Source organism: Klebsiella sp. A-Nf5 (assembly GCF_002810545.1).
Classification (GTDB): Bacteria; Pseudomonadota; Gammaproteobacteria; order Enterobacterales; family Enterobacteriaceae; genus Klebsiella; species Klebsiella variicola.
The window spans coordinates 169,869-224,495 of sequence record NZ_PIOG01000027.1; the positions used below are offsets into that span (position 1 = coordinate 169,869).

General features: G+C 56.4%; 63 protein-coding genes and 2 pseudogenes (2 of these 65 running past the window's edge). 37 read left to right on the plus strand and 28 right to left on the minus strand.

The window, feature by feature from the left end:
• A protein-coding gene (locus tag CWM53_RS03180) for a TetR/AcrR family transcriptional regulator (protein ID WP_100729963.1) crosses the window boundary here: on the plus strand, positions 1–486 show its 3' portion. Its footprint begins 102 nt before the window's first position; 486 of the gene's 588 nt are visible here — the last part of the coding sequence; the start codon falls outside the window, past its left edge; its stop codon occupies positions 484–486.
• Between the two features lie 26 nt (positions 487–512).
• Here CWM53_RS03180 and CWM53_RS03185 read toward each other — a convergent pair whose 3' ends face one another.
• Positions 513–1,289, minus strand: a complete 777-nt coding sequence (locus CWM53_RS03185) for a BPL-N domain-containing protein (protein WP_100729941.1) — start codon at positions 1,287–1,289, stop codon at positions 513–515.
• 494 nt (positions 1,290–1,783) lie between these two features.
• Here CWM53_RS03185 and umuD point away from each other — a divergent pair, with 494 nt between their 5' ends.
• The 3 genes from umuD (at position 1,784) to CWM53_RS03200 (ending at position 3,974) form a co-directional block, all read left to right on the plus strand.
• Entirely contained in the window at positions 1,784–2,203 is a 420-nt protein-coding gene (gene umuD / locus CWM53_RS03190; RefSeq protein ID WP_008807676.1) for a translesion error-prone DNA polymerase V autoproteolytic subunit, read from the plus strand.
• A gap of 2 nt (positions 2,204–2,205) precedes the next feature.
• Positions 2,206–3,468: a translesion error-prone DNA polymerase V subunit UmuC gene (umuC, locus tag CWM53_RS03195; protein ID WP_008807677.1), complete on the plus strand. Its 1,263-nt coding sequence runs from the start codon at positions 2,206–2,208 to the stop codon at positions 3,466–3,468.
• Between the two features lie 263 nt (positions 3,469–3,731).
• Positions 3,732–3,974 (plus strand): DinI family protein, encoded by a 243-nt coding sequence (locus tag CWM53_RS03200; protein WP_004203750.1) that lies wholly within the window; start codon positions 3,732–3,734, stop codon positions 3,972–3,974.
• Between the two features lie 171 nt (positions 3,975–4,145).
• Here CWM53_RS03200 and CWM53_RS03205 read toward each other — a convergent pair whose 3' ends face one another.
• On the minus strand, positions 4,146–5,282 hold the full coding sequence (locus CWM53_RS03205) for a glycosyltransferase family 9 protein (RefSeq protein ID WP_165785009.1): 1,137 nt from the start codon (positions 5,280–5,282) through the stop codon (positions 4,146–4,148).
• On the opposite strand from CWM53_RS03205, the pseudogene CWM53_RS31805 reads away from it, so the two are divergent.
• The 3 genes and pseudogenes from CWM53_RS31805 (at position 5,277) to CWM53_RS03215 (ending at position 6,596) form a co-directional block, all read left to right on the plus strand.
• Positions 5,277–5,436: pseudogene (locus tag CWM53_RS31805) on the plus strand (hypothetical protein). The gene CWM53_RS03205 and the pseudogene CWM53_RS31805 sit on opposite strands and share 6 nt — an antisense overlap.
• A gap of 95 nt (positions 5,437–5,531) precedes the next feature.
• Positions 5,532–6,032 (plus strand): YbaK/prolyl-tRNA synthetase associated domain-containing protein, encoded by a 501-nt coding sequence (locus tag CWM53_RS03210; RefSeq protein ID WP_008807680.1) that lies wholly within the window; start codon positions 5,532–5,534, stop codon positions 6,030–6,032.
• A gap of 117 nt (positions 6,033–6,149) precedes the next feature.
• Complete coding sequence (locus CWM53_RS03215; protein WP_008807681.1) at positions 6,150–6,596, plus strand: DUF441 domain-containing protein; 447 nt, start codon at positions 6,150–6,152, stop codon at positions 6,594–6,596.
• Here CWM53_RS03215 and CWM53_RS03220 read toward each other — a convergent pair.
• Positions 6,580–7,374: an AraC family transcriptional regulator gene (locus CWM53_RS03220; RefSeq protein WP_008807682.1), complete on the minus strand. Its 795-nt coding sequence runs from the start codon at positions 7,372–7,374 to the stop codon at positions 6,580–6,582. The two genes, CWM53_RS03215 and CWM53_RS03220, sit on opposite strands and share 17 nt — an antisense overlap.
• 106 nt (positions 7,375–7,480) lie before the next feature.
• On the opposite strand from CWM53_RS03220, the gene CWM53_RS03225 reads away from it, so the two are divergent.
• Positions 7,481–8,656 (plus strand): CynX/NimT family MFS transporter, encoded by a 1,176-nt coding sequence (locus tag CWM53_RS03225; RefSeq protein ID WP_165785010.1) that lies wholly within the window; start codon positions 7,481–7,483, stop codon positions 8,654–8,656.
• A gap of 31 nt (positions 8,657–8,687) precedes the next feature.
• Here CWM53_RS03225 and CWM53_RS03230 read toward each other — a convergent pair whose 3' ends face one another.
• Complete coding sequence (locus CWM53_RS03230; RefSeq protein ID WP_100729944.1) at positions 8,688–9,380, minus strand: CTP synthase; 693 nt, start codon at positions 9,378–9,380, stop codon at positions 8,688–8,690.
• Between the two features lie 178 nt (positions 9,381–9,558).
• On the opposite strand from CWM53_RS03230, the pseudogene CWM53_RS03235 reads away from it, so the two are divergent.
• Together CWM53_RS03235 and CWM53_RS03240 are read left to right on the plus strand one after the other, a co-directional pair.
• A pseudogene (locus CWM53_RS03235) lies at positions 9,559–10,013 on the plus strand (DUF523 domain-containing protein).
• Between the two features lie 4 nt (positions 10,014–10,017).
• Positions 10,018–10,356 carry a DUF488 domain-containing protein gene (locus tag CWM53_RS03240; RefSeq protein ID WP_165785011.1) on the plus strand — a complete coding sequence of 113 codons (339 nt, stop codon included), beginning with the start codon at positions 10,018–10,020 and terminating at the stop codon, positions 10,354–10,356.
• On the opposite strand, the gene CWM53_RS03245 is transcribed toward CWM53_RS03240, so the two are convergent.
• Positions 10,346–10,585: a DUF333 domain-containing protein gene (locus CWM53_RS03245; RefSeq protein ID WP_074386263.1), complete on the minus strand. Its 240-nt coding sequence runs from the start codon at positions 10,583–10,585 to the stop codon at positions 10,346–10,348. The genes CWM53_RS03240 and CWM53_RS03245 overlap by 11 nt on opposite strands.
• A gap of 301 nt (positions 10,586–10,886) precedes the next feature.
• Here CWM53_RS03245 and CWM53_RS03250 point away from each other — a divergent pair, with 301 nt between their 5' ends.
• From CWM53_RS03250 to CWM53_RS03265, 4 genes are all read left to right on the plus strand, one after another.
• Positions 10,887–11,900: a sensor domain-containing diguanylate cyclase gene (locus CWM53_RS03250; RefSeq protein ID WP_100729945.1), complete on the plus strand. Its 1,014-nt coding sequence runs from the start codon at positions 10,887–10,889 to the stop codon at positions 11,898–11,900.
• A gap of 57 nt (positions 11,901–11,957) precedes the next feature.
• Positions 11,958–12,059 carry a YoaK family small membrane protein gene (locus tag CWM53_RS03255; RefSeq protein ID WP_004150782.1) on the plus strand — a complete coding sequence of 34 codons (102 nt, stop codon included), beginning with the start codon at positions 11,958–11,960 and terminating at the stop codon, positions 12,057–12,059.
• Complete coding sequence (yoaJ, locus tag CWM53_RS32265; protein ID WP_004892898.1) at positions 12,059–12,133, plus strand: protein YoaJ; 75 nt, start codon at positions 12,059–12,061, stop codon at positions 12,131–12,133. The genes CWM53_RS03255 and yoaJ overlap by 1 nt, the downstream gene beginning before the upstream one ends.
• Before the next feature lie 119 nt (positions 12,134–12,252).
• Positions 12,253–12,378 carry a hypothetical protein gene (locus CWM53_RS03265; protein ID WP_012542130.1) on the plus strand — a complete coding sequence of 42 codons (126 nt, stop codon included), beginning with the start codon at positions 12,253–12,255 and terminating at the stop codon, positions 12,376–12,378.
• Between the two features lie 59 nt (positions 12,379–12,437).
• Here CWM53_RS03265 and CWM53_RS03270 read toward each other — a convergent pair whose 3' ends face one another.
• From CWM53_RS03270 to fraE, 4 genes are all read right to left on the minus strand, one after another.
• Positions 12,438–12,701, minus strand: a complete 264-nt coding sequence (locus tag CWM53_RS03270) for a DUF2534 family protein (protein WP_004203731.1) — start codon at positions 12,699–12,701, stop codon at positions 12,438–12,440.
• A 130-nt stretch (positions 12,702–12,831) separates the two neighbouring features.
• A complete protein-coding gene (leuE, locus tag CWM53_RS03275) occupies positions 12,832–13,470 on the minus strand; it encodes a leucine efflux protein LeuE (protein ID WP_061155011.1) in 639 nt (212 codons plus the stop codon).
• An 89-nt stretch (positions 13,471–13,559) separates the two neighbouring features.
• Positions 13,560–14,474, minus strand: coding sequence for a kdo(2)-lipid IV(A) palmitoleoyltransferase (gene lpxP / locus CWM53_RS03280; RefSeq protein ID WP_061155012.1), 915 nt, complete (start codon positions 14,472–14,474; stop codon positions 13,560–13,562).
• A gap of 656 nt (positions 14,475–15,130) precedes the next feature.
• Positions 15,131–16,174, minus strand: coding sequence for a fructose-asparagine asparaginase (fraE, locus tag CWM53_RS03285; protein ID WP_074386265.1), 1,044 nt, complete (start codon positions 16,172–16,174; stop codon positions 15,131–15,133).
• A 309-nt stretch (positions 16,175–16,483) separates the two neighbouring features.
• On the opposite strand from fraE, the gene CWM53_RS03290 reads away from it, so the two are divergent.
• On the plus strand, positions 16,484–17,692 hold the full coding sequence (locus CWM53_RS03290; RefSeq protein ID WP_074386266.1) for an HD domain-containing phosphohydrolase: 1,209 nt from the start codon (positions 16,484–16,486) through the stop codon (positions 17,690–17,692).
• A gap of 72 nt (positions 17,693–17,764) precedes the next feature.
• Positions 17,765–19,549: a sensor domain-containing diguanylate cyclase gene (locus tag CWM53_RS03295; protein ID WP_100729947.1), complete on the plus strand. Its 1,785-nt coding sequence runs from the start codon at positions 17,765–17,767 to the stop codon at positions 19,547–19,549.
• Between the two features lie 6 nt (positions 19,550–19,555).
• Here the strand turns inward: CWM53_RS03295 and CWM53_RS03300 are convergent, their stop codons facing one another.
• Positions 19,556–20,446, minus strand: a complete 891-nt coding sequence (locus CWM53_RS03300; protein ID WP_074386268.1) for a LysR substrate-binding domain-containing protein — start codon at positions 20,444–20,446, stop codon at positions 19,556–19,558.
• 120 nt (positions 20,447–20,566) lie between these two features.
• Here CWM53_RS03300 and CWM53_RS03305 point away from each other — a divergent pair, with 120 nt between their 5' ends.
• Entirely contained in the window at positions 20,567–22,069 is a 1,503-nt protein-coding gene (locus CWM53_RS03305; RefSeq protein ID WP_016160696.1) for a UbiD family decarboxylase, read from the plus strand.
• Positions 22,070–22,144: 75 nt separating this feature from the next.
• Here CWM53_RS03305 and CWM53_RS03310 read toward each other — a convergent pair whose 3' ends face one another.
• Positions 22,145–22,555: a Spy/CpxP family protein refolding chaperone gene (locus tag CWM53_RS03310; protein ID WP_074386270.1), complete on the minus strand. Its 411-nt coding sequence runs from the start codon at positions 22,553–22,555 to the stop codon at positions 22,145–22,147.
• A gap of 129 nt (positions 22,556–22,684) precedes the next feature.
• Positions 22,685–23,371 (minus strand): EAL domain-containing protein, encoded by a 687-nt coding sequence (locus tag CWM53_RS03315; protein WP_061155017.1) that lies wholly within the window; start codon positions 23,369–23,371, stop codon positions 22,685–22,687.
• Between the two features lie 466 nt (positions 23,372–23,837).
• Between CWM53_RS03315 and CWM53_RS30365 the strand changes: the two genes are divergently transcribed.
• Positions 23,838–24,026 carry a hypothetical protein gene (locus tag CWM53_RS30365; protein ID WP_133122269.1) on the plus strand — a complete coding sequence of 63 codons (189 nt, stop codon included), beginning with the start codon at positions 23,838–23,840 and terminating at the stop codon, positions 24,024–24,026.
• Here the strand turns inward: CWM53_RS30365 and CWM53_RS03320 are convergent.
• On the minus strand, positions 24,005–24,637 hold the full coding sequence (locus CWM53_RS03320) for a DNA-binding protein (protein WP_074386271.1): 633 nt from the start codon (positions 24,635–24,637) through the stop codon (positions 24,005–24,007). The genes CWM53_RS30365 and CWM53_RS03320 overlap by 22 nt on opposite strands.
• 573 nt (positions 24,638–25,210) lie before the next feature.
• Here CWM53_RS03320 and CWM53_RS03325 point away from each other — a divergent pair.
• On the plus strand, positions 25,211–25,408 hold the full coding sequence (locus tag CWM53_RS03325; protein ID WP_032754041.1) for a hypothetical protein: 198 nt from the start codon (positions 25,211–25,213) through the stop codon (positions 25,406–25,408).
• 59 nt (positions 25,409–25,467) lie between these two features.
• On the opposite strand, the gene CWM53_RS03330 is transcribed toward CWM53_RS03325, so the two are convergent.
• Positions 25,468–26,262 carry an AraC family transcriptional regulator gene (locus CWM53_RS03330; protein WP_100729964.1) on the minus strand — a complete coding sequence of 265 codons (795 nt, stop codon included), beginning with the start codon at positions 26,260–26,262 and terminating at the stop codon, positions 25,468–25,470.
• Between the two features lie 77 nt (positions 26,263–26,339).
• On the opposite strand from CWM53_RS03330, the gene CWM53_RS03335 reads away from it, so the two are divergent.
• The 3 genes from CWM53_RS03335 to CWM53_RS03345 are packed head-to-tail and all read left to right on the plus strand — an operon-like array spanning position 26,340 to position 29,513.
• The gene (locus CWM53_RS03335) at positions 26,340–28,391 is read left to right on the plus strand and encodes an FUSC family protein (RefSeq protein WP_100729948.1); all 2,052 of its coding nucleotides are present in this window, start codon (positions 26,340–26,342) and stop codon (positions 28,389–28,391) included.
• A complete protein-coding gene (locus CWM53_RS03340; RefSeq protein ID WP_074386273.1) occupies positions 28,384–28,596 on the plus strand; it encodes a DUF1656 domain-containing protein in 213 nt (70 codons plus the stop codon). The genes CWM53_RS03335 and CWM53_RS03340 overlap by 8 nt, the downstream gene beginning before the upstream one ends.
• Positions 28,593–29,513: an HlyD family secretion protein gene (locus CWM53_RS03345; RefSeq protein ID WP_074386274.1), complete on the plus strand. Its 921-nt coding sequence runs from the start codon at positions 28,593–28,595 to the stop codon at positions 29,511–29,513. Before CWM53_RS03340 ends, CWM53_RS03345 begins: the two co-directional genes overlap by 4 nt.
• Here CWM53_RS03345 and cydB read toward each other — a convergent pair.
• The 6 genes from cydB to CWM53_RS03375 all read right to left on the minus strand — a co-directional run bounded on the left by cydB (position 29,507) and on the right by CWM53_RS03375 (position 34,182).
• Entirely contained in the window at positions 29,507–30,517 is a 1,011-nt protein-coding gene (gene cydB, locus CWM53_RS03350) for a cytochrome d ubiquinol oxidase subunit II (protein ID WP_074386275.1), read from the minus strand. The two genes, CWM53_RS03345 and cydB, sit on opposite strands and share 7 nt — an antisense overlap.
• Positions 30,514–31,920, minus strand: coding sequence for a cytochrome ubiquinol oxidase subunit I (locus CWM53_RS03355; RefSeq protein WP_061155025.1), 1,407 nt, complete (start codon positions 31,918–31,920; stop codon positions 30,514–30,516). Before CWM53_RS03355 ends, cydB begins: the two co-directional genes overlap by 4 nt.
• A 55-nt stretch (positions 31,921–31,975) precedes the next feature.
• Positions 31,976–32,863, minus strand: a complete 888-nt coding sequence (locus CWM53_RS03360; RefSeq protein WP_100631739.1) for a manganese catalase family protein — start codon at positions 32,861–32,863, stop codon at positions 31,976–31,978.
• 16 nt (positions 32,864–32,879) lie between these two features.
• Positions 32,880–33,386, minus strand: a complete 507-nt coding sequence (locus CWM53_RS03365; protein ID WP_074386277.1) for a ferritin-like domain-containing protein — start codon at positions 33,384–33,386, stop codon at positions 32,880–32,882.
• A 26-nt stretch (positions 33,387–33,412) separates the two neighbouring features.
• Complete coding sequence (locus tag CWM53_RS03370) at positions 33,413–33,907, minus strand: ferritin-like domain-containing protein (RefSeq protein ID WP_100729949.1); 495 nt, start codon at positions 33,905–33,907, stop codon at positions 33,413–33,415.
• An 89-nt stretch (positions 33,908–33,996) separates the two neighbouring features.
• On the minus strand, positions 33,997–34,182 hold the full coding sequence (locus CWM53_RS03375) for a general stress protein (RefSeq protein WP_004150795.1): 186 nt from the start codon (positions 34,180–34,182) through the stop codon (positions 33,997–33,999).
• 609 nt (positions 34,183–34,791) lie between these two features.
• Between CWM53_RS03375 and CWM53_RS03385 the strand changes: the two genes are divergently transcribed.
• On the plus strand, positions 34,792–35,985 hold the full coding sequence (locus CWM53_RS03385) for a zinc-dependent alcohol dehydrogenase (protein ID WP_100729950.1): 1,194 nt from the start codon (positions 34,792–34,794) through the stop codon (positions 35,983–35,985).
• A gap of 107 nt (positions 35,986–36,092) precedes the next feature.
• Positions 36,093–36,320 (plus strand): DUF1272 domain-containing protein, encoded by a 228-nt coding sequence (locus tag CWM53_RS03390; RefSeq protein ID WP_100729951.1) that lies wholly within the window; start codon positions 36,093–36,095, stop codon positions 36,318–36,320.
• A 54-nt stretch (positions 36,321–36,374) separates the two neighbouring features.
• Here CWM53_RS03390 and CWM53_RS03395 read toward each other — a convergent pair whose 3' ends face one another.
• Positions 36,375–36,920: a cysteine hydrolase family protein gene (locus tag CWM53_RS03395; protein ID WP_061155029.1), complete on the minus strand. Its 546-nt coding sequence runs from the start codon at positions 36,918–36,920 to the stop codon at positions 36,375–36,377.
• A 294-nt stretch (positions 36,921–37,214) separates the two neighbouring features.
• The gene (locus CWM53_RS03400; protein ID WP_100729952.1) at positions 37,215–37,856 is read right to left on the minus strand and encodes a GntR family transcriptional regulator; all 642 of its coding nucleotides are present in this window, start codon (positions 37,854–37,856) and stop codon (positions 37,215–37,217) included.
• A 172-nt stretch (positions 37,857–38,028) separates the two neighbouring features.
• On the opposite strand from CWM53_RS03400, the gene CWM53_RS03405 reads away from it, so the two are divergent.
• The 4 genes from CWM53_RS03405 to CWM53_RS03420 all read left to right on the plus strand — a co-directional run bounded on the left by CWM53_RS03405 (position 38,029) and on the right by CWM53_RS03420 (position 40,057).
• Positions 38,029–38,502, plus strand: coding sequence for an OsmC family protein (locus CWM53_RS03405; protein WP_074386282.1), 474 nt, complete (start codon positions 38,029–38,031; stop codon positions 38,500–38,502).
• Between the two features lie 136 nt (positions 38,503–38,638).
• Positions 38,639–38,962: an antibiotic biosynthesis monooxygenase family protein gene (locus tag CWM53_RS03410; RefSeq protein WP_012542151.1), complete on the plus strand. Its 324-nt coding sequence runs from the start codon at positions 38,639–38,641 to the stop codon at positions 38,960–38,962.
• Positions 38,955–39,347 carry an amino acid-binding protein gene (locus CWM53_RS03415; RefSeq protein ID WP_100729953.1) on the plus strand — a complete coding sequence of 131 codons (393 nt, stop codon included), beginning with the start codon at positions 38,955–38,957 and terminating at the stop codon, positions 39,345–39,347. Before CWM53_RS03410 ends, CWM53_RS03415 begins: the two co-directional genes overlap by 8 nt.
• Positions 39,344–40,057, plus strand: coding sequence for an ArsR/SmtB family transcription factor (locus CWM53_RS03420; RefSeq protein ID WP_100631741.1), 714 nt, complete (start codon positions 39,344–39,346; stop codon positions 40,055–40,057). Before CWM53_RS03415 ends, CWM53_RS03420 begins: the two co-directional genes overlap by 4 nt.
• A gap of 145 nt (positions 40,058–40,202) precedes the next feature.
• Here the strand turns inward: CWM53_RS03420 and CWM53_RS03425 are convergent, their stop codons facing one another.
• Together CWM53_RS03425 and icd are read right to left on the minus strand one after the other, a co-directional pair.
• Positions 40,203–40,643, minus strand: coding sequence for a GNAT family N-acetyltransferase (locus CWM53_RS03425; RefSeq protein WP_008807715.1), 441 nt, complete (start codon positions 40,641–40,643; stop codon positions 40,203–40,205).
• A gap of 282 nt (positions 40,644–40,925) precedes the next feature.
• Positions 40,926–42,176 (minus strand): NADP-dependent isocitrate dehydrogenase, encoded by a 1,251-nt coding sequence (icd, locus tag CWM53_RS03430; protein WP_008806032.1) that lies wholly within the window; start codon positions 42,174–42,176, stop codon positions 40,926–40,928.
• A gap of 240 nt (positions 42,177–42,416) precedes the next feature.
• Between icd and rluE the strand changes: the two genes are divergently transcribed.
• From rluE to purB, 5 genes are read left to right on the plus strand one after another with little or no spacing between them, the layout of a single operon-like run.
• The gene (gene rluE / locus CWM53_RS03435; protein WP_032729972.1) at positions 42,417–43,067 is read left to right on the plus strand and encodes a 23S rRNA pseudouridine(2457) synthase RluE; all 651 of its coding nucleotides are present in this window, start codon (positions 42,417–42,419) and stop codon (positions 43,065–43,067) included.
• Between the two features lie 16 nt (positions 43,068–43,083).
• Positions 43,084–43,542, plus strand: a complete 459-nt coding sequence (locus CWM53_RS03440; protein WP_100729954.1) for an NUDIX hydrolase — start codon at positions 43,084–43,086, stop codon at positions 43,540–43,542.
• A 56-nt stretch (positions 43,543–43,598) separates the two neighbouring features.
• A complete protein-coding gene (gene mnmA / locus CWM53_RS03445; RefSeq protein ID WP_074386605.1) occupies positions 43,599–44,705 on the plus strand; it encodes a tRNA 2-thiouridine(34) synthase MnmA in 1,107 nt (368 codons plus the stop codon).
• 54 nt (positions 44,706–44,759) lie between these two features.
• Positions 44,760–45,401: a high frequency lysogenization protein HflD gene (gene hflD / locus CWM53_RS03450; RefSeq protein ID WP_004140557.1), complete on the plus strand. Its 642-nt coding sequence runs from the start codon at positions 44,760–44,762 to the stop codon at positions 45,399–45,401.
• Positions 45,402–45,404: 3 nt separating this feature from the next.
• A complete protein-coding gene (gene purB / locus CWM53_RS03455; protein WP_012968556.1) occupies positions 45,405–46,775 on the plus strand; it encodes an adenylosuccinate lyase in 1,371 nt (456 codons plus the stop codon).
• Between the two features lie 54 nt (positions 46,776–46,829).
• Here the strand turns inward: purB and CWM53_RS03460 are convergent, their stop codons facing one another.
• Together CWM53_RS03460 and CWM53_RS03465 are read right to left on the minus strand one after the other, a co-directional pair.
• Positions 46,830–47,192 (minus strand): cupin domain-containing protein, encoded by a 363-nt coding sequence (locus CWM53_RS03460; RefSeq protein ID WP_012542212.1) that lies wholly within the window; start codon positions 47,190–47,192, stop codon positions 46,830–46,832.
• Between the two features lie 83 nt (positions 47,193–47,275).
• Positions 47,276–48,082 (minus strand): AraC family transcriptional regulator, encoded by an 807-nt coding sequence (locus CWM53_RS03465; RefSeq protein WP_100729955.1) that lies wholly within the window; start codon positions 48,080–48,082, stop codon positions 47,276–47,278.
• Between the two features lie 283 nt (positions 48,083–48,365).
• On the opposite strand from CWM53_RS03465, the gene phoP reads away from it, so the two are divergent.
• The 3 genes from phoP (at position 48,366) to CWM53_RS03480 (ending at position 51,710) form a co-directional block, all read left to right on the plus strand.
• Entirely contained in the window at positions 48,366–49,037 is a 672-nt protein-coding gene (phoP, locus tag CWM53_RS03470; protein WP_004150807.1) for a two-component system response regulator PhoP, read from the plus strand.
• Entirely contained in the window at positions 49,037–50,503 is a 1,467-nt protein-coding gene (gene phoQ / locus CWM53_RS03475; protein ID WP_074386309.1) for a two-component system sensor histidine kinase PhoQ, read from the plus strand. The genes phoP and phoQ overlap by 1 nt, the downstream gene beginning before the upstream one ends.
• Positions 50,504–50,588: 85 nt before the next feature.
• Positions 50,589–51,710, plus strand: coding sequence for a cupin domain-containing protein (locus tag CWM53_RS03480; RefSeq protein WP_012542214.1), 1,122 nt, complete (start codon positions 50,589–50,591; stop codon positions 51,708–51,710).
• Positions 51,711–51,965: 255 nt separating this feature from the next.
• On the opposite strand, the gene CWM53_RS03485 is transcribed toward CWM53_RS03480, so the two are convergent.
• Together CWM53_RS03485 and pepT are read right to left on the minus strand one after the other, a co-directional pair.
• Entirely contained in the window at positions 51,966–52,457 is a 492-nt protein-coding gene (locus CWM53_RS03485; RefSeq protein ID WP_100729956.1) for an REP-associated tyrosine transposase, read from the minus strand.
• Between the two features lie 156 nt (positions 52,458–52,613).
• The gene (gene pepT, locus CWM53_RS03495; RefSeq protein ID WP_074386311.1) at positions 52,614–53,846 is read right to left on the minus strand and encodes a peptidase T; all 1,233 of its coding nucleotides are present in this window, start codon (positions 53,844–53,846) and stop codon (positions 52,614–52,616) included.
• A gap of 257 nt (positions 53,847–54,103) precedes the next feature.
• Here pepT and potA point away from each other — a divergent pair, with 257 nt between their 5' ends.
• Positions 54,104–54,627 carry the 5' end (the start) of a spermidine/putrescine ABC transporter ATP-binding protein PotA gene (gene potA / locus CWM53_RS03500; RefSeq protein ID WP_008806021.1) on the plus strand. 613 nt of this gene lie beyond the right edge of the window, so only the first 524 of its 1,137 coding nucleotides appear in the window; the start codon lies at positions 54,104–54,106; the stop codon falls past the right edge of the window.

Here is a 54,627-nt window from a genome sequence, read left to right on the forward strand (position 1 = left end):
ATGAATATTTCCAGAAGTCATATCTATCACTATTATCGAGACTGGGAAACGCTCAAGAAATCCACTATTCAGTATATGTTTGAAAATGACATACAAGAATGTCATGCGTTTTTAAACGCGTCAGAAAAAATGAGCGCTAGTGAAAGAGTAAACCTCTATATCAGAACGCTGTTACCCGATGCACCTTCGGCACACTGGCTGCTCTACCTTGAACTATGGCCAATGGCAGCACGCGATGCGGATTATGCTAAATTAGTGCACGATCACTCCCTGCAATGGATCACTATTCTTGAAGGCATCATTAGCGTAGGGATGCAGGAAGGCGAGTTCCTTGCGGAAAACGCCGCTACCTCAGCCAGACAAATAAACACATTAATTGATGGGTATTCCAGCTTGCTGATCCTCGATTATTCAGAAGACAGACGCAGCATTTTTCTTAATGAAATATCTGAGCTTGCCTTTAAAATCCTTAAAAAGAATTTCTGAGTGGGTGAAGCAAGGTAGCGTATCAGTTAACCCTTTTTTATATTGAGATAACTCAAAATACGCTGCATTTTACTTTCTGCCGTCGTATTTCCTGGCGCAGTGCTGTCTATCCAGGTCTCATCGGCTTCAGGATGCGGACCTGACAGGATGATGTTTCCCTTGCCATACCGGTACTTACCAATGGCGATATCTCCATTCTTGTAGTAAGCGATCGGCTGGAATCCAGTACTTGAGATACTACTGTTGAGATAAGGCCCATCCTGGTAGTAAAAAGGCTCTTGTTTATTATTCCATGTCAGTTGCAGGGTATAATCGCCTTCATCAACGGCCTGCGAACCGGGTCTCCCCACCTCTGACTCTAAAGGCGCATCAATAATCCCTATCCAGTCTTTGTCGGCAAGATAGGCCCCCATACAAAGACCAAGAAAGGATTTGCCGCTTTTCACAAAATTACGGATAGCCTCTGCCCCTTCATCACCCAGGGCTTGATAAGATCCGGGTATATCCTGACCGCCGCCAGGTTGAATATAGAGATCGAATTTTTTCAGTGTTTGCGCATTTAATTTCAGCTTTTCTTTTTCACCAACATAAGAAATGTGCAGAGGCAGACCTGTCGCGACCAGCGATTTTACCACCATTTCAGAACAACCCGGGCACCCGGCCTCCCCGCGATAAACGGCGACATGATAACTCTCTGATTGCGAGGGCTTTGCCTGCACCGATGCAGTGAAAAAGGCGAAAGAAAAGGCAATCGTTAGTATTTTTGCTTTTTTACGTCTGGTGCCCTGGAAAAAAATTTTCATGTCAGTAGATCCCCTGGTTATGTAGTGTCATGGCTAATCACAGCGTATCACTTTTGGATCCCGCAGATGATGACGATAAATTAGAGCATTCGCTCAAATTTATCCTCACCCTCAAATTTGTCAAGCCGTTTTAGTTAAAAAAAATAATGTTTCTTTATTCTTTAAAGTAAAGGCGACAATATTTTATAAATATCTTTTAATGAGATATTCTCATATCTTATTGTCTTCTCAATAACATTAAATACCGAAGAGAGGGTGAAAAAAGAGTCGATCATGCTCCATGTAATACCGCGGTCGTCTTACCGGGCAAACGTCAACGTTGGCGTACTGGTCTCGCTACACAGCGATGGCAGTTCAGTAACAGCACCACATGGCATGCTTTACATAAATCATCATTATATTCATGTAGTTATAAAAACAACGTCACATGCGCCTTGATCCATCAGCACATTCAATAATACTGTATATAAAAACAGTATTCGAGGATCGATACCATGCAGTTTACTCGGCCAACTGAGATTTCGCCCCCACTCATGCTCCCCCTCTTCTCCGAGAGGGTACCCTGCGGATTTCCCAGCCCCGCTCAGGATTATGTTGAAGACAGGCTGGATCTCAATAAATTATTGATAAAACATCCGAGTGCTACTTACTTCATCAAAGTCAGCGGAGAGTCTATGCGTGATGCCGGCATCAGTGATGGAGACCTTTTAGTGGTTGACCGCTCACTGTCTGCCGTACATGGTGATATCGTCATCGCGGCTATCGCAGGTGAATTCACCGTGAAAGAACTTCGCACTCATCCTTTTTTACAGCTAGTGCCGCACAATCGCGATTACGCTTCCATTTCGTTTCATAATGCCGAAGAGTTAGAAATATTTGGCGTGGTCATTTTTAGCATTAAAGCGCATAAATAATTATGTTTGCCCTCGTCGATGTCAATAACTTCTATACTTCTTGTGAAACGGTTTTTCGCCCTGATTTAAAGGGAAAGCCTATTGTGGTCGTGTCCAATAACGATGGTTGCATTATTTCTCGCTCTGCCGAAGCAAAATCCCTCGGTATAAAAAACGGTGAGCCTTTCTTTAAAATAAAAAATAACCCTTATTATTCCAGTGTTCATTTTTTCAGTTCTAACTATGCGCTTTATGCCGACCTCAGTGACCGTGTTATGCAAACGCTCACGGCAATGTCTCCGTCAATAGAAATCTACTCCATCGATGAAGCCTTTATTAATTTATCCGGAGTAATGAATTGCGTCCCCTTATCCACCTTCGGCCATGAAATAAGAACTCACGTATTGAAAAATACTGGCTTAACGGTGGGTGTAGGTATTGCGCAAACCAAGACATTAGCCAAGCTCGCTAACCATGCCGCCAAGACATGGCGCGGCACGGGCGGCGTTGTCGACTTATCCAATATTGTGCGCCAACGCAGGCTACTCGCCCTTGTCCCTGTTGAAGAGGTCTGGGGCGTTGGGCGAAAAATGAGTAAAAAACTTAATTTAATGGGTATCAATACCGCTCTGGATCTGGCTGAAAGCTCATTATGGGTCATAAAAAAGCACTTCAATGTGGTGCTGGAAAGGACCGTTCGCGAACTGCGTGGTGAGCCATGTTTTGAGCTACAAGAATTTTCCCCAACAAAACAACAGATTATTTGTAGTCGCTCTTTTGGCAATCGGGTAACGCAGTATTCAGATATGCATCAAGCCATTTGCGCCTATGCTGAGCGAGCAGCAGAAAAATTACGCAGTGAGCATCAATTTTGCCGCTTCGTTAGCGTATTTGTTCGGACGAGTCCGCACGCCGTTAATGAAACATATTATGGCAACCAAGCGTCAATGAAGCTATTAACGCCGTCTAATGATACTCGTGACATTATAAATTGTGCCACAAACTGCCTGCAGAGAATTTGGATTGATGGTTATCGATATATGAAAGCCGGTGTTATGCTTGCTGATTTCTTCAGTAATGGCATAGCGCAGCTAAACTTATTTGACGATAACGCGCCGCGCAAAAACAGTGCTGCGTTAATGGACGTTATCGACCAATTAAATCAATCCGGGAAAGGAAAAGTTTGGTTTGCCGGTCAGGGGATCGAAAAGTCCTGGGCGATGAAGCGTGAAATGCTTTCCCCGGCTTACACCACCCGATATTCAGACCTACCGGTCGCGAAATGAATGTACGCAGGTAATGACATCGCTTCGGGTGAAGGTCACTGCGTTTACCAGGCCTACGCAATCAGCGATAACGCCTTTGCAGCGCGGAAATCCCCTCCGCTCGTCAATGAGGCCTGCCTGACCGCCGGCGGACGAGGTGCTGCTTTTGCGCGCAGCCCGTCTACCGCACGAGGTTGCGGATGAGCAGCACCGCGGCATTCGCTTGACACTGTACATTAATACAGTAAAACTATCGCCCGCGATCAGCATACAGAGGACAGAAGATGTTTGTGGAACTGATTTATGACAAGCGCAATTTTGCCGGGCTGCCGGGTGCCAGAGAGACCATTCTTAACGAACTGACCAAACGCATGCAGCGCATTTTCCCGGAAGCGGAAGTGCGGGTGAAGCCGATGATGACGCTGCCGGCGATCAACACCGACGCCAGCAAGCATGAAAAAGAGCTGATCAGCCGTACGGTGCAGGAGATGTTTGAAGAAGCGGATATGTGGCTCACTGAAGAGTGATGCCGCCCGTCGTTGGCAGCGGCCATCTCTTTAAGAGCTTTCCCGGATGTGGCAGAGCAACGGGTAACTGTACAATAGCGGCGGTTGCAGACTGGCAATGCAACCTTCGCTCACCTGCTGGCTCTTGCATACGGCCAGCAGGTGAGCCCTACCAGCCTCCCCTCATCGCCCTTACAGCGTCTCCGGTAGCGCCGCCATCATCCGATCCACCAGCTCGCGATGCTGATGGACCTTCCCGCATTTAACAATGATCTGCCTGGCGTTGTCATAGCCCGGGGCCCACAACCGGTTATTGAGCAGAACGTCCTTATAGACCGCGATCAGCGGTTTGTTCCACGCCGCCGCCATATGCACCACCGAGGTGTCCGGAGAGATAATCAGCTCCGCCTGGGCAATCAGCGCCATCGCATGGTGCAGCGTGTTAAACGGATTAATCACCACCTCCGGCGGCAGCGGGATGCGGATCTCACGCCGATGATCGAGCAGAATAACCGCCAGCCCCGGATGGCGAGCCCGCAGCTTGTCGAGCAGTTCGGCCAGCTGCGTCTGGGAGAGACTCCGGTCGGCATGGCCGGCAAAAATATTAATCACTACCGCTTTTCCGCTCAGCGACGCCAGATACTGCGCCACCTCCTGCATAATCGGCCCGGGCACCGCCAGGTCGTAAGTGTCCAGACCGCGAGTGTCCAGTTTGAGATAGTCGGCGATCAACGCGAACGTTTTCGTCACGTGCCAGTGCTGGCAGTCAAAATCAAACGAGTGAGAGTAGTGTTTAATCGATGGCCATTTATTAAACCCGAGCACTGATTTGGCTTTTATTTGTCGGAAAAGCCGCAGGCGATGCACGGGAATATCGAACAGCGAAGGGTCAATAATAATATCGTACTTATTATTAGCCAGTTCATTAATGACGTCACGGGGAACGTTATGGTTAAATTTACGCAAAAAGTCAGCGGAATTGACCGGCTCAGCTTCATAAATATGGCGGATCCGCGGGTTATAGCGCATCACCTGGCTGTTAGAGGTCGTCAGTAGAAAATCAACGATATAACCTGACTGATGCAGGCATTTTACCAGCGCGGAATCCACCACCACATCGCCGACCGCCCCCTCATTACGCATGAGTAAGACAGTTTTCGCGGACGACAAATCCACCGGCTGACGGCGTCGGCGGTCCCAGAGCGCTTTCGCCACTCCCACCCGCAGGGCATTACGTACTTTCTTAGTAAAGTAATTCCGCCGTCTGTTGAGCTCCCTTATTTTATTAAACTTCTTGCGTGGGGAACCCTGCATGGTTGCATCGTGCATCATCCTAACCTCATTACGGCAATTATTAATATTCTGTGTCGTCCGATAGAGACTGAGCGAAATAAAAAAAGTTCGATTGAAAATGAAAATCATTCTTTTTTTTATTTACAAAACTCATCTGCTGCGCCTGCGAGATTGCACCACAGCACTGTGAAGCAATAATGAGCGAATGGTGAATTTCCCGGCCCACCGTTGGCAGGCTGACGCAACAGCGCTAAGCTGGCGGCTTGATGATGTCAGGAGGACGCTATGCTTGAAGCAGTAGAAGGTAATATCCACCAGCGCCTGTGCGCGCTGCTCGACGAACACCAGGCGCGCTACCGGGTGATGGCGCACGACGCGGTCGGCCAGTGCGAAGCCGTCTCGGCGATCCGCGGCACCGCGCTTGGCCAGGGCGCAAAAGCGCTAGTCTGTAAAGTAAAAGGAAACGGCGTCAACCAGCATGTGCTGGCGATCCTCGCCGCCGATCAGCAGGCCGATCTCGCCAGCCTGGCCCGGCATATCGGCGGCAGCAAAGCCTCGCTGGCCAGTCCGGCGGAAGTGGATGCCCTCACCGCCTGCGTGTTCGGCGCCATTCCCCCCTTCAGCTTCCATCCGGCGCTGCGGCTGGTGGCCGACCCGCTGCTGTTTGAGCGCTTTCCGCAAATCGCCTTTAACGCTGGACGCCTGGATCGGTCGATCATTCTCGATACCGAGGATTATTTACATATCGCCCGACCGGAGATCGCGACCTTTCGCCGCCTTAGCTAACCGGGCATCCGCCCTGATTTTCGCCGCATGGCGTAAAAATCCTGTTTATTCACGCCACGATGCGTAGAGTAAGCGGGATATTTTTTGGCTTTCTTTTTTTGGCAAGGACCTCTGTACATGTTTGATACCACCCTGTTGATCCTGCTGGGTCTGGCGGCGCTCGGCTTTATTAGCCATAACACCACCGTAGCGATCTCCATCCTCGTGCTGATTATCGTGCGCGTTACACCGCTGAATACCTTCTTTCCCTGGATTGAGAAACAGGGGCTGACCGTCGGGATCATTATTTTAACCATCGGCGTGATGGCGCCTATCGCCAGCGGTACGCTGCCGCCCTCGACGCTGATCCACTCCTTTATGAACTGGAAATCACTGCTGGCGATTGCGGTCGGGGTGTTTGTTTCGTGGCTCGGCGGGCGCGGCGTAGCGCTGATGGGCACCCAGCCGCATCTGGTGGCCGGGCTGCTGGTCGGTACGGTACTCGGCGTCGCCCTGTTTCGCGGCGTCCCGGTCGGGCCGCTGATTGCCGCCGGGATCATCTCATTGTTTATTGGGAAGTCGTAGCCAGGCTACCGTGATAGCGGCCCGGCGTCTGTCCGAGTCCTTTTTTAAACATGGTGATGAAGGCGGTGGTGGAGTCGTAGCCCAGCGCCTGGGCCGTTTGCTGCACCGTCTGCCCGCGGATCAGCAGCTGCAGCGCGAGGATCAGCTGCAGCTGATGGCGCCAGCGGCGAAAGCTCAGCCCCGTTTCGCGCACTACCAGGCGGGCCAGATTGCGCTCGCTCATCGCAAACACCGCCGCCCACTGGCTCAGGGTCTGCCAGCGCGCCGGATCCTCGGCCATCATCGTCACCATCTGACGAATTTTCGGGTGGTTTGATACCGGCAGCTGCAGGTGCTCCTGCGGCTGCCGGGGCAGCTCATCAAACAGAACCTGCACCAGCCGGGCCGTGGCAGGGGCGGCCAGCAACTCCCCGCCGCGTTCCGCCAGGGTGAGGATCAGCTCCCGCACCAGTGGGGAAATCTTTAACGTACAGCAGCGGTCCGGCATCGGCGCGGCGCCCGGCTCGATGAACAGGAAACACACCTGGGCACCGGGGGTGGCGCGGTTACTGTGGGAAAGCTGTCCCGGGACCCACACCGCATACTGCGGCGGCACCATCCACATCGCGTTCTCCACCTCGCAGGTCAAGGCGCCGTGCAGGGCGAGGATCAGCTGCCCCTTACGGTGAGAATGCGCCGGAATATACTGCTCCGCCTCCACCACCTGAATACGAAAGGCAATGGCCGATTCGTGGCCACTGTCCGGTTCATAACCATCCAGACCCAGTCCGATCATCATGTTGTCCGATATTAGCGATAATCTGTCATTTTAGCTTGATTTAAACAGGAGACAAAGTCGCTATCGTAACCCCCTCGTTAGTTACCTTGAGAATGATATGTCTTCTGTGATCTCCTCTACCGGCCGCCGCCCCGCGCTGCTGATTGCCGGTATCTTGCTCATCGCCACTACCCTGCGCGTGGTCTTTACCGGCGCGGCGCCGCTGCTGGACGCGATTCGTAGCGACTATGGCCTGACCACCGCGCAGACCGGGCTGCTCACCACCCTGCCGCTGCTGGCCTTTGGCCTTGTCTCGCCGCTGGCGGCAGGGGTTGCCCGCCGGTTCGGCATGGAGCGCAGCCTGCTGCTGGCGATGCTGCTGATCTGCGCCGGCATTGCCCTGCGCTCCCTGCCCTCCGCTGCACTGCTGTTTATCGGCACGGCAGTGATCGGCTGCGGTATTGCGCTGGGCAATGTCCTGCTGCCCGGACTGATTAAACGGGATTTCTCGCAGCATGTCGCGCGGATGACCGGCGCCTATTCCCTGACGATGGGTGCGGCGGCGGCGCTCGGCTCGGCGCTGGTGGTGCCTGTGGCGATGGCCGGATTCGGCTGGCGTGGCGCGCTGTTGCTGCTGATGATCTTCCCGCTGCTGGCGATCCTCAGCTGGCTGCCGCAGTCCCGGCGCCGGGCGGAGGCGCCATTGACCGGCTCAGGCGCCATGCACAACCGGGGGATCTGGCGGTCGGCGCTGGCCTGGCAGGTGACGCTGTTCCTCGGCATCAACTCGCTGGTCTATTACGTGATTATCGGCTGGCTGCCGTCGATTCTGCAGAGTATGGGCTATAGCGAAGCGCAGGCCGGCTCGCTGCATGGCCTGCTGCAGCTGGCGACCGCCGCCCCCGGTCTGGCGATACCGTTGATCCTGCATCGGCTGCGCGACCAGCGCGGGATCGCGGTGCTGGTCGCCCTGATGTGCGCCATCAGCGCCGCCGGGCTGTGGCTGCTGCCAGGGCTGGCGATCGGCTGGACGCTGCTGTTCGGCTTTGGCTCCGGAGCTACCATGATCCTCGGCCTGACGTTTATCGGCCTGCGCGCCAGCTCGGCGCACCAGGCCGCGGCGCTGTCAGGGATGGCGCAGAGCGTCGGCTATCTGCTGGCCGCCTGCGGGCCGCCGCTGATGGGCAGGATCCACGATGCCAATGGCGACTGGCATATTCCGCTGCTGGCGGTGGCGCTGATTTCGCTGGTGATGGCGGTCTGCGGCGCCCTCGCCGGACGAGACCGGGAAATCCATTCCTGAAGATGACCGGCAGCGCCCGCTGCCGGTGGGTTTATTGTGCCGCGGCGCGAATCAGCGCCTGTACCAGCGGCGAGGGACGCCCATCCAGCGCGTGGCGTTCATGCTGGAACAACGTGGCGACAAAAAACGGGTGCGTCACCAGCTCGACGGCGCGGATCTCGCCCTCTTCATCCCAGCCGGTGACGCGCAGATCGCCCTGTTCCAGCTCTCCAGCAAACGCGCTGTCCACCCCGTACCGGCAGTGGTAGCCCTCTTCAATGCTCTCCCGGCCATAGGCGCGGGCAATCAGCGTATTCGCCCGCAGCTCGACGACGGCGGAGGTCTCCACCAGCGAACAGCTGAGGGGAGCGATCACCATCCGCCCTTCGTTGTCAGTTTCCGCATGACCGGCATCCTGCCAGCCGAGCACGTTACGGGCGTATTCAATCACCGCGTGCTGAAAGCCGCCGCAGGTGCCGAGGAAAGGGATGCCGTTTTCGCGGGCATAGCGGATCGCGGTAAAGGCCCCCTGCGGATGACGATACGGGCTACCGGGAACGACCCAGATGGCATCGTACTCGGCCAGCGCCTCGCCGGAGACAATCGACGGGGTGGCGAGCCAGTCATATTTCACCGGCTGCTCCAGCACGGCGGCAGCATCGTCTATCGCCAGGGGAATGGCCTGATGGGCAACAATATCGGGGTGATAATCGCCGACGAGGGCGAGGCGTAAAGGGGTTTTCATAGCAGGTTCCTTATGTCTGGACGAGACGAGCAGCACAAGGCACGTCAGGATAGCGATCCCTCCTGTGGAACACAATCCTTATTTTCGCCCCACCGCCCCCGCCGGCGGGTAAGGTATACTGGAGCAAGCGTGAAAGGGAGAAAGGATGAAAAGTAAGCTTTTGGTCAGCGCCTGCCTGATGGGATTCCAGGTGCGGTATAACGGTAGCGAGAAGGCACAGCTGGCGGCGACGCTGTCCCGCTGGCAGCAGACGGGGCGGCTGGTGATCCACTGCCCGGAGCTGGCGGCCGGTCTGTCCACGCCCCGTCTGCCGGCGGGGATGTACTTGCCGGGCGGGCGCGGATCGTGGAAAGCGACGGCCGCGACGTCACGGGACATTACCAGCTGGCCGCCTGGCTGGCGCTCAGCGCCGCCCGGGAAGCGGGCTGTCAGGCAGCGTTACTCACCGATGGCAGCCCTACCTGCGGCAGCCAGTTTGTCTATGACGGTTCCTTTCGCGGACGACGCAAAGCGGGCGCCGGGGTCGCGGCCGATCTGCTGCGCGCCCACGGCATCACGGTATTTTCCGACGGGCAAATCCCGCAGTTGCTCGCCTGGATGGCACAGAGGGAGCAGGATGATGATTCAATGTAAACGGGTGTATGACCCGCAGGAAAGCAGCGACGGCTACCGGGTGCTGGTCGACCGTCTCTGGCCGCGGGGGATGAAAAAAGAGGCGCTGGCCTGTGATGAATGGTGTAAGGCGTTAACGCCTTCCGCTGAGCTGCGAAAAGCCTTTCACGGCGAGGCGATCGATTTCGCCCACTTCAGTCAGCGCTATCGCCAGGAGCTCGACGCCCATCGTGAAACGGGCCTGCGGCTGGCGGCGCTGGCGCAGCGCCAGCCGTTGACGCTACTGTACGCAGCGAAGAACACCGAGCAGAATCATGCCCGGGTGCTGGCCGCCTGGCTGGCGGCCCTGCCGGTTACGATTTAGTCGGATGATCCCGGCGCCACAGCGCCCACTCGTCGAGGGTTTCGCCGCTGGGTAGTTTGCACTGGGTGCTGACGCCCTGCGGCGTTTGCACCGGCACCCGGGTACCGCCGGATTGCTGACAGTACACCGCCGCGGGATTGGCCATGCCGATGGTTTTCGTCGGCGCGGTGGACTGCGGCTGGGTACAGCCGGCTAATACCAGTGGCAGAATAGCCAGTAACTTTTTCATCGTTCCTCCCTTTCCTGAATGCCCGGGGATTTTAGCCTGAATCTCCACGTTTTCTCCATCTTGCCTGCACTTTTCCCCCGTAGAGTAGCCCCTGTTCTCGAACTGACCAGAGAACAGATCATTCCATAATCAATGAGTTTTTCCCCGTCGCCCCCGACGGGGCTTTTTTTCCTGCCGCGTGGACAAGTATTCCCCAAACAGATGTGATAAATTTAAAAATATCACTGTTTATTCGACGCTGATGTCCGTTTGCAGCCCATTATGCTGGGGTGACGTTTGGCGTGCTGGAGCTGTATTATTCATGTCAGATTTTATTCTTGCCCGGGTGTCGCAAACCCTCGCTGCGGAACAGTCCCTGGAAACCCTGGTGCGCCAGCTGCTGGAGATGCTTGAGGCGGTGACCCGAATGGAGTCCACCTATCTTACCCGCATCGATATCAACGCCCAGCGGCAGCAGGTGATGTTCGCCCATAACAGCAGCGAAATGCAGATCCCGGAAGGATTCTCCGTCCCCTGGGATGAATCCCTGTGCAAACGCGCCCTTGAGGATCAGTGCACGTTTAGCAACGACGTGGCCCATCGCTGGCACTCCTGCATCGCCGCCCAGGAGCTGGGGATCGCCACCTTTTTAAGCATTCCCGTCCGCCTGGCCGATGGCTCTCTGTTCGGTACCCTCTGCGCCACCAGCCGACAGAAGCAACCTTATAATCTCGAAGGTGAACAGGTGATGGGCCTGTTCGCGAAGCTCATTTCCCACTACGTGGAAAAAGACACCCTGGTGCAACAGCTGCAGGCGGCTAACGTCGCGCTGGAGCTGCACTCGTCGACCGATGAGCTCACCCAGCTTCCAAATCGCCGTGCGCTGTTTAAGCAGCTGGCGTTACACTTTGCCTCCGCCCGCGCCCAGCAGCAGCAAGTCTCGCTGATTTTTATCGATCTCGACGGTTTCAAAGCCATTAACGATCGGTTCGGTCATCCGTGCGGCGACAGCTTTCTGGTGCAGGTCGGCGAACGACTCACTGCCGTCGCGCGCCGTGAGGATATCGTTGGTCGCCTTGGCGGCGATGAGTTTTTGATCGTCGGTAGCGCCCAGGATCCCGCGGCGCAGCAAGCGTATGTCGCGATCCTGCGCCAGGCCCTGTGCGGTGTCTACTTCCTCGGCGAGCAGCGTATCGACTATGAGGGAGCCAGTTTCGGGGTGATCATCTGCGATCCGCAGAGTATCGATGTTGAAGCGGCCTTGCGCGCCGCCGATGAGGCGATGTACCAGGATAAGAAGTCCCGCCGTCAGGAGAATTTCATTCATATTGACTAAAGTACCGTGATATCCAGTATCATGCTGGGCATCATTCGTGGGTACAGGGACACTATCATGAAATTGGGTATTCTTTTCCCGGTGGCGATCTTTATCATCGCCGTCGTCTTTCTCGGCTGGTTTTTCGTCGGCGGCTATGCGGCGCCGGGTGGGGCATAATGAAAAAAAGCACCATTATCATGCTGGTTGTCGCCATCGTGGCGGTGGCTGGCAGCCAGTTCGGCTGGTGGTGATCGCGGCGGCGATATTGCGGAGTTATCCTATCCCATCAACAAGTTAACCCTTTACACTCACGTTATCCACCGCGGCATTCTCTGCCCCGGGGAAAGCAGAATAGCGGGAGAAGTAAGGGATGAAAAAACCGATCGTGTTACCGTTGATTATTGCGCTGTGCACGCTGTTATCGGGATGCATTATTGACGATGGGTACCACGCCCATCGCCATCACCACCATCATCACTATCATGACGATGATTAATCCTTCAGGCTGTTGATGGGCCGATAAGACAGGGCGAACCGCGGTTCGCCCGTTGACGCTTAATCCTGACGCTCATCGCCGAGGAAAATAAAGCCGAGAGGAATAGCGAAGAGCGCGGTAAAGACAATGCTGTAAACCGTCACCATCGCCCCCTGCAGGAAGAACATGGACGTCGTCCACTCCGAGTACGGCATATTATACTCGCTCACCACACCCCCGAAGGTCGCCCGCCCCACTACCGCCAGCGCGATAGCAAACACCGCCGCGAGCGACAGACAGTATTTTTTGCAGTTTTTATTGCTGAGGAGTTTTTGCAGAATCATCGGGGCTTCCTTTTTGCTGAGCGATAAACGGCTGTATATGTAACACCAATGCAATAAAAAATGAAGGGTTTTTGTTACAAGGCAGAATAAGAGACGGCGGGCCGGTCAGCGGGTAACCGGCCCGTGGGGATCAGGACTGCAGGGTAGCCAGGCGCGCGGCAAACCCAACGAAAACCAGACCAATCAGGCTGTTGCCCAGTTTTGCCAGCTTCTTGCGGGTTTTGACGTAGCGGGTGACAAACGAGCCGGAGAGGATCAAAAAGCTCATATAGCAGAAGCTAATCACCTCGAGGGTCAGCGCCAGAATAAAGAACGCCACGCCGGGCGCTTTGGCGTTAACATCGATAAACTGCACGAAAAACGACACATAGAACAGAATCGCTTTCGGATTGGTCAGACTCAGGGTCAGAGAGCGCTTGAGGATCGCGCTCGCCGGCTCCGCGCTGGCATCGGTCTGGCCATCGCGCTGGGTCAGCACCGCGTAGAGCATTTTGCCCCCCAGCCACAGCAGGTAGATCGCCCCGAGGTAGCGGACGACGTTAAACAGCACCGGCGTGGTCTTAATCAGCGTCGCCACGCCGGCAAAGGCCAGAAACATCAGCACCGCGTCGCCAATAAAGACGCCCGCCGCTGCCAGATAGCCTTTCTTCACGCCGTGGGCAATGCCCGTCTTCAGCACAAAAAACGTATTAGGACCAGGGACGAGGATGATAAACACCGCCCCGACCAGGTAGGTCAAATAATTCAGAACACCAAACTCAGCGAACACTCTGCACTCCTTCGCGCACGACTAAAACATGATCCGGCTCACGTTACCCCAACTGTCGGGATTTTGAAAGCGCAGCCTGTGCGGGAAGGTTAATAGACGGAAGGTTCACCCAGCGGGCGGGTTTTAAATCGACGGTGTACCCACAGATACTGCTCGGGGGCGCGCAAAATCTCGCGCTCGATGACCTTGTTGATATAGCCAGCGGCGATCTGCTTATCTTCACCCGGATAATCATTCATCACTTCGCTAATGTGCAGACTGTAGCCCTTACGACCCAGCTTGCGTACCATACTGATGCTCAGCATTTTCGCACCCGATAAACGGGACAGGACATAGGTGCCGTTGGTGGTCGCCGCCTGCGGGACAGAGAAAAACGGCGCAAACACGCTGCCCTTAGGACCGTAATCCTGGTCGGGAGCAAACCACACCGCTTCGCCTGATTTTAAGGCATGCACCAGACCGGTCAGGTTGTTGCGATCGATCATCGCTTTGTTCGAACGCAGGCGACCACGGGTTTGCACCCACTCCATCAGCGGGCTGTTGTGCGGACGATAAGTGGCCATCATTGGACGGCACAGTCCCATCGCGCGTCCGCCCAGCTCCAGCGACATAAAATGCACGCCGACCACCATCACCCCTTTGCCGCCGCTAAGCGCATGATTAAGATTGGCGAATCCTTCGACATCAAACCATTTCTTGACCCGCTCGTCGCTCCAGAACCAGGCCATGCCGGTTTCGATAAGCCCCATTCCCAGCGACATAAAGTTTTGATCGATCAGGGTCTCGCGCGCCGCCGGCGACATGTCCGGGAAGCAGAGCTCAATATTGCGCCGGGCGATATGTTCGCGGCGTTTGAGAAAGCGTCGGGAGAGCCGACCCGCGCTGGTGCCAATAAAATGCAGCAGCGGATAAGGCAGTTGCACGATTAACCAGAGGATGCCGAGCCCAAACCAGGTCAGCCAGTTGCGCGGGTGTAAAAGTTGTTTATTAAATACGCAGGCCATGATTTTTCCTGTAAACATTCATTATGTGGTAACGCTTAAGGAAAACAGAATCCATTTATCATCATTAGGCGGTACGTACAGCAACTTCGACAATACTAATCCGCTGAAATTCACTCCGGCAAGTAAAAAACAACTTGCTGACAAAAAAACATAATTGCGGCACATATGTTACCAAATGTAAACTTAAATCTTACCCCTCTCTTAATATATTCATCGTGCATATCATTTTCACGCTAATCATCAGCGTTACTATCAGAATAACCGAAACCCGCCGCGAGAACGCCTTGTCTGCCGGGGACTGAGCCCGCTCAGCCACGTGGCCCGCAGCCTGCCCGCCTCACCAGGATAGTCGGCTGTACCGCGAAAGAATTAAAGCGCTCCAGCTTCAGAGTGAAACATTTTTTATCCGTCGGCATAAGGAATATTAAAATCGCCTTAAGGGAATAATTAAGAATAGACTTATTTAAAGATGCTTTAAAAATAAGCGTCTTGCCAGTTGTTTGCACTTTAATACCGCCCTCACCCGCCGTAAAAAAAATATTTCTTTACGCCTTATATGCATAAAGCGCGGCATTTAGCGCGGACAGTGACCCGACATCGGGTCACTGTGGGGCAAATCGCAGCGAAGGCGTGAACGACGCCCTGGCCGCAGAGGATCAGTAAGTGTGGAAATATTGCTGGATCAGCTGCGGATCTTTCGTTTGCGTCAGCGCGGTCATCAACAGAATACGCGCTTTCGCTGGGTTGAGGGAGTCGGACACCAGCCCGGGCTGGCTGTCATCCGGCGGCACGACACCGCTGCCGGTACGGGAGGCGCGAACCACCACGATACCCGCCTGCTGCGCTTTTTTGATGCCCGCAGCGCTACGTACCGACACCGACCCCGCCCCGGTTCCGGCATAGATAATACCGTCGGCATGATGGGCGATCGCCGCATCGTACATATACTCCGGGTCGTCCTGGTAACCATAAATGATCACCACTTTCGGCAGGGTCTTCAGTTGGCGGACATCGAACACCGAGCGCAGGGTGTGAATTTTATCCACGCGCGTCTCGAACTGGGGTTTTCCGCCCACCACGACGCCAAGGTAGCCCTCCTCCGGCGCCCGGAAGGTATCCAGCGAAGTGGCATTGGTTTTGGTGACGAAGCGCGCCGCGCCGATGCGGTCGTTCAGCACCACCATTACCCCGCGTCCCCGGGCATCAGGATCGGCAGCGACCGTGACCGCTTCCAGCAGGTTCATCGGCCCGTCGGCGCTTATCGCCGTCGCCGGACGCATCGCCGCGCTAAAGACCACCGGCTTGTTGCTTTTCACCGTGAGATTGAGGAAATAAGGGGTTTCATCGAGGGTGTCCGTGCCGTGGGTGATCACCACGCCATCGACATCATCCCGGGCCAATAACGCATTCACCCGCTTCGAGAGTTCCAGAATAATGTCACTGGTCATATTCTCACTGCCGATATTCGCCACCTGCTCGCCTTCGACGTGGGCGATTTTACTCATTTCCGGTACGGCGTTAATCAGCGTCTGCACCCCAATCGCCCCGGCCTTATAACCCGTTGTCTGGGTATTGCTGGCAGCCGAACCGGCAATCGTCCCGCCGGTGGCTAAAATAACGATATGCGGTAGGCGCGTCTCGCTAAACGCCAGGCTGCTCATCGTCAGTAACGCAATGGTAAGTAATGCTCTAAAATTCATACAGGCCACTCCCTTCATAGACATTAATCAAACTAACGCTTGCTTAATGCAAAGGGCTTGCCAGAATTTATTTATTTTTTTGGGGGGAAATGGTTAACTATCAGACAATAATAAGGTTCTCGCATCAACATCGCCCAAATCTGGTGCACGGCTGGCTCTGAACCGGGCAGGCGCTATGAACCTGATACATTCTGGGTACTAACCTGTTCAGCAACAAATAACACAACACGCATTGCGATCAGATTATCGACACTTCCGTCACCCGCGAGGTCATTTTTGCCCGCCAGGTAACGCGTACGGAGAACAGAAATGCGTATTGCCCTGAAGTCAGCGCTGATGCTGACGACCAGAGTCATTCAGATCATTAACCCTGAACTGCACCGGCATATGCAACGAACGGCCTTAATCGCCCTAACGCTGGCGCAGAGGCTGGGGCTGCCTGCCGAGCGGCAACAGACCATCTTTTGCGCCGCGCTGCTGCATGATATCGGCGTGCTGGGAGATAAACGCACCATTCATTCGCTGGATGCCATCGATAACATCTACGATCCGCATCAGCGCCAGGGAGCGGCGATGCTGGAAGGGTTAGTAACCTTTCTGCCCATTGTCCCCTTCATTCGCGATCACCATTTTAGCCCGGACCACCGGGGTAGCCGCGAACAGCATATTGTCTACTTTGCCGATGCCTTTGAACGGCTGCTGCCTGCCGGGAGTCACGTGGCCGCCTGGCCCACGCGGGCAGTAGTGGAGCAGTTCGTGTCTTTGCACCGGGAAATCGATCCACCGCTGTGCGATATGCTGTGTGAGGTCGCTGAAAATGCGAACTTCTGGCAGCATCTTCATCCCGGCCATATTCAACGGCTGCTGGAGATCATTGCCCCTATCAACACGCTGTATCTGGATATTCATGGTCTGAAAGATGTCTGCCTGCTGATTGCCAAAATTGTCGACACCTACAGCAGCTTTACCGCCAGCCATAGCATCATGGTGGGGGAAATTGCCCGCCAGCTTGCCCGCTGGATGCCGCTGCCGGAGCCCACCTGCCAGCAAATTCAGATTGCCGGCTACCTGCATGATATTGGCAAGGTCTATATCCCGCTCTCCATCCTCGAAAAAGAGGGCGAGCTGGATGAGGACGAACTGAACCAGGTGCGCGAGCACAGCTATATGACCGGCGAGATCCTCAGCGACTATAGCGAACTTGGCGACATTATTAACTGGGCGTCGAATCACCATGAAAAACTGGACGGCAGCGGCTACCCTCTGCATCTCGAAAAAAATCATCTGACCCTCGCCGACCGTATTATCTCTATCGCCGATATTTTCACCGCGCTGACCGAAGATCGCCCTTATCGCAAAGGGATGGCCTGGCAGGAGGCCTTACAGATCATCGAAGCGGATGTTATAAATGGCGCTCTGGATAGCGATGTCTTTCTCGTTTTGCGCCACCATGCAGAAACGCTGCACGCCATCATTCTTCAGGCCCTCGAACACCCCCGCAGCGAGCACCGCCCCTGAAGCGGGCCCCGTCAAGGCGGGGGGCGAGTTCTATAATTAAAACAGCTTCATCTGCATGCAAGGAAATACAGGGTGAGAATCGCCACCATCACCAACTGGGCTTACGGGATCACCGTCGGCCTGACGCTGGCATCCGGCAGCGCCATGCTCATGGCCTCCAGCGCCGACCGCGTCGAACGCCAGGCGGTACAGCAGCGCCAGGTCTTTGATACCCTCTCCGACGAGGTGGAAAACGACGCCTGGGCGCAGTCTGACCTCGCCCGGCTGTACGTGGTTAAGCCTTCGCCGGAGACGCTTACGCAATATCAGCAGCTGCAGCAGGCCAACAAGAGCATTGAGCAGCGGCTGGCAAGGCTGAAAGATAACGGCGCCAGCCGCGAGGAGCTGGCGCTACTGCACGATGGCCTGCAGATCGCCGATGAGCTGCAGGATGAGCAGCAGGCGGCCCTGACGCATGTCGCCCGCGGCGATGCGCCAGCGGCCATCGCCGTGCTGTACGGCAAAGCGTATGAGACCGAACTGGAACGAATGCAGACGCAGATCGATCACTTCCGCCTGATGCTTGAGCATCGCGCCGCCGCCGCCATTGACCAGGCCACCGAGCGCTCGCGGACCTGGCGCACCCTGTCGGAAATCATGGTCGGCCTGACCGCCTTGATGTTTTTGTTTGTCCTCGGCTTCATTCTCAAACGCCGGGTACTGTATCCGGTGGTGCGCCTGAGCGATGTGGTGCAGCGTCTCGCCTCCCAGGATTATGCGGTGGAGACGCCGCAGTTCACCCAGGTGGATGAGATTGGCGATATGGCTCAGGCTATCCGCATTTTTCGCGAGAACGGTCTGGCCCGCCAGCAGCTGGAACAGCAACGCGACGCCGACTGGGCGATCCGTGAACTGCTGGCGCGTATGACCCAGCGTCTGCAGGGCTGTGAAACCATTGAGGATGTGATTAAGGTGGCGGAGCTGTTCGCGCCGAACATCGCCCCGACGATCCCCGGTAAACTGTATATTCTGGATACCGATCCGTGGCAGATGCGCTGCGTGGCGCAGTGGCTGTCGCCCGCCGAGGAGACGACGCCCTTTGCTCCCGACGACTGCTGGGCGATACGTCGGGGACTCAGCCATCCGCCGGTGCAGGGTGAGCCCGATATCACCTGCTATCATCTGCCGGAGGCGAACGCCGGCCAGTCGCTCTGCGTACCGCTCATCGCCCAGGGCGAAGCGATCGGTCTGCTGAGCTTTCAGAACGTCACCGCCAGTGACGCCCCTTCCCGGGCTTACCTGGAGCTGATGGCCGAAGCGCTGGGACTGGCGCTCGCCAATCAGCGTTTACGCAGCGCCCTGCTGGAAAAAGCGTTGTTCGATTCGCTGACCGGCCTGCGTAACCGCCATCATCTTGACGAAGCGCTGCACTCGCAGATGGCGCTGGCGGTCCATACCCACACCCCGCTGAGCTGCCTGATGATTGACATCGATCACTTCAAAGCCATCAATGACCGCTACGGCCATGAGGCCGGGGATCTGGTGATTAAGAGCGTCGCGACCATTGTGCAGCGCGCGGTGCGCGATATCGGCATGGCTTTCCGCTACGGCGGCGAGGAGTTTTTAGTGTTGCTCCCCGGCATTGACGAAGCCGAGGCACACCAGTGCGCCAGCGAGATCTACACCCAGGTGCACAATATGACGCTGCGCGATGGTCTGACCGAGATAGGCCAGGTGGATGTATCGATTGGCATCGCCAGCTACCCGCAGCACACCCAAAGCGACAGCCTGCTGCGCGCAGCGGACGCCGCGCTGTACCGGGCGAAAGAGCTGGGCCGCTCAAGAATTGTCAGCTTTGGTCGCCTGAAGACCGGCTAAACGGGATTATGGCTCAGCGGCATTGAGCAGCGAGATAACTTTCCGCACCACCGCCGAACGGATATGGCGGTGGTAAACCATGCTCAGCTCGCTCTCCGCCAGCCGGTCCTGGAGATCGATATACACCACGTTATCAAGGCGTAAGGCCCGCGCCGAGACCGGAACCAGCGCCACCCCCACCCCAGCGGAGACCAGGCTAATCATCGAGGTGACGTCGTTAATTCGCTGCACCACCTGCGGCGTAAAGCCCGCGACGCGACAGGCGTCAATAAACACCTGCTCCAGTCCGGTGCCCTGCGGATCGTCAAGCGAGATCCAGTTGTCAGTGCGCAGCGAGGCCAGATTGAGCGCCCCCACGCCTGCCAGCGGATGCTGTTGATAGAGCGCCAGACACAGTTTTTCCCGCACAAATGGCCTGACCACCAGCGCGTCCGGTGGTGAAGCCAGCGGCGCGCGGATGATAGCGATATCCAGACGCAGATCCAGCAGCGCTTCGTAGAGCATTTGCACATCACCCTGCACCAGCGACAGCTCAATCCCCGGCCAGTCGGTGCGCAGCTCGCGCAGGAGCCCCGGCAGTTTGCTGTCATACATCGCACTGGAGACATAGCCCAGATGCAATCTCCCCTGCTCGCCTCGCGCGGTGCGCTGGGCGTCCAGGACCGCCTGATCGGCCATCTCCAGCGCCAGCCGCGTCTTCTGCAAGAAGGCCTCGCCCGCGGCGGTAAGGGTCAAGCGCCGGTTAGCGCGAGAGAAGAGCACCACGCCCAGGCGCTGCTCGAGTTGTTTAATCTGCTGGCTGAGGGCGGGCTGGGCGATATGTAACCGCTCCGCCGCCCGATGCATATGTAATTCTTCAGCAACGACCACAAAATGGCGTAACGCGCGAAAAGACATGGCCGAACTCCGCGGAGTAAATTGATAATAAAAATATTATCAATAACGCATGAATGATGCAATTGATAACCATTAGCCTGCGAAGCATACTATCCGCATCGACACGCTAAGGAGAACATCATGACCGCACCGATTCAGGATCTGCGCGACGCTATCGCGCTGCTGCAACAGCATGACAATCAGTACCTCGAAACCGATCATCCGGTTGACCCTAACGCAGAGCTGGCCGGCGTCTATCGCCACATCGGCGCGGGCGGCACCGTGAAGCGCCCCACCCGCATCGGCCCGGCGATGATGTTTAACAATATTAAGGGCTATCCGCACTCGCGCATCCTGGTGGGCATGCACGCCAGCCGCCAGCGGGCCGCGCTGCTGCTGGGCTGCGAAGCCTCACAGCTGGCGCTGGAAGTAGGCAAAGCGGTGAAAAAACCCGTCGCGCCGGTGGTCGTTCCGGCCAGCAGCGCCCCCTGTCAGGAACAGGTCTTTCTGGCCGACGATCCGGATTTTGATTTGCGCACCCTGCTCCCGGCGCCCACCAACACCCCGATCGACGCCGGTCCCTTCTTCTGCCTGGGCCTGGCGCTGGCCAGCGATCCCGACGACGCCTCGCTCACCGACGTCACCATCCACCGCTTGTGCGTCCAGGGCCGGGATGAGCTGTCGATGTTTCTCGCCGCTGGCCGCCATATCGAAGTGTTTCGTCAGAAAGCCGAGGCCGCTGGCAAACCGCTGCCGATAACCATCAATATGGGTCTCGATCCGGCTATCTATATCGGCGCCTGCTTTGAAGCGCCGACCACCCCGTTTGGCTATAACGAACTGGGCGTCGCCGGCGCGCTGCGTCAGCGTCCGGTAGAGCTGGTACAGGGCGTCAGCGTCCCGGAGAAAGCCATCGCTCGCGCCGAGATCGTTATCGAAGGGGAACTGCTGCCGGGCGTACGCGTCAGAGAAGATCAGCACACCAACAGCGGCCACGCGATGCCGGAGTTTCCTGGCTACTGCGGCGGTGCCAATCCATCGCTGCCAGTCATTAAAGTCAAAGCGGTGACCATGCGAAACAATGCGATTCTGCAGACGCTGGTAGGGCCGGGCGAAGAGCATACCACCCTCGCCGGGCTGCCAACGGAAGCCAGTATCTGGAATGCCGTTGAAGCCGCTATCCCGGGCTTTTTACAAAATGTCTACGCCCACACCGCGGGCGGCGGCAAATTCCTCGGGATCCTGCAGGTGAAAAAACGCCAGCCCGCCGACGAAGGGCGTCAGGGGCAGGCCGCGCTGGTAGCGCTGGCGACCTATTCCGAGCTGAAAAATATCATTCTGGTCGATGAAGATGTCGATATCTTTGACAGCGACGATATCCTGTGGGCGATGACCACCCGCATGCAGGGGGATGTCAGCATCACGACGATCCCCGGCATCCGTGGTCACCAGCTGGATCCTTCCCAGACCCCGGCATACAGCCCGTCGATCCGCGGAGAGGGTATCAGTTGCAAGACGATTTTCGATTGCACGGTGCCGTGGGCGTTAAAATCACACTTCGAACGCGCACCGTTTGCCGATGTCGATCCGCGTCCGTTTGCGCCGGAGTATTTTGCCCGGCTGGAAAAAAACCACGGTCAGTAAAATCAGGTGATAGCCGCCGGAGCACGGCGGCATCTTCCGAGCCAGTATCACCTGCAGCGGGTGGCTGAGGCAGGGTTAGTTGATCGCAGCGGAGAGGTCTTTTTTCACCTGCTCACGCTGCTCGGGGGTCAGCACCTGGCTCACGTCGAAGTAGTATTTCACACGATAATACCGCACCTGCTGGTCCAGCTGGCCAAAGGCGGCCAGCTGCTGTTTGACCTTAGCGTCATCCCATTTTCCGGAGTGAATAACGTCTGCCAGGGCACCATCCTGATAGCCGCTGATTTTAATCTGGCTTACATTATTTTCGAATCCCTGACGCAGCGCCTGGATTTTGGCGACCTGCTCTTCACTCAGCTTCAGGTGCTGGACGACCGGATCCTGCGAGACAGACGGTACGTCGGCGGAGGTCGACGCCTGGCTGGCTGCCGTAAAGCAGGTGGTCAGCGCAATGGCGAGCAGGGTGTTACGCAAGCAAGTATTCACAGTGAATGATCCTTCAGAAAAGAAAATGAGAGGCGATTATCACTGCGCTAATAAAGACTATCTGTAACAAAGGGTTAATTTAAAACTGGATAAAAAAAGGATGGTAAGAAACAGAAATCAGATCCCGAGTCAGCAGCACAGAAAGATATATTCATCCTTCCAGTAACGGCCCTGTCCAATGATATCCCCGGCGGCGCTGATTAACTGTTTTTGCTTTTCGGTTTCAATACCCTCAACGATCACATGGCTGGTCAGGGTATGAATAGACTGCAACAGCCCGGGAAAAGCGGGGTCGTTTTCTTTATCCCAGAAGTAATCTTTATCCACTTTGACGCAATCGAAGCGGAAGCGCTCGAGCAGCGGGAAGGACGTCCGTCCGCGGCCAAAATCATCCAGCCAGACCGGGCAAAGCGCCGCCAGCGTGCTCAGCGCCGTCAGCTCACGTCCGGCGATAAACTCGTGAAAGTTCTCATTTATTTCCAGAGCAATGTGTTTACAGGAGCGCAGGAAATCACAGAGATAGCGATCCGTCAGAATAAAGTGGCTTAATAAATCATCAATGTTCAGCGATATCGGCTTATTATCGACCCGGGCGAAATCAAATACGGAAAGTAACTCGATTTGCCGAATAAATAGAGCAAGCTTGTCGCGTTCGGTGAGCGTGGAGAAAGAAAACGTCGACGCAGAGGTGGTATTTTGTGCAGGTGCTATAATATCTTTAGTGAGCAATTCCCACGAGTGGTAGCCGCCATCGTCGCTAATAGCGGGCTCCAGAACGAAGCGATAAGAGGTATTTTTCACGTTTTCTTCAACCATTTAAAAAATACCAAAAATAAGAAAGGGTTAAAGCATGTCATATATTTTCCGCCAACAAAAATAGTTTAAAGTGATCGATAATAATCATTCGATAGTTAAAAGCTATCAAGATATAATTTATTGATCGGTAAATTGAATTAATATAAATTAGCCACTGCTGTAACACCCTCTTAAATGTCAATTAAAATATCGTTTCAAACCAGCCAGTTACCAGAGCAATCTGCGTAAAGCATGGTCACTTCACGCGTTGTCCCGCCAGGTAAAAAAGTGAGGTGTAATAAAAATGAAAAATACAAGCCGCCAATTTTAGTCATATCATTATGCCGAATATGAATAACGCCGGTCTCTGCGGCGCCTCTTCGCCTGGCATGTCATGAATCCTCAATAAAAAAATGTGATCCCGTCGACAAAACGTCATACTTTCCCGCTACCCTGCAACGAGGAAGAGTGAAGTGGATGACAGGCAGTGAAAAAAATAAACGTGATTCCGCTGGGGCTGATGCTATTCATGCTCATCGCCAGCGCGTGGCTGGGACCTGCGCCGCGGCACACCGGCAGAATGCAGTGCGTTTGGTTTGACGGGGCAATGGTGAGCTGCCTGCAAAAGCAACGGCTGGGCGAAGGCTCACCGCATCATTCGCTGGTCAGACGATAAACCGGTACCCGTCGGAGGCTGTTGAACAGATTGTCGCTGACTTCCACCTCTTCGGTGACAATTCCCATGCCGGACCGGCGCAATTGCGCAATGTCCGCCGCCACCCGCTGACTGCCGAACCAGAATAGCGCATCAAGCGCGGTAACCGGCAAGCCGGCAAGTAGCGCATGGCGAAGTCGCTCCCGGGCCGGCTTTATCTCGCGGGCAATCTGCTGGTACGGGGCCGCCGTCGGTCCCTGCGGATCGACGCGACGGATACGGTTTGACAGGTGGTACTGGAAGGTCTCCGGAATCGCCTGTAAATCCTGCTTCAGACTGTAGACACAACCGTAACGTTTGCCGTTGAAAACGGCGGCTTTACGGTTGAGCTGCAGCGCCTCGCGCAAATCCGCGATCAGCTGTGGCGCGCGCACCAGCAGCAGGCGAAAAGGCAGTTCGAAGCTGGTGACATAGTCGACGTTCAATAGCGCAATGCGCAGACGCTCCTCAGCCCCAGCCTGCAGCTGACGACACTCCAGATAGACCTCACGCCACTGCGCTCTGAGCCGTGGCGACTCACCGGCTTCGGTAAACTGGTATTTTTCAATATCGTAATCAATTCTCCCGGCCACCGCGCATTCCTTTCTGAATCAGTCCGGCGTCATAATAACATCCTCTGGCGCAGTACCCTATGCCGAGCGCCCTCGCGCATCCCCTTCCCGGTTATTTACGATACAGATAACGGGTGATGACCACATCAAGGACATACAGCAGGAAAATAACGCTGCTTAACCACAATAAACCTGCGAATAAATCAAGTAATTGCATCGTTGCTCCCTCACTGTTAGCCATCGCCAAATGACGCCCTATCACCATAAAGTAGTTAAGTTCTGCCTTAACAGCCACCGAATAACATTATTTAGTGAAAAGAAACCCCGGCGCTATTGTACGTTCATTTCACTGTCATCAATTTGTCATCATAAAATGTCTATCATCAACCCGCGCCGCAGGGTTGCCCCGCGCCTCATGGCATCCAGGAGAAACGCGCGGCCACAGGTTTAACAACATGGAATAATATCGCCCCACCGTATCCTTAATGACATTGCATCATCTTATATCAGGCGCTACTGTCATCCTGCTGAATAATCCGGAAAACGCTTTAAACAATAAACGCCCTGCTGATTGGTTTACCATGGAGAAATAAGATGCCCAGCGAAAAAGCCCGCAGTCTTGACCATTTCTATGAATTACTGGCGACAGGACAACACCCGAAAATCGAACTCGATTTTGATGTCGACGCGGACGATTTTTTTAAAATCGCCACCGAGTTTGGCGATATTGGCGCGAAGATCACCCGGGTCAACGAGCGATTTATTATTAAGATCAAGCCGCCGAAAGCGTAAGCGCCCCCCTGCCACCTTGTTGGGCGTCACGCCAGCCGTCGCGGCCCGACAAGGTTTTCTTAACGAGCCGCGGTCTGACGTTCGGCAAAATAGTGCGCCGGTGTCGCCCCCATCGTTTTTTTGAACATGGTAATAAAGGCATTTACCGATTCATACCCCAGCTTAGTCGCCACGTTTTGTACCGAAACGCCGCTGGCCAGCTCCTGCAGGGCAATAATCAAATGCAGCTGCTGACGCCAGCGCCCGAAGGTGAGGCCAGTCTCCCGCAGCATCACCCGTGCCAGCGAGCGCTCACCCAGCGCCAGACGCTTCGCCCACACCGACAGGGTACTGCGATCGTCAGGATGGCTGACCAGCCGGTCGGCCATCGCACGAATTTTGGGATGTGCTGAGACGGGCAGATTCAGGCGCTGCGCCGGCATGGTCGCCAGTTCGTCAAGGGTCACCCGGGTGAGTCTCCCGGCATGGCTATCCGCCACATAATCCGCCCCCTCACGAGTGAGTCGCTCCACCAGCTCGTGGATCAGGGGAGAGAGCGCCAGGGTGCAGCAGCTGCCAGGCAGCGCGGCAGCGCCGGGTTCAATAAACAGATAATTGAGGCGCGCGTTCCAGGTGGCGGACACACTGTGCGGAATACCGCCCGGGATCCATACCGCGCAGCGAGGCGGCACAATCCACAGGTTATTTTCCGCCCGACAGCTCACCGCACCATACAGCACAATAATCAACTGCCCTTTGCGATGGGTATGCACCGGCACTTCCGCTTCATACTCGACAAAATCAAGATGACAGGCGACGGCCGGACAGGACGCGGCGTCCGGATCGTATAGCGTATTGGCAAAAGGTGATGGCATACGATTGGCCAGATTCAGGTATTTTTTGACAGAATAGAGTATTTCGCCGCAAGCGCAAGCCAGCAATAATCCGCGGCATGAACATTAACCGCTTTCGCCAGGCCTCCTGGCTGCGTGCCGCAGGCGCCGTCGCGCGCCCTTTCATGCCGCAATCGACTTCAGCCGTCCTGCGCAGTGATGCCCAGGCGGTACTCTTTTCCGCAAAGAGTTTCGCCGCGGCGATGCTGGCGTACTATCTTGCGCTATCCATCGGTCTGCAAAGGCCTTCGTGGGCCATCATCACTGTCTATATTGTGTCGCAGACCTCGGTGGGCGCATCGCTAAGCCGCAGCGTCTATCGCCTGGTCGGGACCCTCGTCGGCGCGGCGGCCACCGTCTTCATCGTGCCCACCTTCGTTAACCAGCCGATCCTGTGTAGCGCCATGCTGGCCCTGTGGATCGCGGGTTGCCTGTGTCTGTCGCTGCTTGAGCGCACGCCGCGCGGATACGCTTTTTTGCTGGCGGGTTACACCGCGAGCCTGATTGGCTTTCCCGCCGTCTCCGCGCCCGGGACGATCTTTGACCTCGCGGTCACTCGGGTGGAAGAGATCGCCATCGGTATCTTGTGCGCCGGATTGATTCACCGCTTCGTGCTGCCGGTGCGCATCGCCGGGCGGTTTAACAGCACGCTGGCACAGACGCTGGCAACCGCCCGGCAGCGGATCGCCGATACGCTGGCCGGTAAGCCGGTGGCGGCGGAAACGCTGCGGCTGGCACTGAGCCTGCAGTTTCTGCAGGGCATCAACCACCATCTTCCCTGGGATGACGACCTCTCGGTTCCCCACCGCCAGGCCAGAAAAGCGATCCACGACCGGCTGGCACGACTGTTGATCGTTAATGGCGAATTGCACGACCGTTTACAGAGAGCCGGAAAGCGGCCAGCTGACCTGCAGATGCTGCTGGCGGAAGCAGAGAGCTGGCTGAGAGGCCAGGAAGCCAACAGAACGGCGCTCTCCGCCGACGAGCTACTCTCCCGCTGCGAGCCGCTCATCAACCGGTACGCTCCTGCGCAGACGCTGAACGAGGCGCTGCGCGTTAGCCTGGTGCGCCACCTGGCGGAAGCCATCCGTCTCCTGCAGCAGATCGAACGGCTGGCGAAGGCGATTTATCACCGGCGCTCGCCAGCCCTTCCCCCTGACGCCCGCTCGGCAAAGGGCTATGTTTTCCATCGCGATCCGCTCAGCGCCCTGCGGACCGCCTTCGGTGCCTTCGTCATCATCCTCAGCGGCTGCCTTATCTGGATAGGCTCTGCCTGGCCCGATGGCGGCACCGCGGTCTCGATCCTCGGGGTCTGCTGTAGCCTGTTCGCCAGCTTCGATGCACCGGCGGCGCATCTGGTGAAATACCTGATCGGCTGCGTGTGGGGCGTGCTGTTCAGCCTGCTGTATAGTTTCGCCCTGCTGCCGCAGGTGAGCGAATTTGCCCTGCTGGCGGCGATGCTCGCCCCGGTCTATCTGCTGGCCGGTTCGCTGCAGGCGCGACCGCCCACCACCTTTATGGCGATGGGCATCACCCTGACGCTGCCGATAATGTGCGAACTGGGCCCCAGCTACCAGGGGGATTTCGCGACGGCGATGAATACCTCTATCGCGCTGTTTGTCGCCATCGGCTATGCCGCGTTTGGTATGCGCCTGCTGCAAACCGTGCAGGCCGATGCCGCTGTCCATCGTCTGCTGACGCTGTGCCGTCGCGATATCCGCCGCGCCGCGCGGGGCCGACTGGCGCACAATGCCCACCGCTGGACCAATCTGATGATCGACCGGACCGCTTTACTGCTGCCGCGGCTACCGCAGAGCGGGCCGGCCGCAGGTCAACTGCTGGACAAGATGCTGCACGATATTCGTACCGGCCTGGCGGTGATCCACCTGCGCCGTAGCTATCAGCCGATGGATCGAGAAGCGGCTACCGCTGTGCAGACGCTGCTTGACGCCCTTAAGCAGGAGCCTGATATAGGGGCCCTCGCGCAGCCTGTTGACGCGCTGTTGGCCCACGGTTTACCGGCTGATGCCGCCTCACATGAGCGCGCGGAAGCGCTCATTTCCCTGTATTGCGCCTTACACCGGCCTGAGGAGAGCCAAAGCCATGCGTGATCTCGCGATGGGCGGGGTATTTTTCCCCGGCCTGCTGGTTGTCGGCCTTATCGCCCTGCTCGCGACGCTGCTGTTGCAACCGCTTATTTTCTCCACCCGGGGACTGGGCCGCTTGCCCTGCCGCCCGCTGTGGGGGCTTTCCCTCTATATCGCACTCTTTTTCCTGCTCCTGCAGGAGGTTAACACGCTGGGGTTTGCCGTATGACAGTTTATCTCACTCTTCTGGGCCGCTACGCCCTGACCTTAGGCGCCGTTGCCGCCGCCGCGCTACTGGCTTTCATTCTCTGGAAACAGGAGGCGCAAACGCCCTGGACCCGCGATGGTCGGATGCGGGCCGACGTGGTGCAGATCGCCCCCGATGTCTCGGGGCCGGTGGCCAGCGTGGCGGTGAAAGACAACCAGTGGGTCAATCGGGGAGATGTGCTCTATTCCATCGATCCGCGCTGGCTGAAGCTGGCGGTCAGTAGCGCCCAGGCGGAGGTGGAAGCCCGACGCCAGGAGATGGCGATGCGCCAGGATGCCGCCAGACGACGGGCGCAGATCCAGGGCGTCATCTCCAGCGAAGATCTGAAACAGACCACCAGCGCGGCCAGCGTCGCGGCCGCTAACTACCAGGGCGCGCTGGCGGCACTGGCGCTGGCGCAACTGAATTTAGCGCATGCCACCGTGCGGACACCGGTGGCCGGGTACGTCACCCATCTGCGGCTACGCCCGGGCGACTATGCCACCGCTGGGGTGACGAAAGTGGCCATTATCGATGGCCAGAGTTTCTGGGTGGTGGGGTATTTTGAAGAGACCCGCCTGCGCCACATCCACGTTGGCGATACCGCACACATCACGCTGATGGGGTATGATCCGGTCATTACCGGCCATGTGGAGAGTATCGGACACGGGATCGGCGATACCAATGATGAGACCGGCGCCCTGGGCCTGCCGCAGGTCGAGCCGACCTTCAGCTGGGTGCGGCTGGCGCAGCGTGTGCCAGTGCGCATCCATATCGATACCCTGCCCGAGGGGGTGGAACGGGTCGCCGGTTTGTCCGCGACTGTCTCGGTCATTCCCGCGCGGTTGGCGCGACGCGCCGGCAAATCCTCACCTGCCGGCGCGAATCAGGCTCAGTGATAGCCCTCGCTGCCGGAGACTTTGCCGCGAAAGACGTAATAGCTCCAGGCGGTATACATCAGGATCACCGGGATAATGAGCAGCGCCCCCGGCAGCATAAATACCTGGCTGGAGGGCGGCGCGGCAGCATCCCACAGGGAGATATTCGGTGGGATAATGTTCGGCCAGACGCTGATCCCCAACCCGCTGAAGCCGAGGAAAATCAGGCCCAGCGTCAGGATAAAGGGACGAGCGTGGCTGGCGGGACGCGCGCTCAGGCGCCAGATCCACAGGCTCAGCGCCAACACCAGAATCGGTACCGGCACGAACCAGAAGAAATTGGGCAGCGTAAACCAGCGCTCCGCCACGTAGCGCCAGCCCAACGGCGTCCAGACGCTGACCACCGCGATCACCACCATCAGCGCCAGCAGCACCTTGCGGGTCAGCGCGCGCATCCGCTGCTGCAGCGCGCCTTCGCTTTTCATGATCAGCCACGTGGTGCCGAGCAGCAGATAGGCCACCACCAGCCCCAGACCGCAGAACAGGTTAAAGGGGGTAAGCCAGTCCAGCGTCGAACCGGCGAAGCGGCGGTCAGCCACCGCAAAGCCATTGATAAACGCGCCGACGACAATCCCCTGGCTGAAGGTCGCCAGCAGCGAGCCGCCGGCGAAGGCAGAGTCCCAGAAGGTGCGATGCGAGGGAACCGCTTTAAAACGAAATTCAAACGCCACGCCGCGAAAAATCAGGCCGATGAGCATCGCCGTCAGCGGGATGACCAGCGCATCGGTGATCACCGCATAGGCCAGCGGAAAGGCGCCGAACAGCCCTGCCCCGCCGAGTACCAGCCAGGTTTCATTTCCATCCCAGACGGGCGCTACGCTGTTGACCATCACGTCGCGCTCTTCGCCATCATGCACCACGCTGAACAGCATCCCAATACCTAAATCGAAACCATCCATCACGATATACATCAGCGTGGCGAAGACGATGATGACAAACCAAATCACCGAGATATCGATGCTCATGATGCGTTCTCCTCATCCCGCACCGGCTCTGCCGCCGAGAGCGGACGCGCCGGGGTGCCGGCGGTTTGCGAGGTCAGCTCCGTCACCGGCTGCGGCCCTTTTTTGATAAGCCGGAAAATGTAGTAATACCCCACGCCAAACACCGCGCAGTAGACCACGATAAACACCAGCAGGCTGATGGCCATCTGCAGCGTGCTGTGCAACGACACCGCATCCCGGGTGCGCAGCAAGCCGTAAATCACCCACGGCTGGCGGCCCATCTCGGTGGTCACCCACCCGGCGACCAGGGCAATAAGGCCAGCAGGCCCCATGCAGAGCGCAAACCACTGAAAGGGACGCGAGTGATACAGTCGCCGCCGATAGCGCAGCCAGGCGCTGCAGATCCCTAAGGCGATCATCAACATTCCCATCCCAACCATGATGCGAAACGACCAGAAAACGGCGGGCGAATAGGGTCGGTCCTCTTTCGGGAAGTCTTTCAGGGCCGGCACCTGCTTATGCAGACTGTGGGTGAGGATCAGGCTGCCGAGAGCGGGGATCTCGAGACCATAGCGGGTGCGCTCCTGTTCCATATCCGGCAGACCAAACAGCAGAAGCGGCGTGGCCTCGCCGGGTCGGTTTTCCCAGTGCCCCTCAATGGCGGCGATCTTCGCTGGCTGATGCTCAAGGGTGTTAAGACCATGCATATCCCCCACCACCGCCTGGATTGGCGCCACCAGCAGCGCCATCCACATCGCCATCGACAGCATTTTGCGGATGGCCGGCGAGTCGTTGCCACGCAGAAGATGCCACGCGGCAGAGGCCCCGACGAACATGGCGCTGCTGAGAAACGCGGCTATCGCCATATGAAACAAACGATACGGGAACGAGGGGTTAAAGATAATCGCCAGCCAGTCTTGCGGAATGAGATGGCCATTTTCGATGGTAAAACCCTGCGGCGTCTGCATCCAGCTGTTGGAGGCGAGGATCCAGAAAGTGGAGACCAGGGTGCCAAGCGCCACCATGCAGGTGGTAAAAAAATGCAGCGCCGGCGGCACTTTATTCCAGCCAAACAGCATCACCCCGAGGAATCCCGCTTCGAGGAAAAAGGCGGTCAGCACTTCGTACAGCAGCAGCGGGCCGGTAATGCTGCCGGCAAACTGGGAGAATCCGCTCCAGTTGGTGCCGAACTGATAGGACATGACTAATCCGGAAACCACGCCCATCCCAAAATTGACGGCAAAAATTTTCAGCCAGAAATTGTAGAGTGAACGCCAGACATTATCCCGGGTTCGCAGCCACATCCCCTCAAGCACCACCAGGTAGCTGGCAAGGCCGATAGTGATAGCCGGAAACAGGATATGGAAGGAAACGGTAAAGGCAAATTGCAGTCGGGCCAGATGAAACGCGTCAAATTCAAACATAATCCGCACCCATCATTGTGAATCGCCCCGGCGGCAGCCGGGGCTCATGCGAACATCACTTAGCCGATGATGACGTGTTTTGCTTACCAGCACCGAGTTCGGCGCCGGTCAAAGGATCACCCTGCGGGTCAGACTGCGTTCGCTTCAGCATCGCTTTGCACAGCGCTTCCTGCTCTGGCGTCAGGCCGACAGAAGCGCTGCCATCTCCGCCATCCACGGCCGGCTGCGGATCCTTGACATAATCGAAGTGTTTGTCACTGTTCCAGCTGCCGCGTACTTCTCCACCTTCAGACATATTGTAGTAGGTGTTAGCGTACTCGCTAATGGGCGGCAGTTTGCCCGGCGGATAGTTGTTGCGAATCGACTGCAGCGCCTTCTCAAAAGAGAGCTGATGCGCCGCTTCGCGGGTCATCAGGAACGCCAGCGCGTCTTTCACGCCGGGATCGTCGGTCACGTTGATCAGGCGTTCATAGACGATCTTCGCCCTCGCCTCTGCGGCGACATTCGACCGCAGGTCGGCGGTGGGTTCACCGATAGTATCAATGTAGGCCGCCGTCCACGGCACGCCCGCCGAGTTGGTCAGCGGGGGACCGCCGCCGTACAGCAGCGAGGTAATATGGCTGTCATTGCCGTTGGCGGTGAGCGAACGATAGAGTTCCGCCTCGCTCTCGGTGCCCTCCGCCAGAGCTCCTTTGGCCCCTTTATTCAGCATGCCGACCAGGGTGCCAATGATCTCCAGATGGCTCAGCTCTTCTGTCGCGATATCCATCAGCATATCTTTGCGGCCGGGATCGTCATCGCTTAATCCCTGGGTGAAATAACGACACGCGGCGGCCAGCTCGCCCTGAGGACCGCCAAACTGTTCGAGCAGTAAATTCGCGAGCCCCGGATTGGGTTCAGCAACGCGCACGGTATACTGCAGTTGTTTCACATGACGAAACATAGGCCTGCCTCCTGGGTTATTTTTTCGCTTCTACGCCGTCAGCATCTGAACGCAGGAGAAACTGTTCCGTGGTCTGAGGAATATGTTTGATCAGCCAGTCAGCCATGGCCTGCTCTTCTGCCAGAATGGCTTCGATAGCCGGGATGGAGGCGGTATCGCCCGCTTTTTCAGCCGCCGCCAGCAGAGAGGTGTAGCAGGCGATCTCAAATTGCTCGAAGACGTACCCGCTGATCGAGCCTTTGACGATTTCATCGGAAGGAAAGATCCCGCCAATGGATTGACCAAGGGCCGCCATTTTACTCATCGAGTCTTTTATCACCGAGCGCGAAATGTCGTTGCGGTCGAGGATCTCTTCCAGCACGGTAATTTGCCGTTTGGTCTCATTAATATGCTGTTCAATTCTGGCACGGAGATCCGGATAATTATCGATACGGCCAGCCATCGATTCCAGCATGGATTCTGCCTGCTTTTCCATGGCATGCGCATCGCGTAGCCAGTCATGATAATGTTCAACGTGATTCATCGTCATTTCCTCGTGTCAGGGAGCGTTTATTTTTCCGCTTTTTTATTAATATTACCTACCGCCAAATCGGTTAATTTAACGTCGGTTTGCTTTTCTTCTTCCAGCGTTTCGGCCAGCAATTTGACCGCTTTTTTATAGCCCAGCTGTTCTGCCAGGGTGACCAGGGTACCGTAACTGGCTATTTCGTAATGCTCGACCTTTTGCGCAGCGGCAATTAGCGCAGCATCTCGTACCTCATTTTTTTCCGTGCTCTCAACAACTTCATTGGCCTCTTCGATTAATTCTTCCATGGCCACGCATTTCATGCGTTTGATTTTCAGGCCGGATTCCTGCTCAATAATCTGGTCAATACGTTCAATCTGGCCCTGGGTTTCTTCGAGATGAGCATTGAACGCCGCGCTGAGTTTTTCACTGGACGCCGCTCTGGCCAGTTTAGCCAGCCCGCGGGTTAATTGTTTCTCTGCGCTGTAGGTATCTGAGAGCAGGTGAATAAATACATCTTCAATGCTTTTCATATTCATAGAAATACCTTCTGGAGTCAGAAAATAACTGCGAGTCTATACAGACTCGCAGGAGATACTTTCACTTCAGGGTGCAAGGAAAAGGATAATCAGGAATTATCGGACTTGCGGCCACCGCCGTGACTGTTTTGTCCGCCTTTTTTACCCGCTTCGGACGCACGCTGCGGATCATTTTTAAAGTTCCCGCCGCTGTGCTGACCACCTTTACGACCTGCTTCAGAAGCTTTTTCACGGTCTTCAGCAAAATTACCGGAACCACCACGATGCTCTGCCATATTTCACCTCATGTATATTGGTTATGTCAGTACGATACGAAAATATTCCGTATCACTCGTCGTTCGATATTTAACTCTAGCGGGTAATGCTGGTTAGTCAAATTATTATTCCGTTTTCACGACGTCTTTCAGCAGTAATTAGGAATAATTCTACAACACACATTAAAAATAACCAGACGGCACATCACCGCTAACTTACTGTGTTCAGGAAAATAATACCTGCAGTCCTCACGTTATCTATACAGACGAAGTACCCCTGTTGAGGTATATAACGAAGCGGTGCAGTGAGGCTTCGTCGGCATGAAATTCAGAAGTTTTCTAAAGATGACCAATAAAAAAAGCCGCTGGGGGAGCGGCTATCAAATAAAAAATGGAGCGAATATCATGCCTGATTAAGGCTAGTCTTCTTCATCCGAATATGCAAATAACCCAACAAACCAAACGTGAAATAAGAGAAGCGTAAAATCCATTCAGCAATTTAAATATCACACGCTTCCATTATTTGTACTCTACGCTTTATTTTTACGGTGGTTTATCGGTGGCCATCGCGTCAGGTCAATATGCCTTTGCGCCTGATGCGGTCAGCCGTTCTCTCCAGGAGACTACGCTATGAAAGCACTCACTTATCATGGTCCCCATCATGTCAGCGTCGACACCATGCCCGACCCGGCCCTTGAAGCGCCGGACGATATTATACTGCGCGTCACCGCGACGGCGATTTGCGGTTCCGATCTCCATCTTTACCGCGGAAAGATCCCCGGCACGCACCACGGCGATATTTTCGGCCATGAATTTATGGGGGAAGTGGTGGAAGCGGGTTCCGAGGTCACCGCGGTCCGCAAAGGCGACCGGGTGGTTATCCCGTTTGTGATCGCCTGCGGAGACTGCTTCTTTTGTCGTCTGCAGCAGTATGCCGCCTGCGAAAGCACCAATAGCGGCCAGGGGGCGACGCTCAACCGAAAAGGCATTTCGCCACCGGCGGCCCTGTTTGGCTATAGCGATTTGTACGGCGGCATCCCGGGCGGCCAGGCAGAATATGTACGGGTCCCCAAAGCCAATACCGGACCATTTAAAGTGCCTGACACCTTACCCGATGAAAAGGTGCTGTTTCTGTCAGATATTCTGCCCACCGCCTGGCAGGCAGTAAAAAACGCCGAGATCAAACCCGGCAGCAGCGTGGCTATTTTTGGCGCCGGCCCGGTAGGCCTGCTGTGCGCCTCCTGCGCCAGGCTCAATGGCGCAGAGCAGATATTTATCATCGATCATAACGATTACCGACTCGATTTCGCGCAGCAGCGCTATGGCGCGATCCCGATAAACTTCGACACCCATGACGACCCGGCGCAGTGGATTATCGATAACACGCCGGGACATCGCGGCGTCGACGCGGTGATTGACGCCGTGGGCTTCGAGGCGAAAGGCAGCCTCACGGAAACCGTCCTCAGCAACCTGAAAATCGAGGGCAGCAGCGGAAAAGCCCTGCGCCAGTGCATCGCCGCCGTGCGCCGCGGCGGTATCGTCAGCGTGCCCGGGGTTTACGCCGGTTTCATTCATGGGTTTATGTTTGGTGATGCCTTTGATAAGGGGCTGACCTTCAGGATGGGGCAAACCCACGTCCATGCCTGGCTGCCGGACCTGCTGGTGCTAATTGAGCAAGGGCTGCTCACCCCGGAGGAGATCGTCACTCACCATATGCCGCTGGAGGAGGCCGCGCGCGGCTATCAGATCTTTGAGAAACGCGAAGAGGCATGCCGCAAAGTCATCCTTGTGCCGGGGATGCGGCCCGGGAAGGCAACGCTTTGAGGCAGAAGTTAATCCGCCCTTCTCGGCAGCCAGTCCGGGCCGTGATATAAAAACAGCATGCGTTGACCCGCCGTCGCTGATACAGCCGTTAACCACAGGAGAAGTTAATGCTCGAGTTACGCCCGAATTGCGAATGCTGTGATAAAGATCTGCCGCCAGACTCACCCGAGGCGTTTATCTGCTCGTTCGAGTGTACTTTTTGCCGGGACTGCATGACGGTGCGGCTGCACGGTCGTTGCCCAAACTGTGGCGGCGAACTGGTGCGGCGCCCTGTGCGTCCGGAAGAGGCGCTGCGGCGGCACCCCGCCTCCACCCTGCGCCGCCATGCACAGTAAAATCGGATGAACTGGCGTGGCAAACGGGAGCCATCGAGCTCCCTTTCTTCACCCTTATTTCTCTGCAGAAAAGTGCCACTCTGCGGCGGTCGATAGCGTCACAAATGGCCCGGCAAGCGTGATATTGTGATGGCCGATAATGTCAGGCGCTGACAACCGTTCGTTATCCATGGTTGAGTGCGCATCCGAGATCAGCACCGTCCGCCATCCCAGCGCCGATGCCGCACGGCAGGTCGTGTCCACGCAGAATTCGGTTTTCATCCCGGCAATAACCAGCTGTTTTACGCCGGCCTGGGCGAGCCGATGCGCAAGGTCAGTTTGCTGGAAACAGGAAGGGTACTTTTTAATAAAGACGATATCCCGCTCGCCGTTAACACCCATCTCAGGCAGCAGTTGGGTTAATGGACTTTGTGCTGAGAACGGAGAATCGTCCGGCCCGGTATGGCGGGCAAAGAAGACGGGCACCTCAGCCTGTCTCGCTTTTTCAATCAGCAGGCAAACGTTCGCCAGAAGCGCATCGGCCTGATACGGAGATACCGGGCCATGGAAAAGCCCCTGCTGCATATCGATAATTAAAAGGGCATTCTCAGATGAAATCATGATGGGTCTCCATTCAGTGTGTCACGAACGGAGAGGTCTCTCCCCGTCCACATTGGCGGGGAGTGAGGATCTGTTTGTCAGGAGCCGGTCACAGATACGCCCACACCACCGCAGGTTACGGTAGTGGTGGTGGTGACGGTGGTCGTTGGCTGAACTGACGTAAACATTATCTGACCTTCACTTATTCCTTACATATAAAACATACGCACCATTAAAACGGCTCTTTTCTTATAGCACTGAGCAGATACGGATGGCAATTTATGCGCGAACAACGCAGCCGCTTTTGCACAACAATTAACGGCTTAAGATATAAGCGCGAAGGATTTCACCTGCTGAGAGAATATGTTTCACGGTATACGCCCGCGCCTCCTGTGGATTATTTTGCTGGCAGGCCATCAGGATCTGCTGATGCTCATCCTGGAATTTCAGCGTATCCGACAGCAGTCTGTTCTGAAAAAGCTCATATCTTTCAATCTGCTCGCGCAATTCACCGATCATCTTCAGCAGGCGCTGATTATTACACTTCCGATAAAGCAGTTCATGAAACTCCCGGTTATATCTCCCCTGCTGCTCGGGTTCAGAAGCGCTACTCAGTAGCTGATGCACCAGCGCTGCCCGGGCAAGCGTTTCCGGGTCCATATTCTGTAGGCTATAAAAAATGGCTTCACCTTCCAGGAGTGCCCGCAGCTGATAAATTTCATCGACATCTGCGGCCGTCAGCGTTTTCACCACCGCGCCACGATTTCTGTAAATCTCAACCAGACCTTCGCGCTCAAGCTGCTGTATCGCTTCTCTCATTGGGATACGGCTGACCGCAAACTGGCTGGCCAGGTCCCTCTCAACGAGACGGTCGCCATCTCGCAACGCCCCCTTGTTGATTAAGGTTTTTAGCTCACCGGCAAGAATATCGGCAGTCGAACGGGAAGCGGTGTTCATTTGACTCTCTTTACATAACGCATAAATGGTATACCATTATGCCATTCACGGCGGTGTCATGACAACCTTGCGATTCCAACGGCAGCTTCGCTCAGGCAACGCAATAAAACGGGAAGATGCCTCAGCGATGAAAAGCGCATAAATCCCCCCTCCACAGAGAAAAGGCAAACCTATGCAACATGCTTATACCAGCCATATCACATGGACCGGCAATCAGGGCACGGGTACTTCGGGTTACAAGGCTTATGCCCGGACCTGGGATATCGCGGTAAAGGGAAAAAAACCCATTCATTGCTCAAATGACCCATTGCTGGGCGGCGATCCCGGCAAAATGAACCCGGAAGATCTCCTGCTCTCTTCTCTTTCAGCCTGTCACATGCTGTGGTACTTACATCTGGCCTCCGATGCCGGCATTACGGTCATGGAATATCAGGACTCGCCGGTGGCAATGGGTGAAGTGTTAAAAGGGGGCGCGGGTCGCTTTATTTCTGCCACCCTCAGGCCGAAAATCACCGTACTACCAGGTACCGATCTCGACGCCGCCACGGCCATTCATCAGCAGATCCATCACGTCTGTTTTATCGCCCGTTCGGTCAATTTCCCGGTCAGTTACCAGCCTGAATTTATTATCTTTAACGCAGAGTAACGCGTTTCTGGGACGGTAATTCGGCGCGCAGGCGCTGTGGCTGAGGGTATCCTCCTCAGGCATATTTCGCTACAGACCGAAGCATCCTGCTCGGGCCGTCAGTAGACTGAGGGGAAATTCACCACGGAGCAGACTGATGATTGCGGTACTTTTTGAGGCCGACGCCTTACCAGAAGCACAGGAAAGATATTTACAGCTTGCGGCCGGGCTGACGCCTTTGCTTTCAGACACGCCGGGGTTTATTGCCATTGAGCGCTTTCAGAGCCTGAGTACGCCCGGCAAAATCCTCTCGCTATCCTGGTGGGAAGATGAAGCATCGGTGGCCAACTGGCAGCAAAATGAGCGGCATCTGGCTGCTCAGCGCGAAGGCAAAGCATCGATTTTTTCTTACTACAGAATACGCGTTGCCCGCGTGTTCCGGGATTACGCATCGGATCGGGGAGCGCAGCCAGATGTATGACATTCACGTAATTCTCAGCAACACGCCGGGCTCACTAGGCGCAATGGGTATGGCACTGGGTAACAACGGCGTGGGCCTCGAAGGCGGTGGCGTATTCACCACGCCTGAGGCCGGACATGCGCATTTTCTGGTGGAAGACGGTGAGAAAGCCCGCAGGGTACTGATCGAGGCCGGCTTTGTCGTCAGCAGCGTATGCCATCCTCTGATCAGAAAGTTACCTCAGGAGCGACCAGGGGAACTGGGCGACATCGCAGACACCCTTGGCCGCAACGGCATTAATATTCTGGTACAGTACAGCGACCACCGTAACCGGCTCATTCTCATTACCGATGATGACACTCGGGCAGCGGAAGTGACCAAAAAATGGGCCATACTTTCTGAATGAATCGCCTGAAAACGCAGCAAGACAGTGAGCCAGAGGAGGCGCTGGAAACCTCTATGGCGATGGTAGCCTCAGCCCTCTCTGACCCGTCAAGGGTCAGTATTCTGTGCGCGCTGATGGACGGGCGCGCATGGACGGCAACCGAACTCAGTACGGTCGCCGAGGTGTCCGCCTCCACCACCAGCGGACATCTTGCCCGACTGCTCAGCAACGGGCTGGTGGTGTGTCTCGCGCAGGGGCGCCACCGCTATTACCGCCTGGCTGGCCCGCATATCGCCGCGCTGCTGGAAAACCTGATGGGCGTCTCTATGCAAGCGCATAAGACGCTTCTCCCCAGCACGCCGGTTAATCTTCGTTACGCCCGAACCTGCTACGACCACCTGGCTGGCGAACTGGCGGTGAACATTTATGAATTTATGCTGCGGGAAAAATGGCTGGCGACCGATGGACTGGCCCTGACGCCAGCCGGTAAAGCCCAGCTTGAACGCCTTGGCGCAGAGCTTAATGCCCGCCCACGGCGTAAGCCTTGCTGCCCCTGTCTTGACTGGAGCGAAAGACGTTTTCATCTGGGAGGCGATGCCGGATCGGCGCTGATGGCACTGTTTGAGCAGAAAGGATGGATAACCCGCACGCCGGGATATCGGGAAGTGCAAGTGACGGATAGCGGCAAAGCGGCGTTGTCCCGGCTGTTTAATCTGAAAGTGAGCGGATAGCCAAAGCCATTCTCGCTCCTTAGCAGAAAACGAATAATATCCCTGGCGTTTGCTCTGCCATCATGCCTGCAAAATCGATCATGCAATATCACTTAACGCGTGCAAAAAACGCAAGCCCATCGGCTCGCGTTATAGCGCGGGCAAATTACAGCAGCTTGTTATAGACGTAAAATTGAGTATCCCGTACAAAGCCATTACGCTCATACAGCGCTTGTGCTCGGGTATTATCTGTCGCGGTACTAAGCATAATAAATGCCGAATCGCTCTCCTTCGCCAGTTGCTCTGCCCGGGAGATTAACGTCTGTGCGACACCGAGCTTGCGAGCGGATTCATCAACAAACAGATCATAAAGCAACCAGATACGCTTCATCTCGAGAGAGCAAAACAAAGGATAGAGTTGCGTAAAGCCTACCGCTTTTCCATCAACCTCGGCGTAAAAAATCACGGATTCATTAAGCTGCAGGCGCTTGAGAATAAAATCTCTGGCTTGCGATGCATTTTCTTCGACCTCGTAGAAACGACGATAACCGAGATACAGAGGAAGGAGGGTATCCACATCATGTGGTTGGGCTTGATAAATTTTCATACAAAAACCTCATAACAATTACGCCTTTAATTGTATTACAAATAATCCTGTCTGTCTGCCCCTCTACAGGGATGAAGGCTTTGACTGTTGGAAATCCAGACATAAAGTTCTCGAACAGTCATGGCTTTAGTGCGTTCTTTATTGACGGAGTGGGGAAAAAAGCAGTGTGATTTTCAATCAGTTTTGGGGAGAAATTTGGGGTGAGTTTTGGAAAAGATTTTCCAGACGCCAAAAAAAACGGGAGCCCATCGGCTCCCGCTTTTGCTTAATCCACCAAGGGGATTACATGTTCGCGATGATAGCGTCGCCAAACTCTGAACATTTCAGCAGCTTAGCGCCTTCCATCAGACGTTCGAAGTCATAGGTCACGGTCTTGGCGGCGATAGCGCCTTCCATGCCTTTGACGATCAGGTCTGCGGCTTCGAACCACTGCATGTGGCGCAGCATCATCTCTGCGGACAGGATGATGGAGCCCGGGTTCACTTTGTCCTGGCCAGCATACTTCGGCGCAGTACCATGAGTCGCTTCGAACAGCGCGCACTCGTCACCGATGTTGGCGCCCGGGGCGATACCGATACCGCCAACCTGTGCCGCCAGCGCGTCAGAGATGTAGTCGCCGTTCAGGTTCATACAGGCGATAACGTCGTATTCCGCCGGACGCAGCAGGATCTGCTGCAGGAACGCATCGGCGATCACGTCTTTCACCACGATCTCTTTGCCGGTGTTCGGGTTCTTGATTTTCACCCACGGGCCGCCGTCGATCAGCTCGCCGCCGAACTCTTCGCGAGCCAGCTGGTAGCCCCAGTCTTTGAACGCGCCTTCGGTGAACTTCATGATGTTGCCTTTGTGCACCAGGGTGAGGGAATCACGATCGTTGGTGATCGCGTATTCAATCGCGGCGCGAACCAGGCGTTTGGTGCCTTCTTCAGAGCACGGCTTGATACCGATACCGCAATGTTCCGGGAAGCGAATTTTCTTCACGCCCATCTCATCGCGCAGGAATTTGATGACTTTGTCTGCTTCAGCAGAGTCGGCTTTCCACTCGATACCTGCATAGATATCTTCTGAGTTTTCACGGAAGATAACCATATCGGTCAGTTCAGGGTGCTTAACCGGGCTCGGGGTGCCCTGGTAGTAACGTACCGGACGCAGGCAGACGTAGAGGTCCAGCTCCTGGCGCAGCGCCACGTTCAGAGAACGGATGCCGCCGCCGACTGGGGTGGTCAGAGGACCTTTGATAGCAACGCGGTAGTCACGAATCAGATCGAGGGTTTCAGCTGGCAGCCAGACATCCTGGCCATAGACTTGGGTCGATTTTTCACCGGTGTAAACTTCCATCCAGGAAATTTTACGCTCGCCCTTATAGGCTTTCTCAACGGCGGCATCAACCACTTTCAGCATCGCTGGGGTAACGTCAACGCCGATACCATCACCTTCAATGAACGGGATAATCGGATTGTGAGGGACGTTCAGTTTGCCGTTTTGCAGGGTGATTTTTTGACCTTCCGCCGGAACTACTACTTTGCTTTCCATTAACCTCTCCTTCGAGCGCTTCTGGTTCTGCTCTTCCCTCTTCACGCGAGCCTGGTGTTGGCTGAGTCGGCCAGCTCCAGCGTACCGGGTTTTCCCGCTAAGCGGAGCTATCGCGTCCGTGTCGCCTTCCTGCCTGTAGTGCGAATCGGTTTGAGCAATTTTTTGTTAATAATTTGTAATGAGCATGTCAATACTACCTGAATGTTTGCGTCCATGAAAGGCATTCGTAATTAGGCTATAATGCGGCAATTGATAGAGCCTGAAAATACCATGCAGAAAACTTCATTTAGAAAACATCGCGTTGAGCGATTCAGCACACAACAAGTCACCAGACAACGTAAAGAACACCAGCCAAAAACTGTGATCTTGTTCAATAAACCCTATGATGTGTTGCCACAATTTACCGACGAAGCCGGGCGCAGCACGCTGAAAGATTTTATCCCCGTGGCGGGCGTCTACGCCGCCGGTCGTCTTGACCGCGACAGCGAAGGCCTGCTGGTGCTGACCAACGATGGCGCGCTGCAGGCGAAGCTAACCCAGCCGGGTAAACGCACCGGCAAGATTTACTACGTCCAGGTGGAAGGAGAACCCACCGCCGAGGCGCTGGCCGCGCTACGCAACGGCGTCACGCTCAATGATGGCCCCACCCTGCCTGCTGGCGTGGAAGTGGTGGAGGAGCCCGCGTGGCTGTGGCCGCGCAACCCGCCTATTCGCGAGCGCAAATCGATCCCCACCTGCTGGCTGAAAATCACCCTCTACGAGGGACGTAACCGCCAGGTGCGCCGGATGACCGCCCACGTCGGCTTCCCCACCCTGCGCCTGATCCGCTACGCCATGGGCGGCTATACGCTTGACGGGCTGGCGAATGGCGAATGGCGTAGAGCCGAATAACCGAAAAGGAAAAGCGATGTTTAAACCTCATGTTACTGTAGCCTGCGTGGTCCACGCCGAGGATAAATTCCTCATCGTCGAAGAGACTATTAACGGCAAAGCGCTGTGGAACCAGCCGGCGGGCCACCTGGAGGCCAATGAGACGCTGCTGCAGGCCGCCGAACGCGAACTGTGGGAAGAGACCGGCATTCGCGCCACGCCGCAGCACTTCATCCGCATGCACCAGTGGGTCGCTCCCGATAACACGCCATTTCTGCGCTTCCTGTTCGCCATCGAACTTAGCGATCTGTGCGCCACCGAACCGCATGACAGCGATATCGATCGCTGCCTGTGGCTCAGTGCTGAGGAAATTCTTGACGCGCCGAACCTGCGTTCACCGCTGGTTGCCGAAAGCATTCGCAGTTATCTGCAGGACCCGCGCCAGCCGCTGTCGCTGATTGGCGCATTTAACTGGCCGTTCACAGGGGGTGAATGAACGGTGAGCGCGTGCTAGAATACGCCGCCTCGAAGTTCAATGTAGCGAGTATTTCCATGTCAGAAAGCCAGAAAAAAGTGATCGTCGGCATGTCCGGCGGCGTCGACTCCTCGGTCTCCGCGTACCTGCTGTTGCAGCAAGGGTATAAGGTGGAAGGCCTGTTCATGAAGAACTGGGAGGAAGACGACGGCGAGGAATACTGCACCGCCGCCGCCGACCTTGCCGACGCGCAAGCGGTCTGCGATAAGCTGGGCATTGAACTGCACACCGTTAACTTTGCCGCCGAATATTGGGATAACGTCTTTGAGCTCTTCCTGGAAGAGTACAAAGCTGGCCGCACGCCGAACCCGGATATTCTGTGCAATAAAGAGATCAAGTTTAAAGCCTTCCTCGAGTTTGCCGCCGAAGACCTCGGCGCCGACTACATCGCCACCGGGCACTATGTGCGCCGCGCCGATGTCGACGGCAAAAGCCAGCTGCTGCGCGGCCTCGACGGTAACAAAGATCAGAGCTACTTCCTCTACACCCTTAGCCACGAGCAGATTGCCCAGAGCCTGTTCCCGGTGGGTGAGCTGGAAAAACCGCAGGTGCGTAAAATCGCCGAAGAGCTGGATCTGATCACCGCGAAGAAAAAAGATTCCACCGGCATCTGCTTTATCGGCGAGCGTAAATTCCGCGATTTCCTTGGCCGCTATCTGCCGGCGCAGCCGGGCAAAATCCTCACCGTCGACGGCGAGGAGATCGGTACCCATCAGGGGCTGATGTACCATACGCTGGGCCAGCGTAAAGGGCTGGGCATCGGCGGCACCAAAGAGGGTAGCGAAGATCCGTGGTACGTGGTGGATAAAGACGTTGAGAACAATATTCTTGTCGTCGCCCAGGGCCATGACCACCCGCGCCTGATGTCCGTCGGCCTGATTGCCCAACAGCTGCACTGGGTTGACCGTGAACCGCTGCGGGGCACCCTGCGCTGCACGGTGAAAACCCGCTATCGCCAGACCGATATCCCCTGCACCGTCACCGCGCTGGATGAAGACCGTATCGAAGTCCGCTTTGATGAGCCGGTCGCAGCGGTCACCCCGGGCCAGTCCGCGGTGTTCTATTTAGGTGAAGTATGCCTCGGCGGCGGTATTATTGAACAACGACTGCCTCTGCAGTCCTGAACGCGCGTTATTTCCGTCGGGACGAACCGCCCCGACGGCTGACAAGGAGTATGTGTGGCGAAGAATTACTATGACATCACGCTGGCGCTGGCTGGCGTTTGCCAGGCGGCACGACTGGTTCAGCAACTGGCGCATCAGGGACATTGCGACAGCGATGCCCTGCATGTGTCGCTGAACAGCATCATCGACCTCGATCCCGAGTCGACGCTGGCGGTGTTCGGTGGCAGTGAAGCCAATCTTCGCCTCGGCCTTGAAACGCTGCTCGGGGTGCTCAATACCAGCAGCCGTCAGGGCCTCAATGCTGAACTGACGCGCTATACCCTGAGCCTGATGGTGCTGGAGCGCAAGCTCGCCGCCAGTAAAGGGGCGATGGACACGCTCGGCAACCGCATCGCTGGCCTGCACCGTCAACTGGAACATTTTGACCTGCAGTCCGAAACGCTGCTCAGCGCCATGGCAGGCATCTATGTTGACGTGATAAGCCCGCTGGGGCCGCGTATTCAGGTGACCGGTTCGCCTGCCGTGCTGCAAAGCCCGCAGGTGCAGGCGAAAGTTCGTTCAGCGCTGCTGGCGGGTATTCGCGCCGCGGTGCTCTGGCATCAGGTGGGCGGCGGACGTCTGCAGCTTATGTTTTCCCGTAATCGTCTGGTTAACCAGGCAAAGCAAATTCTTGCTCATTTAACCCCGGAGTTGTGATCTATGGAATTATCCTCACTGACCGCCGTTTCCCCTGTAGACGGCCGCTACGGCGATAAAGTCAGCGCGCTGCGCGGTATCTTCAGCGAATTCGGTTTGCTGAAATTCCGCGTTCAGGTGGAAGTACGTTGGCTGCAAAAACTGGCCGCCCACGCAGCGATCAAGGAAGTTCCTGCTTTTGCTGCCGACGCAAACGGTTTCCTTGACAAAATCGTCGCCGATTTCAGCGTCGAAGACGCTGAGCGCATCAAAACCATCGAGCGCACCACCAACCACGACGTGAAAGCGGTAGAGTATTTTCTGAAAGAGAAAGTCGCTGACGTCGCCGAGCTGCACGCGGTATCAGAGTTTATTCACTTCGCCTGTACGTCTGAAGACATCAATAACCTCTCCCACGCGCTGATGCTGAAAACCGCCCGCGACGAAGTGGTTCTGCCTTACTGGCGCAAGCTGATTGACGCGGTAAAAGATCTGGCAACCCAGTACCGCGATGTGCCGCTGCTCTCCCGTACCCACGGTCAGCCGGCAACGCCGTCCACCATGGGTAAAGAGATGGCGAACGTCGCCTACCGTATGGAGCGCCAGTACCGTCAGCTGAACCAGGTGGAAATCCTCGGTAAAATCAACGGCGCGGTGGGTAACTACAACGCCCACATCGCGGCCTACCCGGAAGTCGACTGGCATCAGTTCAGCGAAGAGTTCGTCACCTCGCTGGGCATTCAGTGGAACCCGTACACCACCCAGATCGAGCCGCATGACTATATCGCTGAGCTGTTTGACTGCATCGCGCGCTTCAACACCATTCTGATCGACTTCGATCGCGATGTGTGGGGCTACATTGCGCTCAACCACTTCAAACAGAAGACCATCGCCGGAGAGATCGGCTCCTCCACCATGCCGCACAAGGTGAACCCGATTGACTTCGAAAACTCCGAAGGCAACCTCGGCCTGGCCAATGCGGTCATGCAGCACCTGGCCAGCAAACTGCCGGTTTCCCGCTGGCAGCGCGACCTGACCGACTCCACCGTCCTGCGTAACCTCGGCGTGGGCATCGGCTATGCGCTGATCGCCTATCAGTCCACCCTCAAAGGGATCAGCAAGCTGGAGCTGAACCAGGATCGCCTGCTGGACGAACTGGATCACAACTGGGAAGTACTGGCTGAGCCGATCCAGACCGTGATGCGCCGGTACGGTATCGAAAAACCGTACGAGAAGCTGAAAGAGCTGACCCGCGGCAAACGCGTTGACGCGGAAGGGATGAAGCAGTTTATTGACAGCCTCGCCCTGCCGGAAGACGAAAAAGTGCGCCTCAAAGCGATGACTCCGGCCAACTATATCGGTCGGGCAACCACCATGGTTGACGAGCTGAAGTAATCGCCTTGCCCCTCTTTCCGGCGGAAAGAGGGGCGTTTTGTCGCCGGAAAGCAATCAGATCCAGACGTCGTTCACCGCCGTCCGCTCGCCGCCCTCATGGCCGGTATTCAGCACGCCACGCGGCTCAATCAGCATGAGCTTCGCTTCCGTCTCCGCCGAGGTCTTATGTTCCACCCCGCGCGGCACGACGATCATCTCCCCGGCCTTCACCAGCACATGTCCGTCGCGGAAGTCCACGCGTAATACCCCCTCCACCACCATCAATGTCTCATCGGTTTCCGGGTGGCTGTGCCAGATGAAATCGCCGGCGATACGGACGATCTTGAACTGATAGTCGTTCATCTCAGCCACCACTTTGGGCTGCCATTGTTCGCTGAACAGGGAAAATTTCTGAGCAAGATTAACGAGTTGATACATGGGCTGTCTCCTTGTGATAAAGGCAGTCAGCATAGTTCGCCTCGCCGCGGTCACGCTTGAACGATTGTGCAACCTGCACCGCGCTAGCCGCGGATCGCCCGCAGCCAGCGGCCCGGAGAGAGACCAAAGCGGCTGATAAACTGGCGCGTCATGTGGCTCTGATCGGCAAAGCCCGCGTCGGCGGCAATATCCACCAGACGCTCCCCGGCGCGCATCCGCTGGCGGCAAAAATCGAGCCGGCGCATCATGACGTAACGCCACGGGCTAGTGCCGTACAGCGTTCTGAAATCACGACTCAGGCTCCAGCGGTCCCGGCCGCTCACCTGCGATAAGGTGTCGAGGGTCATATCCTGCATAAAACAGGCATGGATATACTCCCGGGCCCTCTCCGCCGCCTGATAGTCAAATGCCTGGCGACGGGAACGCTGCCCGCCGACCACAGCCAGGGTCTGCGCCAGGTCGTACAGAGCATCCTCTTCCTCCAGCGGCTCGAAGGTGTCCGTGACCGCTTTTAACAACGGCTGCGCGGCGCAACGCAGACGCGGATCCGCCGACAGGCCGCCGGGGATAAACGGCAATGGCCTGCCGCCGAGTATCTTCTGGATCAGCGCCGGTTCGATATAGACCATGCGGTAGTGAAACCCCGCCTCGGTGCCCGCCTCGCCGTCGTGTATTTCGTCCGGGTGAAGCACCATCGTCCCGCCGGGCAGGCTGTGCTGTTGCCCGCCACGATAGTGAAAGCTCTGCACGCCGGCAATCGTCTGGCCGATAGCATAGGTATCATGCCGGTGGGGTTCATAGCCGTGGCCGCCGAAGAAGGCTTCGATGCGTTCCGTCTGACTGGGCGACTGCGCCAGCCTGACCCAGTCCGCGCTCTGCTGCTGAGACATAATGGATAACCTGCGGCGTCATTGAGGAGTGATCCCAGCACTATTACACAAAAAATTAACATCACCAACCCGCGCACTGCCCGCGCCCTGCCGCTGGGCGTTTGCTGAAATAACGCATAGAATGAAGGAGTTCCATGCACTATGCGCAAAGGGCATCACCGAAGGCTGGCCTGCCTGGCAGTGTTATGCGCCGTTGGTATAAAAAGCTTTATTTAACAGCTGTTTATATTTTGCGTATATAATGAGCGTCAGATTACTATCAACACAGGAAGGGAGAACAGTCATGCGCGTACTCGTGGTTGAGGATAACGCCCTGCTGCGTCACCACCTCAAAGTTCAGCTGCAGGAGCTGGGCCATCAGGTCGATGCGGCGGAAGATGCCAGGGAAGCGGACTACTATCTGGGCGAACATCTCCCGGATATCGCCATCGTCGACCTCGGCCTGCCGGATGAAGACGGACTATCGCTGATCCGCCGGTGGCGCAGCCACGATGTGTCGCTGCCGGTGCTGGTGCTGACCGCCCGCGAAGGGTGGCAGGATAAAGTGGAAGTGCTGAGCGCCGGGGCGGATGATTACGTCACCAAGCCTTTCCATATTGAAGAGGTTGCCGCCCGCATGCAGGCGCTGCTGCGCCGCAACAGCGGCCTGGCCTCGCAGGTGATCTCCCTGCCGCCGTTCCAGGTCGACCTCTCCCGGCGCGAGCTGTCGGTGAACGACCAGCCGATCAAGCTGACGGCCTTTGAGTACACCATTATGGAAACCCTGATCCGCAACCGCGGCAAAGTGGTCAGCAAAGATTCCCTGATGCTCCAGCTTTACCCGGATGCCGAACTGCGTGAGAGCCATACCATCGACGTACTGATGGGCCGGCTGCGCAAGAAAATTCAGGCTGAATACCCACAGGACGTCATCACCACGGTGCGCGGCCAGGGCTATCTGTTCGAACTGCGCTGATGAAGGGATTGTTGCGACATATCTTCCCGCTGTCATTACGGGTTCGCTTCCTGCTGGCGACCGCCGGGGTCGTGCTGGTGCTGTCGCTGGCCTATGGCATGGTAGCGCTGGTGGGCTACAGCGTCAGCTTCGATAAAACCACCTTCCGCCTGCTGCGCGGCGAGAGCAATCTCTTCTATATGCTGGCGAAATGGGAGAACGGCGCTATTGACGTCGATATCCCGGAAAACCTGAATATGGAAAGCCCGACGGTGACCCTTATCTACGATGAGAAGGGTAAACTGCTGTGGGCGCAGCGCGATGTCCCCTGGCTGGCGAAACGCATTCAACCGGAATGGCTGAAGAGCAATGGTTTCCATGAGATCGAAGCCGATGTCGACAGCAGTAGCATGCTGCTGCGCAACAACCACGAGATTCAGGAACAGCTGGACGCCATCCGCGAGCAGGGCGACGATTCGGAGATGACCCACTCGGTGGCGATCAACCTCTACCCGGCCACCAGCAAAATGCCCCAGCTCAGCATTGTGGTGGTCGATACCATTCCGGTGGAGCTCAAGCGCAGCTATATGGTATGGAGCTGGTTTATCTACGTGCTGGCCGCCAACCTGCTGCTGGTGATCCCCCTGCTGTGGGTCGCCGCCTGGTGGAGCCTGCGGCCTATCGAGTCGCTGGCGAAAGAGGTGCGTGAGCTGGAGGAACACCACCGCGAAAAGCTCAATCCCAACACCACCCGCGAGCTGACCCGGCTGGTCAGCAACCTTAACCGCCTGGTTCGCAGCGAGCGTGAACGCTATGACAAATACCGCACGACCCTCACCGATCTCACCCACAGCCTGAAAACGCCGCTGGCGGTGATGCAGAGTACGCTTCGCTCGCTGCGCGGCGAGAAGATCAGCGTCGACGAGGCGGAGCCGGTGATGCTGGAGCAGATAAGCCGCATTTCGCAGCAGATTGGTTACTATTTGCATCGCGCCAGCATGCGCAGCGGCGGTACCCTGCTGAGCCGGGAACTGCACCCGATCGCCCCCCTGCTCGACAGCCTGACCTCCGCCCTCAACAAGGTCTATCAGCGTAAAGGGGTCAATATCTCGCTCGACATCTCGCCGGAGATCACTTTTGTCGGCGAGCAGAACGATTTTATGGAAGTGATGGGTAACGTTCTCGATAACGCCTGTAAGTACTGTCTGGAGTTCGTGGAAGTTTCCGTGCGCCAAACCACCGACAGCCATCTGCATATTCTGGTGGAAGACGATGGCCCGGGGATCCCGCAGAGCCAACGCCGCGCCGTCTTTGACCGCGGCCAGCGGGCAGATACGCTGCGTCCCGGCCAGGGTGTGGGGCTCTCCGTCGCCCGCGAAATCGTCGAACAATATGACGGGGAGATTATCGCCGGCGAAAGCCTGCTCGGCGGCGCCTGCATGGAGGTGGTGTTTGGCCGCCAGCTGATGGAAGATAAACAGGGTTAATCATTGAGTTTTTTAACGGCGCCTGCATCGCCGGGGCGCCGCATCCGTTATAATCCCTGTCAGACACCTGCAGTGGAATATCAATATGGATTATCAATTAACGCTTAACTGGCCCGACTTTATCGAACGCTACTGGCAAAAACGGCCGGTGGTACTGAAGCGCGGCTTCGCCAATTTTATCGACCCCCTAAGCCCGGACGAACTGGCTGGACTGGCCATGGAGAGCGAGGTCGATAGCCGCCTTGTCAGCCATCAGGATGGAAAATGGCAGGTCAGTCACGGTCCCTTCGAAAGCTACGATCACCTGAGTGAAAACAACTGGTCCCTGCTGGTGCAGGCGGTTAACCACTGGCATGAACCCTCAGCGGCGCTGATGCATCCGTTCCGCGCTCTGCCGGACTGGCGTATCGACGATCTGATGATCTCCTTCTCGGTACCCGGGGGCGGCGTCGGTCCGCATCTGGATCAGTATGATGTGTTTATCATTCAGGGCACCGGCCGTCGGCGCTGGCGCGTCGGGGAAAAGGTGCCGATGAAACAGCACTGCCCGCATCCGGACCTGCTGCAGGTTGACCCCTTCGAGGCGATCATCGATGAAGAGATGGAGCCGGGCGATATTCTTTATATTCCGCCAGGATTCCCGCATGAGGGGTATTCGCTGGAAAACTCGCTCAACTATTCGGTCGGCTATCGCGCGCCGAATGCCCGCGAGCTGTTCAGCGGCTTTGCCGACTACGTTCTCCAGCGCGAACTGGGCAGCCAGCGCTACGCCGATCCGGACGTGCCGTCGCGCGACCATCCGGCGGATATTTTACCCGTCGAACTCGACCGCCTGCGCGAGATGATGTTGGGGCTGATTAACCAACCAGAGCACTTTAAACAGTGGTTCGGCGAGTTTATCACCCAGTCGCGTCATGAGCTCGACGTCGCGCCGCCGGAGCCGCCGTATCAGCCAGATGAAATTTACGATGCCCTGCAGCAGGGCGACACGCTGGAACGCCTGGGCGGCCTGCGGGTGCTGCGCATTGACGGCGAGGTGTTCGTCAATGGTGAGAAGATCAACTCCCCGCACCGCCCGGCGCTGGACGCCTTAGCCACCCATCTGACGCTGCGCGCCGACCATTTTGGCGATGCGCTGGAAGATCCTTCTTTCCTCGCCATGCTGGCAGCGCTGGTCAACAGCGGCTACTGGTTCTTTGGCGACTGAGCCATCATCCTGCCCGGCGGCGCTGCGCTTGCCGGGCCTACGGGTTCTACAGCCACCGGCTGGACTCCAGGCCGGATAAGGCAAAGCCGCCATCCGGCATGAAGACAGGCACCCGCTCTGCTGTTCACCGCCCGGCGGCGCTGCGCTTGCCGGGCCTACGGGTTCTGCGGCCACCGGCTGGACCGTAGGCCGGATAAGGCGAAGCCGCCATCCGGCACTTTGTGGTTTCGATGACGGCAATGTCTTACCCGAGCATTATCGCCTCTCGCCTGCATCAAATTCGCCTACCTCACCCGCCCAATCCGGCGGATACCCTCCCCGGCGCACATCGCGATGAAAGGTCGAATACGGCCAATCCTGCACCCGACGGACATGACCGTGCTTAACGGGATTGATATAAACGTAATCCATATGCCGCCGGTAATCTTCTTCATTACGGATGGCATGTTCCCAGAAGCGCGGCTGCCAGATAGAGCGCTGTGCCAGCGCCCGGGTAAACGTTTTTTTAATATCCCGCCAGCGACCAGAATAATCGGTATCCCCCTCAGGCAGGGTCCAGATGCAGTGCATATGCTCTGGTAAAACCACCCAGCTATTAATCAGAAAAGGTTTTTTGCTTTTAACAAACGCTGTAGCGGCACGCAGATGATCAATATGCCGCGTCAGGAGATCGCTGTGGCGATTTTGCAGGTTAACGGTGAAGAACCAGCAGCCGCCGGGGAGATAACTGCGACGATAATCTGACATGTGAGGTTCCCTCCTCATTGCCAGCCTAAAAGCTTTTGCCCGGCGGCGCTGCGCTTGCCGGGCCTACAAACAGCACGGGTTACGTAGGCCGGATAAGGCGAAGCCGCCATCCGGCATCTTGTGCGACACGCAGAATGACCGGGCTGGTTGCGAAGGCTATTTCCCTTTTCGTGCCGCCGTCAGCTCGGCGATACGCACGATCACCTGCACCGCCTTCTCCATCCCTTCCAGGGTGACAAACTCATGTTTGCCATGATAGTTGTAGCCGCCGGTAAACAGGTTCGGGCACGGCAGACCCATAAACGAGAGCTGCGCGCCGTCGGTGCCGCCGCGGATCGGCTTCATTTGCGGTTCAATATCGCAGTCCACCATCGCCTGGCGGGCAATATCGACCACATGTGGATGGGCGATCACCTGCTCATGCATGTTGTAATAACTGTCCTCGATTACCAGCTCGATATAGCAGTCCGGGTGCAGCCCCTTGCCGACCTTTTTGGCGATCTCCATCATCTTGCGTTTACGCGCCTCAAAGTGCTTGCGGTCAAAATCGCGGATGATGTAGTGCATCTCGGCCCGATCCACGCTGCCTTTGATGCTGGTGAGGTGATAAAAGCCTTCATAACCTTCGGTGGTCTCTGGCGCCTCGTCGGCTGGCACTTCGGCATGAATGCGCGCGGCCAGCGACAGCGCATTGACCATCACCCCTTTTGCGGTGCCAGGATGCACGTTATTGCCGACAATCTTAATGGTCACCGAGGCGGCGTTGAAGTTTTCAAACTCCAGTTCCCCCACGCCACCGCCGTCGACGGTATAGGCCCAGCGGGCGTCAAAGGCCTCGACATCGAAATGCTTCGCCCCTTTTCCGACCTCTTCATCCGGGGTGAAGGCCACGCGGATATCGCCATGAGGGATGTTTTTCGCCTGCAGGGTCGCCAGCGCGGTCATGATCTCGGCGATGCCGGCCTTGTCGTCCGCCCCCAGCAGCGTTTTCCCGTCGGTGGTGATCAGCGTCTGTCCCAAAAGCTGATGCAGAACCGGGAACATCACCGGGGAGAGCACCTCATCGCCGATGCCCAGCGCGATATCGCCGCCGCGATAGTTTTCGACAATCTGCGGATTCACATTTTTACCGCTGAAATCCGGGGAAGTATCGACGTGAGAGATAAAGCCGATGGCCGGGATATCGCCCTCCACGTTGGCGGGCAGGGTTCCCATTACCGTCCCTTTTTCACTCAGCGTTACCTTGACCAGTCCCATTTCTTCCAGCTGCGCCTGCAACAGGCGTAACAGCTTCCACTGCCCTTCCGTGCTGGGGACCTGACGAACGCCAGGCTTCGACTGCGTGTCCAAAGAAACGTACTGCAAAAAACGCTCAAGCAATTTATCCATGTAGCCACCCTCTTCTTTTGTGACAACATTATTCATAAGCCAGAAAAGACAAATATTGCGTCAGGTCATTCTTAGCCCGTAAAGCGAAATTTAATAACGGAACCGACGTTATGGTGTAAAGGTAGACTATGCAGGCGTATCAAGGATTGGCGATTACCCTCGTTTGCCGTAGAATGCTGGCCCTTATTAAAAACGTGCAACCCCAAAGGTGGTTAATCACAAACCCCGCAGCGGTCGGAAGTTTCCGTTGCGTCTACATGGGACAGAGTCAAAAATTGAATATACAACCGCGTTCGCGTTCGCCGCTGGTGCAACTGGCGGGAATTCGCAAGAGCTTTGATGGTAAAACGGTCATCGATAACCTTAACCTGACCATCAACAATGGTGAGTTTCTCACCCTGCTTGGCCCCTCTGGCTGCGGTAAAACCACCGTTCTGCGCCTTATCGCCGGCCTGGAAAACGTCGACAGCGGACGGATCCATCTCGAAGATCACGATATCACCCATGTCCCGGCGGAAAACCGCCACGTCAATACCGTCTTTCAAAGCTACGCCCTGTTTCCGCATATGACGGTATTCGAGAACGTCGCCTTTGGCCTGCGGATGCAGAAAACCCCGGCGGCGGAAATCACCCCGCGGGTTCTGGATGCCTTAAAGATGGTACAGCTGGAAGACTTTGCCCAGCGCAAACCGCACCAGCTCTCCGGCGGCCAGCAGCAGCGCGTGGCCATCGCCCGCGCGGTGGTTAACAAACCGCGCCTGCTGCTGCTCGATGAATCCCT

Coding starts and splice junctions, on each gene's coding strand:
- umuC (WP_008807677.1), top strand. CDS start 2,206: ATGTTTGCCCTCGTCGATGTCAATAACTTCTATACTTCTTGTGAAACG.
- CWM53_RS03200 (WP_004203750.1), top strand. CDS start 3,732: ATGTTTGTGGAACTGATTTATGACAAGCGCAATTTTGCCGGGCTGCCG.
- CWM53_RS03485 (WP_100729956.1), bottom strand. CDS start 52,457: ATGTCAGATTATCGTCGCAGTTATCTCCCCGGCGGCTGCTGGTTCTTC.
- CWM53_RS03375 (WP_004150795.1), bottom strand. CDS start 34,182: ATGGCAGAGCATCGTGGTGGTTCCGGTAATTTTGCTGAAGACCGTGAA.
- CWM53_RS03250 (WP_100729945.1), top strand. CDS start 10,887: ATGTCAGATTTTATTCTTGCCCGGGTGTCGCAAACCCTCGCTGCGGAA.
- CWM53_RS03290 (WP_074386266.1), top strand. CDS start 16,484: ATGCGTATTGCCCTGAAGTCAGCGCTGATGCTGACGACCAGAGTCATT.
- CWM53_RS03335 (WP_100729948.1), top strand. CDS start 26,340: ATGAACATTAACCGCTTTCGCCAGGCCTCCTGGCTGCGTGCCGCAGGC.
- CWM53_RS03330 (WP_100729964.1), bottom strand. CDS start 26,262: ATGCCATCACCTTTTGCCAATACGCTATACGATCCGGACGCCGCGTCC.
- CWM53_RS03390 (WP_100729951.1), top strand. CDS start 36,093: ATGCTCGAGTTACGCCCGAATTGCGAATGCTGTGATAAAGATCTGCCG.
- CWM53_RS03340 (WP_074386273.1), top strand. CDS start 28,384: ATGCGTGATCTCGCGATGGGCGGGGTATTTTTCCCCGGCCTGCTGGTT.
- CWM53_RS03405 (WP_074386282.1), top strand. CDS start 38,029: ATGCAACATGCTTATACCAGCCATATCACATGGACCGGCAATCAGGGC.
- CWM53_RS03480 (WP_012542214.1), top strand. CDS start 50,589: ATGGATTATCAATTAACGCTTAACTGGCCCGACTTTATCGAACGCTAC.
- umuD (WP_008807676.1), top strand. CDS start 1,784: ATGCAGTTTACTCGGCCAACTGAGATTTCGCCCCCACTCATGCTCCCC.
- CWM53_RS03300 (WP_074386268.1), bottom strand. CDS start 20,446: ATGTCTTTTCGCGCGTTACGCCATTTTGTGGTCGTTGCTGAAGAATTA.
- rluE (WP_032729972.1), top strand. CDS start 42,417: ATGCGGCAATTGATAGAGCCTGAAAATACCATGCAGAAAACTTCATTT.
- CWM53_RS03265 (WP_012542130.1), top strand. CDS start 12,253: ATGAAAAAACCGATCGTGTTACCGTTGATTATTGCGCTGTGCACGCTG.
- CWM53_RS03410 (WP_012542151.1), top strand. CDS start 38,639: ATGATTGCGGTACTTTTTGAGGCCGACGCCTTACCAGAAGCACAGGAA.
- CWM53_RS03365 (WP_074386277.1), bottom strand. CDS start 33,386: ATGAATCACGTTGAACATTATCATGACTGGCTACGCGATGCGCATGCC.
- phoP (WP_004150807.1), top strand. CDS start 48,366: ATGCGCGTACTCGTGGTTGAGGATAACGCCCTGCTGCGTCACCACCTC.
- lpxP (WP_061155012.1), bottom strand. CDS start 14,474: ATGGCCTGCGTATTTAATAAACAACTTTTACACCCGCGCAACTGGCTG.
- purB (WP_012968556.1), top strand. CDS start 45,405: ATGGAATTATCCTCACTGACCGCCGTTTCCCCTGTAGACGGCCGCTAC.
- CWM53_RS03360 (WP_100631739.1), bottom strand. CDS start 32,863: ATGTTTCGTCATGTGAAACAACTGCAGTATACCGTGCGCGTTGCTGAA.
- CWM53_RS03185 (WP_100729941.1), bottom strand. CDS start 1,289: ATGAAAATTTTTTTCCAGGGCACCAGACGTAAAAAAGCAAAAATACTA.
- mnmA (WP_074386605.1), top strand. CDS start 43,599: ATGTCAGAAAGCCAGAAAAAAGTGATCGTCGGCATGTCCGGCGGCGTC.
- CWM53_RS03305 (WP_016160696.1), top strand. CDS start 20,567: ATGACCGCACCGATTCAGGATCTGCGCGACGCTATCGCGCTGCTGCAA.
- CWM53_RS03460 (WP_012542212.1), bottom strand. CDS start 47,192: ATGTATCAACTCGTTAATCTTGCTCAGAAATTTTCCCTGTTCAGCGAA.
- CWM53_RS03400 (WP_100729952.1), bottom strand. CDS start 37,856: ATGAACACCGCTTCCCGTTCGACTGCCGATATTCTTGCCGGTGAGCTA.
- CWM53_RS03345 (WP_074386274.1), top strand. CDS start 28,593: ATGACAGTTTATCTCACTCTTCTGGGCCGCTACGCCCTGACCTTAGGC.
- CWM53_RS03210 (WP_008807680.1), top strand. CDS start 5,532: ATGCTTGAAGCAGTAGAAGGTAATATCCACCAGCGCCTGTGCGCGCTG.
- phoQ (WP_074386309.1), top strand. CDS start 49,037: ATGAAGGGATTGTTGCGACATATCTTCCCGCTGTCATTACGGGTTCGC.
- CWM53_RS03465 (WP_100729955.1), bottom strand. CDS start 48,082: ATGTCTCAGCAGCAGAGCGCGGACTGGGTCAGGCTGGCGCAGTCGCCC.
- CWM53_RS03425 (WP_008807715.1), bottom strand. CDS start 40,643: ATGAAAATTTATCAAGCCCAACCACATGATGTGGATACCCTCCTTCCT.
- CWM53_RS03385 (WP_100729950.1), top strand. CDS start 34,792: ATGAAAGCACTCACTTATCATGGTCCCCATCATGTCAGCGTCGACACC.
- CWM53_RS03420 (WP_100631741.1), top strand. CDS start 39,344: ATGAATCGCCTGAAAACGCAGCAAGACAGTGAGCCAGAGGAGGCGCTG.
- CWM53_RS03205 (WP_165785009.1), bottom strand. CDS start 5,282: ATGCACGATGCAACCATGCAGGGTTCCCCACGCAAGAAGTTTAATAAA.
- icd (WP_008806032.1), bottom strand. CDS start 42,176: ATGGAAAGCAAAGTAGTAGTTCCGGCGGAAGGTCAAAAAATCACCCTG.
- CWM53_RS03230 (WP_100729944.1), bottom strand. CDS start 9,380: ATGAAAACCCCTTTACGCCTCGCCCTCGTCGGCGATTATCACCCCGAT.
- cydB (WP_074386275.1), bottom strand. CDS start 30,517: ATGAGCATCGATATCTCGGTGATTTGGTTTGTCATCATCGTCTTCGCC.
- CWM53_RS03440 (WP_100729954.1), top strand. CDS start 43,084: ATGTTTAAACCTCATGTTACTGTAGCCTGCGTGGTCCACGCCGAGGAT.
- CWM53_RS03270 (WP_004203731.1), bottom strand. CDS start 12,701: ATGATTCTGCAAAAACTCCTCAGCAATAAAAACTGCAAAAAATACTGT.
- CWM53_RS03325 (WP_032754041.1), top strand. CDS start 25,211: ATGCCCAGCGAAAAAGCCCGCAGTCTTGACCATTTCTATGAATTACTG.
- CWM53_RS03245 (WP_074386263.1), bottom strand. CDS start 10,585: ATGAAAAAGTTACTGGCTATTCTGCCACTGGTATTAGCCGGCTGTACC.
- CWM53_RS03355 (WP_061155025.1), bottom strand. CDS start 31,920: ATGTTTGAATTTGACGCGTTTCATCTGGCCCGACTGCAATTTGCCTTT.
- CWM53_RS03415 (WP_100729953.1), top strand. CDS start 38,955: ATGTATGACATTCACGTAATTCTCAGCAACACGCCGGGCTCACTAGGC.
- CWM53_RS03395 (WP_061155029.1), bottom strand. CDS start 36,920: ATGATTTCATCTGAGAATGCCCTTTTAATTATCGATATGCAGCAGGGG.
- CWM53_RS03315 (WP_061155017.1), bottom strand. CDS start 23,371: ATGGTTGAAGAAAACGTGAAAAATACCTCTTATCGCTTCGTTCTGGAG.
- pepT (WP_074386311.1), bottom strand. CDS start 53,846: ATGGATAAATTGCTTGAGCGTTTTTTGCAGTACGTTTCTTTGGACACG.
- CWM53_RS03370 (WP_100729949.1), bottom strand. CDS start 33,907: ATGAATATGAAAAGCATTGAAGATGTATTTATTCACCTGCTCTCAGAT.
- CWM53_RS03220 (WP_008807682.1), bottom strand. CDS start 7,374: ATGATGATCGGACTGGGTCTGGATGGTTATGAACCGGACAGTGGCCAC.
- CWM53_RS03255 (WP_004150782.1), top strand. CDS start 11,958: ATGAAATTGGGTATTCTTTTCCCGGTGGCGATCTTTATCATCGCCGTC.
- CWM53_RS03215 (WP_008807681.1), top strand. CDS start 6,150: ATGTTTGATACCACCCTGTTGATCCTGCTGGGTCTGGCGGCGCTCGGC.
- fraE (WP_074386265.1), bottom strand. CDS start 16,174: ATGAATTTTAGAGCATTACTTACCATTGCGTTACTGACGATGAGCAGC.